General features: G+C 36.1%; 57 protein-coding genes (2 of these 57 cut by a window edge). 41 read left to right on the plus strand and 16 right to left on the minus strand.

Annotation, left to right across the window (positions count from 1 at the left end; translation table 11 throughout):
* From MR062_RS11875 to MR062_RS11910, 8 genes are all read left to right on the plus strand, one after another.
* A protein-coding gene (locus MR062_RS11875; protein WP_242204515.1) for an endonuclease/exonuclease/phosphatase family protein crosses the window boundary here: on the plus strand, positions 1-922 show its 3' portion. Its footprint begins 176 nt before the window's first position; only the last 922 of its 1,098 coding nucleotides appear in the window; the start codon falls outside the window, past its left edge; its stop codon occupies positions 920-922.
* 10 nt (positions 923-932) lie between these two features.
* Complete coding sequence (locus MR062_RS11880; protein ID WP_242204517.1) at positions 933-2,162, plus strand: alkaline phosphatase family protein; 1,230 nt, start codon at positions 933-935, stop codon at positions 2,160-2,162.
* A 55-nt stretch (positions 2,163-2,217) separates the two neighbouring features.
* Positions 2,218-3,258, plus strand: coding sequence for a metallophosphoesterase family protein (locus tag MR062_RS11885; RefSeq protein ID WP_242204519.1), 1,041 nt, complete (start codon positions 2,218-2,220; stop codon positions 3,256-3,258).
* 78 nt (positions 3,259-3,336) lie between these two features.
* On the plus strand, positions 3,337-4,110 hold the full coding sequence (locus MR062_RS11890) for a 5'-nucleotidase, lipoprotein e(P4) family (protein WP_242204521.1): 774 nt from the start codon (positions 3,337-3,339) through the stop codon (positions 4,108-4,110).
* Positions 4,111-4,267: 157 nt separating this feature from the next.
* Positions 4,268-5,104: an endonuclease/exonuclease/phosphatase family protein gene (locus tag MR062_RS11895; protein WP_242204523.1), complete on the plus strand. Its 837-nt coding sequence runs from the start codon at positions 4,268-4,270 to the stop codon at positions 5,102-5,104.
* A 158-nt stretch (positions 5,105-5,262) separates the two neighbouring features.
* Positions 5,263-6,354, plus strand: a complete 1,092-nt coding sequence (locus tag MR062_RS11900; protein WP_242204525.1) for an AMP-binding protein — start codon at positions 5,263-5,265, stop codon at positions 6,352-6,354.
* A gap of 92 nt (positions 6,355-6,446) precedes the next feature.
* The gene (locus MR062_RS11905) at positions 6,447-8,768 is read left to right on the plus strand and encodes a VWA domain-containing protein (RefSeq protein WP_242204527.1); all 2,322 of its coding nucleotides are present in this window, start codon (positions 6,447-6,449) and stop codon (positions 8,766-8,768) included.
* 73 nt (positions 8,769-8,841) lie between these two features.
* The gene (locus MR062_RS11910) at positions 8,842-9,810 is read left to right on the plus strand and encodes a DUF3471 domain-containing protein (protein WP_242204529.1); all 969 of its coding nucleotides are present in this window, start codon (positions 8,842-8,844) and stop codon (positions 9,808-9,810) included.
* A gap of 191 nt (positions 9,811-10,001) precedes the next feature.
* Here the strand turns inward: MR062_RS11910 and MR062_RS11915 are convergent, their stop codons facing one another.
* Both MR062_RS11915 and MR062_RS11920 read right to left on the minus strand, forming a co-directional pair.
* Positions 10,002-10,424: a DoxX family protein gene (locus MR062_RS11915; RefSeq protein ID WP_242204531.1), complete on the minus strand. Its 423-nt coding sequence runs from the start codon at positions 10,422-10,424 to the stop codon at positions 10,002-10,004.
* Positions 10,425-10,481: 57 nt separating this feature from the next.
* Complete coding sequence (locus MR062_RS11920; protein ID WP_242204533.1) at positions 10,482-12,125, minus strand: acyl-CoA carboxylase subunit beta; 1,644 nt, start codon at positions 12,123-12,125, stop codon at positions 10,482-10,484.
* 150 nt (positions 12,126-12,275) lie between these two features.
* On the opposite strand from MR062_RS11920, the gene MR062_RS11925 reads away from it, so the two are divergent.
* The 6 genes from MR062_RS11925 to ettA all read left to right on the plus strand — a co-directional run bounded on the left by MR062_RS11925 (position 12,276) and on the right by ettA (position 16,920).
* Positions 12,276-12,863: an FMN-dependent NADH-azoreductase gene (locus MR062_RS11925; protein WP_242204535.1), complete on the plus strand. Its 588-nt coding sequence runs from the start codon at positions 12,276-12,278 to the stop codon at positions 12,861-12,863.
* 32 nt (positions 12,864-12,895) lie between these two features.
* Positions 12,896-13,447 carry an NADPH-dependent FMN reductase gene (locus MR062_RS11930; protein WP_242204537.1) on the plus strand — a complete coding sequence of 184 codons (552 nt, stop codon included), beginning with the start codon at positions 12,896-12,898 and terminating at the stop codon, positions 13,445-13,447.
* A 38-nt stretch (positions 13,448-13,485) separates the two neighbouring features.
* Positions 13,486-13,923 (plus strand): MarR family winged helix-turn-helix transcriptional regulator, encoded by a 438-nt coding sequence (locus MR062_RS11935; protein ID WP_242204540.1) that lies wholly within the window; start codon positions 13,486-13,488, stop codon positions 13,921-13,923.
* A gap of 210 nt (positions 13,924-14,133) precedes the next feature.
* Positions 14,134-14,856, plus strand: coding sequence for a pirin family protein (locus MR062_RS11940; RefSeq protein WP_242204542.1), 723 nt, complete (start codon positions 14,134-14,136; stop codon positions 14,854-14,856).
* Positions 14,857-14,959: 103 nt separating this feature from the next.
* On the plus strand, positions 14,960-15,142 hold the full coding sequence (locus MR062_RS11945) for a CAL67264 family membrane protein (RefSeq protein WP_242204544.1): 183 nt from the start codon (positions 14,960-14,962) through the stop codon (positions 15,140-15,142).
* An 86-nt stretch (positions 15,143-15,228) separates the two neighbouring features.
* Positions 15,229-16,920 carry an energy-dependent translational throttle protein EttA gene (gene ettA, locus MR062_RS11950; protein ID WP_242204546.1) on the plus strand — a complete coding sequence of 564 codons (1,692 nt, stop codon included), beginning with the start codon at positions 15,229-15,231 and terminating at the stop codon, positions 16,918-16,920.
* Positions 16,921-16,981: 61 nt separating this feature from the next.
* Here the strand turns inward: ettA and MR062_RS11955 are convergent, their stop codons facing one another.
* Positions 16,982-17,161, minus strand: coding sequence for a hypothetical protein (locus MR062_RS11955; RefSeq protein ID WP_242204548.1), 180 nt, complete (start codon positions 17,159-17,161; stop codon positions 16,982-16,984).
* A gap of 9 nt (positions 17,162-17,170) precedes the next feature.
* Positions 17,171-17,401, minus strand: a complete 231-nt coding sequence (locus tag MR062_RS11960) for a hypothetical protein (RefSeq protein ID WP_242204550.1) — start codon at positions 17,399-17,401, stop codon at positions 17,171-17,173.
* A 276-nt stretch (positions 17,402-17,677) separates the two neighbouring features.
* Here MR062_RS11960 and MR062_RS11965 point away from each other — a divergent pair, with 276 nt between their 5' ends.
* The 11 genes from MR062_RS11965 to MR062_RS12010 all read left to right on the plus strand — a co-directional run bounded on the left by MR062_RS11965 (position 17,678) and on the right by MR062_RS12010 (position 28,484).
* Entirely contained in the window at positions 17,678-19,018 is a 1,341-nt protein-coding gene (locus MR062_RS11965) for a microtubule-binding protein (RefSeq protein WP_242204552.1), read from the plus strand.
* 207 nt (positions 19,019-19,225) lie between these two features.
* Positions 19,226-20,287: a hypothetical protein gene (locus tag MR062_RS11970; protein WP_242204554.1), complete on the plus strand. Its 1,062-nt coding sequence runs from the start codon at positions 19,226-19,228 to the stop codon at positions 20,285-20,287.
* A 4-nt stretch (positions 20,288-20,291) separates the two neighbouring features.
* Positions 20,292-20,552 (plus strand): four helix bundle protein, encoded by a 261-nt coding sequence (locus tag MR062_RS17695; protein ID WP_317235821.1) that lies wholly within the window; start codon positions 20,292-20,294, stop codon positions 20,550-20,552.
* 26 nt (positions 20,553-20,578) lie between these two features.
* Complete coding sequence (locus tag MR062_RS17700) at positions 20,579-20,743, plus strand: four helix bundle protein (protein WP_317235826.1); 165 nt, start codon at positions 20,579-20,581, stop codon at positions 20,741-20,743.
* A 45-nt stretch (positions 20,744-20,788) separates the two neighbouring features.
* A complete protein-coding gene (locus MR062_RS11980) occupies positions 20,789-22,756 on the plus strand; it encodes an AAA family ATPase (RefSeq protein ID WP_242204556.1) in 1,968 nt (655 codons plus the stop codon).
* Positions 22,746-23,336, plus strand: coding sequence for an NUDIX domain-containing protein (locus tag MR062_RS11985; RefSeq protein WP_242204558.1), 591 nt, complete (start codon positions 22,746-22,748; stop codon positions 23,334-23,336). The genes MR062_RS11980 and MR062_RS11985 overlap by 11 nt, the downstream gene beginning before the upstream one ends.
* Before the next feature lie 210 nt (positions 23,337-23,546).
* Complete coding sequence (locus tag MR062_RS11990) at positions 23,547-24,782, plus strand: DUF6638 family protein (protein WP_242204560.1); 1,236 nt, start codon at positions 23,547-23,549, stop codon at positions 24,780-24,782.
* A 284-nt stretch (positions 24,783-25,066) separates the two neighbouring features.
* Positions 25,067-25,420 carry a four helix bundle protein gene (locus MR062_RS11995; protein ID WP_242204562.1) on the plus strand — a complete coding sequence of 118 codons (354 nt, stop codon included), beginning with the start codon at positions 25,067-25,069 and terminating at the stop codon, positions 25,418-25,420.
* A 136-nt stretch (positions 25,421-25,556) separates the two neighbouring features.
* Positions 25,557-26,072, plus strand: coding sequence for a hypothetical protein (locus tag MR062_RS12000; RefSeq protein ID WP_242204564.1), 516 nt, complete (start codon positions 25,557-25,559; stop codon positions 26,070-26,072).
* A gap of 136 nt (positions 26,073-26,208) precedes the next feature.
* Positions 26,209-27,900 (plus strand): hypothetical protein, encoded by a 1,692-nt coding sequence (locus tag MR062_RS12005; protein WP_242204565.1) that lies wholly within the window; start codon positions 26,209-26,211, stop codon positions 27,898-27,900.
* Positions 27,901-27,986: 86 nt separating this feature from the next.
* Positions 27,987-28,484, plus strand: coding sequence for a hypothetical protein (locus tag MR062_RS12010; protein WP_242204568.1), 498 nt, complete (start codon positions 27,987-27,989; stop codon positions 28,482-28,484).
* Here the strand turns inward: MR062_RS12010 and MR062_RS12015 are convergent.
* Positions 28,481-28,945 (minus strand): GNAT family N-acetyltransferase, encoded by a 465-nt coding sequence (locus tag MR062_RS12015; protein ID WP_242204570.1) that lies wholly within the window; start codon positions 28,943-28,945, stop codon positions 28,481-28,483. The genes MR062_RS12010 and MR062_RS12015 overlap by 4 nt on opposite strands.
* On the minus strand, positions 28,935-29,954 hold the full coding sequence (locus tag MR062_RS12020) for a formimidoylglutamase (RefSeq protein WP_242204572.1): 1,020 nt from the start codon (positions 29,952-29,954) through the stop codon (positions 28,935-28,937). Before MR062_RS12020 ends, MR062_RS12015 begins: the two co-directional genes overlap by 11 nt.
* A 107-nt stretch (positions 29,955-30,061) precedes the next feature.
* On the opposite strand from MR062_RS12020, the gene MR062_RS12025 reads away from it, so the two are divergent.
* A complete protein-coding gene (locus MR062_RS12025) occupies positions 30,062-30,946 on the plus strand; it encodes a chromosome partitioning protein ParA (RefSeq protein WP_242204574.1) in 885 nt (294 codons plus the stop codon).
* A gap of 56 nt (positions 30,947-31,002) precedes the next feature.
* Here MR062_RS12025 and hutI read toward each other — a convergent pair whose 3' ends face one another.
* Positions 31,003-32,238: an imidazolonepropionase gene (hutI, locus tag MR062_RS12030; RefSeq protein ID WP_242204576.1), complete on the minus strand. Its 1,236-nt coding sequence runs from the start codon at positions 32,236-32,238 to the stop codon at positions 31,003-31,005.
* Between the two features lie 210 nt (positions 32,239-32,448).
* On the opposite strand from hutI, the gene MR062_RS12035 reads away from it, so the two are divergent.
* Entirely contained in the window at positions 32,449-33,027 is a 579-nt protein-coding gene (locus MR062_RS12035; RefSeq protein ID WP_242204577.1) for a Crp/Fnr family transcriptional regulator, read from the plus strand.
* A gap of 143 nt (positions 33,028-33,170) precedes the next feature.
* Here the strand turns inward: MR062_RS12035 and fumC are convergent, their stop codons facing one another.
* Positions 33,171-34,568, minus strand: coding sequence for a class II fumarate hydratase (gene fumC, locus MR062_RS12040; protein ID WP_242204579.1), 1,398 nt, complete (start codon positions 34,566-34,568; stop codon positions 33,171-33,173).
* 178 nt (positions 34,569-34,746) lie between these two features.
* On the opposite strand from fumC, the gene MR062_RS12045 reads away from it, so the two are divergent.
* A complete protein-coding gene (locus MR062_RS12045) occupies positions 34,747-35,388 on the plus strand; it encodes a peroxiredoxin (protein ID WP_242204581.1) in 642 nt (213 codons plus the stop codon).
* A 263-nt stretch (positions 35,389-35,651) separates the two neighbouring features.
* Positions 35,652-35,831, plus strand: a complete 180-nt coding sequence (locus MR062_RS12050) for a hypothetical protein (RefSeq protein ID WP_242204751.1) — start codon at positions 35,652-35,654, stop codon at positions 35,829-35,831.
* Positions 35,832-35,909: 78 nt separating this feature from the next.
* On the opposite strand, the gene MR062_RS12055 is transcribed toward MR062_RS12050, so the two are convergent.
* The 5 genes from MR062_RS12055 to prfB form a co-directional block, all read right to left on the minus strand.
* Positions 35,910-38,351: an outer membrane beta-barrel family protein gene (locus tag MR062_RS12055; RefSeq protein WP_242204583.1), complete on the minus strand. Its 2,442-nt coding sequence runs from the start codon at positions 38,349-38,351 to the stop codon at positions 35,910-35,912.
* Positions 38,352-38,443: 92 nt separating this feature from the next.
* Positions 38,444-38,860: a hypothetical protein gene (locus MR062_RS12060; RefSeq protein ID WP_242204585.1), complete on the minus strand. Its 417-nt coding sequence runs from the start codon at positions 38,858-38,860 to the stop codon at positions 38,444-38,446.
* A 61-nt stretch (positions 38,861-38,921) separates the two neighbouring features.
* Positions 38,922-39,263, minus strand: coding sequence for an arsenate reductase (glutaredoxin) (gene arsC, locus MR062_RS12065; protein WP_242204588.1), 342 nt, complete (start codon positions 39,261-39,263; stop codon positions 38,922-38,924).
* On the minus strand, positions 39,260-39,880 hold the full coding sequence (locus MR062_RS12070) for an HAD family hydrolase (protein ID WP_242204590.1): 621 nt from the start codon (positions 39,878-39,880) through the stop codon (positions 39,260-39,262). Before MR062_RS12070 ends, arsC begins: the two co-directional genes overlap by 4 nt.
* Positions 39,881-40,991, minus strand: a protein-coding gene (prfB, locus tag MR062_RS12075) for a peptide chain release factor 2 (RefSeq protein WP_242204592.1) whose coding sequence is annotated in 2 segments (ribosomal slippage) — positions 39,881-40,927 and positions 40,929-40,991 — 1,110 coding nt in all. Because the reading frame shifts where the segments join, the coding sequence is not laid out codon by codon here.
* 477 nt (positions 40,992-41,468) lie between these two features.
* Between prfB and MR062_RS12080 the strand changes: the two genes are divergently transcribed.
* The 5 genes from MR062_RS12080 to MR062_RS12100 all read left to right on the plus strand — a co-directional run bounded on the left by MR062_RS12080 (position 41,469) and on the right by MR062_RS12100 (position 45,717).
* Positions 41,469-42,491, plus strand: a complete 1,023-nt coding sequence (locus MR062_RS12080; RefSeq protein WP_242204594.1) for a threonine aldolase family protein — start codon at positions 41,469-41,471, stop codon at positions 42,489-42,491.
* A gap of 262 nt (positions 42,492-42,753) precedes the next feature.
* On the plus strand, positions 42,754-43,293 hold the full coding sequence (locus tag MR062_RS12085; protein WP_242204596.1) for an RNA polymerase sigma factor: 540 nt from the start codon (positions 42,754-42,756) through the stop codon (positions 43,291-43,293).
* Positions 43,293-43,835, plus strand: coding sequence for a hypothetical protein (locus tag MR062_RS12090; protein ID WP_242204598.1), 543 nt, complete (start codon positions 43,293-43,295; stop codon positions 43,833-43,835). The genes MR062_RS12085 and MR062_RS12090 overlap by 1 nt, the downstream gene beginning before the upstream one ends.
* Positions 43,819-44,904 carry a DUF4097 family beta strand repeat-containing protein gene (locus tag MR062_RS12095; protein ID WP_242204599.1) on the plus strand — a complete coding sequence of 362 codons (1,086 nt, stop codon included), beginning with the start codon at positions 43,819-43,821 and terminating at the stop codon, positions 44,902-44,904. The genes MR062_RS12090 and MR062_RS12095 overlap by 17 nt, the downstream gene beginning before the upstream one ends.
* A gap of 162 nt (positions 44,905-45,066) precedes the next feature.
* Complete coding sequence (locus tag MR062_RS12100) at positions 45,067-45,717, plus strand: hypothetical protein (RefSeq protein WP_242204601.1); 651 nt, start codon at positions 45,067-45,069, stop codon at positions 45,715-45,717.
* Between the two features lie 310 nt (positions 45,718-46,027).
* Here MR062_RS12100 and MR062_RS12105 read toward each other — a convergent pair whose 3' ends face one another.
* Positions 46,028-46,351, minus strand: coding sequence for a YbaB/EbfC family nucleoid-associated protein (locus MR062_RS12105; RefSeq protein ID WP_242204603.1), 324 nt, complete (start codon positions 46,349-46,351; stop codon positions 46,028-46,030).
* Positions 46,352-46,426: 75 nt separating this feature from the next.
* Here MR062_RS12105 and MR062_RS12110 point away from each other — a divergent pair, with 75 nt between their 5' ends.
* From MR062_RS12110 to MR062_RS12120, 3 genes are all read left to right on the plus strand, one after another.
* Positions 46,427-48,565: a S9 family peptidase gene (locus tag MR062_RS12110; protein WP_242204605.1), complete on the plus strand. Its 2,139-nt coding sequence runs from the start codon at positions 46,427-46,429 to the stop codon at positions 48,563-48,565.
* An 82-nt stretch (positions 48,566-48,647) separates the two neighbouring features.
* Entirely contained in the window at positions 48,648-49,685 is a 1,038-nt protein-coding gene (locus tag MR062_RS12115; RefSeq protein ID WP_242204607.1) for a PLP-dependent cysteine synthase family protein, read from the plus strand.
* 220 nt (positions 49,686-49,905) lie between these two features.
* On the plus strand, positions 49,906-51,165 hold the full coding sequence (locus MR062_RS12120; RefSeq protein ID WP_242204610.1) for an aminotransferase class I/II-fold pyridoxal phosphate-dependent enzyme: 1,260 nt from the start codon (positions 49,906-49,908) through the stop codon (positions 51,163-51,165).
* A gap of 65 nt (positions 51,166-51,230) precedes the next feature.
* On the opposite strand, the gene MR062_RS12125 is transcribed toward MR062_RS12120, so the two are convergent.
* Positions 51,231-52,352: a GTP cyclohydrolase gene (locus tag MR062_RS12125; RefSeq protein ID WP_242204612.1), complete on the minus strand. Its 1,122-nt coding sequence runs from the start codon at positions 52,350-52,352 to the stop codon at positions 51,231-51,233.
* A gap of 10 nt (positions 52,353-52,362) precedes the next feature.
* The gene (locus MR062_RS12130; protein WP_242204614.1) at positions 52,363-53,361 is read right to left on the minus strand and encodes a transporter; all 999 of its coding nucleotides are present in this window, start codon (positions 53,359-53,361) and stop codon (positions 52,363-52,365) included.
* A 224-nt stretch (positions 53,362-53,585) separates the two neighbouring features.
* Here MR062_RS12130 and MR062_RS12135 point away from each other — a divergent pair, with 224 nt between their 5' ends.
* The 4 genes in view from MR062_RS12135 to MR062_RS12150 are tightly spaced (at most 29 nt apart) and all read left to right on the plus strand, a layout consistent with a single transcriptional unit that may run on beyond the window.
* Positions 53,586-53,870: a DUF4834 family protein gene (locus tag MR062_RS12135; RefSeq protein WP_242204617.1), complete on the plus strand. Its 285-nt coding sequence runs from the start codon at positions 53,586-53,588 to the stop codon at positions 53,868-53,870.
* A gap of 29 nt (positions 53,871-53,899) precedes the next feature.
* On the plus strand, positions 53,900-56,317 hold the full coding sequence (locus MR062_RS12140; RefSeq protein WP_242204619.1) for a YfhO family protein: 2,418 nt from the start codon (positions 53,900-53,902) through the stop codon (positions 56,315-56,317).
* Between the two features lie 19 nt (positions 56,318-56,336).
* Positions 56,337-57,617: a glycosyltransferase gene (locus MR062_RS12145; protein ID WP_242204621.1), complete on the plus strand. Its 1,281-nt coding sequence runs from the start codon at positions 56,337-56,339 to the stop codon at positions 57,615-57,617.
* On the plus strand, positions 57,617-57,671 hold the 5' end (the start) of the coding sequence (locus MR062_RS12150; RefSeq protein ID WP_242204623.1) for a lipopolysaccharide biosynthesis protein. 1,400 nt of this gene lie beyond the right edge of the window; only the first 55 of its 1,455 coding nucleotides appear in the window; the start codon lies at positions 57,617-57,619; the stop codon falls past the right edge of the window. Before MR062_RS12145 ends, MR062_RS12150 begins: the two co-directional genes overlap by 1 nt.

Genomic DNA, 57,671 nt, shown 5'->3' on the forward strand with positions numbered 1-57,671 from the left:
AGGTACAGCGGTTAATGGTGGGTTTGATGCCATAGCCGACATAATACTTCAAACGGAAGCAGATATCGTAATGTTATGTGAAACGGCTAATTATAACGAAACCATTTTTAGCAATAGAATAAAAGATAAAATGAAAGCGTTGGGAGTGGCGTATTATACCTTTCATTCAGCAAAGTCGTCAACAATCTTATCTAAATATCCAATCGTTTCAAAACCAGCAATAGGAACAACTTCACTAACAAAATGTATTGTTAAATTAGACGAATCCAAACAATTGGCTGTCTATGGAGCCCATTTAGATTATACACATTACGCCTGTTACTTACCTAGAGGATATGATGGTATTACCTGGAAAAAATTACCAGAGCCAATAACCAATATCAACGAAATTTTACAGCAAAATCTAGACTCAGGCCGCGATGAAGCCATTGAAATTTTTGTAAATGACGCAGCAGAAGAACAAAAAAAAGGAAATATGGTGCTTTTGGCAGGGGATTTTAATGAGCCTTCCCACTTAGATTGGACAGAAACCACAAAGGATTTGTACGATCATAATGGTACGGTAGTTCCTTGGCATAATAGTGTTACCTTACAGGAAAGCGGTTATTTAGATGCCTATCGCGTAAAATATCCCGATCCAGTAACCCATCCAGGGTTTACATGGGCCGCTTTTAATACAGATGTCCAACTATCTAAGTTGGTTTGGACTCCAGAAGCCGATGATAGAGATCGAATAGACTTTATCTATTTTAATCAAGATGCGCGTTTAACTTTAAACGATGTTATTATCGTTGGTCCATCTGGATGTATTGTAAATGGTCAAGGAAAAGAGGATACTTCTTTACAGGATAAATTTTTGTTGCCACAGGGCAAATGGCCCACAGACCACAAAGGCGTATTGGCAACCTTTAAAATAGAATAAGACAAACACAATGAAGAAACTATTCAACCTTATATTCATTTTAGCAGTCTGTTTTGGACATGCCCAAAAAAAAGACACCAAAGTACTTTTTGTAATAGTTGACGGTATTCCTGGCGATGTGATTGAAAAGGTACCAACACCAAACTTAGACAAAATAGCGGCTATAGGAGGATATACGCGAGCTTATGTAGGCGGGGGAAGAGATAGCTATTCACAAACACCAACCATATCGGCGGTAGGCTATAATAGTTTGCTTACAGGCACTTGGGTAAACAAACATAATGTTTGGGGAAATAGCATTAAGAAGCCCAACTATAACTATTGGACCGTTTTTAGAATGGCTAAGGAGTATAGACCAGAATTAAAAACCGCTGTGTTCTCTACTTGGTTGGACAACAGAACAAAATTAATAGGAGAAGGACTTCCAGAAACAGGTCATGTAAAAATGAATTATCATTTTGATGGTTATGAGCATGACACCATTGCTTTTCCTCATGGCACAAGTAGCCATTATATTCAAAACATAGACAAACATGTAGTGTCTAAGGCTTTTGATTGCATTAAGGATAATGCTCCCGACCTCTCTTGGCTATACTTAGAGTATACCGATCATATGGGACATGAGCACGGAGATGGAGACCTGTTTTACAATGCTATTAAGGAGGCAGATAAACAGATAGGAAAAGTATGGGAAGCCATCACATATAGACAAAAACAATTTAATGAACACTGGGAAATATACATCACTACAGACCATGGACGAACAAAGGAAGATGGAAAACATCATGGTGGACAAAGCGATAGGGAACGCCTAACTTGGATAGTGACTAATACCCAAAACTTAAACAGTTATTTTAAAACACATCAACCAGGCATTGTTGATATCTTGCCAACCATGTTACAATCCTTAAACATCAAACCCAAAAAAGAGTTGCTTTGGGAAATAGACGGTGTGCCTTTAACAGGAGAGGTTTCATTAGTAAATGCTAAAGCGGTTAAAAATGACAACACACTACATGTAACTTGGGACGTTATAAACACCAAAGGAAAAGTAAAAATCTGGGTGGCTACAACCAATGAGTTTAATACCGGAGGAACCGATAGTTATAAATTATTAGATCAAGTAGCCATCAAGAAAGGAGAAGCCTCAATTGATATTTCACAATTGCCTTCAAAAATATATAAGATTGTTTTAGAAACAAAGTATAATACAGCAAACACTTGGGTGGTAGAGAAATAATGATGATTTGTTGTTCGTTTTAAACTATTCGGTTTAAATAAATGTCAGTTCGAGTATGCCGACATTTACTGTCGGTATGTATCGAGAACAGTTTTCCGATAGGTTTGGATACAAGTACTTATCAAATCGAACAATAGATTATATAAAAGATTTAATATTCAAAAAGAAGAAAGTGGAAAAGAAATTTAACGAAAAACGGAGATCGGCTTTAAAAAAAATAGGGGCATCTATGGGGATGCTAGCTATGTCTCCCATTGTGCTGTCACAAGAAAGTTCCATTAACAAAAAACGTAAAAAGCTTTTAAAAGTAGCACATATTACAGATATCCATATTTCTACTGATAATAATGCTCCTGAGCGTTTTAAAAAATGCCTGGAAGACATAAAAAAGCATCAAGTTGATTTTTTTCTGAATGGGGGCGATACCATTATGGCTGCCGATTATGGGCATATTACAAGAGAGCAAGTGATCAAGCAATGGGATGTTTGGAAGGAACTTAGAAAAGAATTTGACACATACCATATGTACAGTTGCTTGGGTAACCATGATATGTGGTGGGCAGCACCAGATAAGAGCGACGCTATGTATGGCAAAGACTATGTTGTAAAGAACCTGGAAATCCCCAAAAGATACTATAGCTTCAAGAAAAACGATTGGCATTTTATTGTTTTGGATAGCAATAATAAAAATGCAGGGGCGTTGGATGATGAACAACGCGATTGGCTGGAACAGGAACTGCAAGCTTTACCACATAAAGCCTTTGTATTGGTTATGACACATTACCCTATTTTGGGAGTGAGTACCATTCCATATGGCGGTAGCCATACCGATAGTAAGTATATTACCAAATTATTCTATAAGCACAGAGACAAAAGCATACACTGCATTAGTGGCCACATGCACCTATTGGATAAAGCAGTCTATAACGATGTGAGTTATTATTGTAATGGTTCCATGAGCGGTTTCTGGTGGGGTGTAGGCGATGAAGAATCGGCAGGAAAATGTTGGTATCATGAAACACCTCCAGGATATACTATCATCGAGTTATTTGACGATGGAAGCCTTACAAACACTTATTATCCACATGCTTATTAAGCATGCAAATATTTATTCCAAAGAACTATAGACATGTTAAGACAATCCAAACCAATTTACTTATATATATACATTTTTTTGATAAGTTTAACATCATGTAAAGTACAGCAAAGTACCGTAAGTACAGCACAAGATGCTCCAATGGTATTAAAAGGGCCAGCCTGGGCGGCGGCATGGCAACAAAAGGCAGGAGAATATAAAGCCTTATGCCATCAAGCCTATAACTTGGCACATATGAGATTGGACGATTTAATACAGCAGCCCTTCGATAAACCATTGGCAATAGTCACAGATATAGACGAAACAGTATTGGATAACAGTCCATATCAAGTGCATCAAGCCATACATAATGCAGAGTATAGTGATCCTTCATGGGTAGAGTGGACCGCAAGGGTAGATTGCGATACCGTTCCAGGTGCATTATCGTTTTTTCAATATGCAAAAAGCAAAGGCGTAGCTGTTTTTTATATCACCAACCGTCTCGAAGAAGAAAGAGGAGCCACATTAAAGGATTTACAGCGATGGGGGTTCCCTGATGCGACAGATGATCATCTGACCATGAAAACTACTACGTCCAGTAAAAAACTCAGAAGAGAAAAAGTATCTAATAACTATGAAATCCTTTTATTGCTAGGGGATAACCTTAGTGACTTTAGTGCTGTTTTCGATAAAAAGCCGTTGGAAGAACGCAATGATAAGGTACGGGAAAATGCATCTAAGTTTGGGAATCGATTTATTGTATTTCCAAATGCCATGTATGGCGATTGGGATGGTGCTATCTATAAACACCAATATAGTTTGCCTCCACAAGAAAAAGAAAGCATCATTATGCAAGCACTTAAAAAATACTAGAGTGATTCTATATAAAAACCAATATTTTCAATAAATAAGTTATATTGACATTAACAATAAAGCCATAAAGATGAAAAAAATTACGTATTGCCTTTTAGTTTTAACCTTGTTTCTAGTAAGTTGCAAAACACAAGAGAAGCCTTATAATTTTAAGATTATGGCATGGAACATACTACATGGCGGAAATGATATACCTAACGGAAGCGATCATGTTATTGAAATAATAAGTCAAGTAGATCCCGATATCATTCTGATGGTCGAAACCTATGGATCGGGCAAAAAAATAGCCGATTCACTCGGGTATCATTTTCATTTAATTGCACCAGAAGGAACTGCACTCGACAATAAAAATGTTAATTTGTCTATCTTTTCCAAATTTCCTTTTGGTAAACGTATAGATACAGAGCATCCTTTTTATTTGGGAGGAAGAGAGGTCGTTATTAAAGACCAAACCATTAGACTTTTTTCAAATTGGTTTCATTATTTACCTTGGGATGATGCACCAGAAACCATGGGTAAGACCTCAGAGGAATTGCTGGCTTGGGAACAGACAGGGCCTAAGTATGATATGATTCAAAAAGTACTGCCATATCTCAAAGAATATGCATCACAAACAGATAGCATTCCAATGATCTTTGGAGGAGATATGAACACACCATCGCATTTAGATTGGAAAGAAAGTACCATGGCTATACACAATAATTTAGTAGTGCCTTGGTATGCTACCAAAGTATTGGAAGACATGGGGCTGATAGATACTTATAGAACCCTAAACCCTGATGTGATGTCACATCCCGGAATAACTTGGGATACTAAAGGCAAAAAAGATGAACATAGAATTGACTATATCTACTACAAAGGACCAAAATTGAAAGCTGTTAAGTCGGAATCCTATAAAGCACACTTAGGAGACCCTCTTAAAATTAACGGTGTGGAAATTCCATATCCGTCAGACCATGGCTTTGTAGTGACCACATTCCAGTTTGTAGAGTAATGCATTTGTTTATCTATTATAACTAAACTAAAGTCCGTAATTAGGTATACATTATAATAAATTCATTAATTTCGAAACACGATACGGTTCTATTTCTAAAAACCTTAGAATTATTGTTTAAGAGCCTAAACCAAACCGTGTTAAAGTTATTGAGTTTTATGTATCCAACATTTAAAAACGTACACCTAAAATTTGAGTTAAACGGCAAATATTATTCTTATGAAGATCTTAATGATGTTGCCTATAGTTTTATTAAAGAAGGGGAGCCATATCAGCAAGCATTAGGTGTTTTTTTACTCGATTGGTTAGACGGCAAAGATTATATTGTTGTTCAAACTTCAGGCTCAACAGGAGCGCCAAAACCAATTAAGATAAAAAAGCAAGCTATGGTGAATTCGGCCATAGCTACAGGAGATTTTTTTAATTTAAGACCAGGAGATACGGCCTTGCATTGTTTGCCCTCAAATTTTATAGCGGGCAAAATGATGCTTATACGAGCCATTATTTTAGGACTTAAATTAGATGTGGTTTCACCCAGTTCTAAACCACTTATAGATATAGGCAAGACGTATCAATTTTCGGCAATGACACCGTTTCAAGTTGAAAACTCCTTAGATGATATGGATCTATTGAAAACTCTAATCATAGGCGGAGGACAGGTTAGTCAGTTTTTAAAAGAAAGGTTGAAACATAAACAAGTTCACGCTTTTGAAACCTATGGAATGACTGAAACCGTAACCCATATCGCTATTAAAAAGTTGAATAATTTTTCAGCAGAAAAACAAGGCAAAACAGCTTTTTTTGAAACCCTGCCTCATGTTACCGTATCCCAAGATAAACGAAATTGCTTGGTTATAGATGCACCCAAACTTTCTGATAATAAAATAGTGACTAATGATGTTGTTGAATTGCATTCCAAAACGACGTTTGAATGGCTTGGGCGTTACGATAACGTTATTAATTCAGGAGGGGTCAAACTGTTTCCAGAGCTCATAGAACAAAAACTTTCCGAAGTTATTAAGCAACGTTTTTTTGTGACTTCCCTTCCAGACGATCAATTAGGGGAGCAGGTTATACTGGTCATTGAGCATGATGGTTTAGATACTGTTGAAGTTTCAAGTGCTATCAAGAAACTTAAATCGCTTCATAAGTACGAAATACCAAAGCAAATTTTTACGCTTCCTAAATTTATAGAAACTAAAACGGGGAAAATTCAGCGTTCAAAAACATTGGCCTTATTAAATAGATAGTTTTACTCAACAAAAAGGTTACTTTACTCATTGTAGGTTTTATATCATAATTGTAGGGTTTAGTTTTAAGCTAAACTTTAAAATTATCAATTATGAAATCACTACTCAACATGTTATTTGTATTCGCTTTTTTAATGCAAGCCCAAGCTCAAGAACGATTAATTGTAGGCAAGGTAACCGATGAGTCCGGACATCCGCTTCCAGGTGCCAATATTATGGTAAAAGGCTCAACTATAGGAACCCAAACGGACTTTGACGGTTTATACGAAATCAAAGCTGAAAATACTGATGTTTTAGTGTTTTCGTATGTAGGATATGTTACCGTAGAGCGCAAGGTGGGTAAGTTAAACACCATATCGGTAGCATTACAGGCAGATGCTGCTCAATTAGAAGAAGTTGTGGTTGTAGGTTATTGCACCCAAAAACGAAGAGAGGTGGTTGGTGCTGTAACGGCTGTCTCTGCCTCTCAACTAAGGCGTCAAAAACAAAAAGCCTATCATAACCAATTAGCAAGTCAAATTCAGTCTACAACAACATCCAAAGCGTTACAAGGGAACGTAGCAGGGCTACAAGTAAGTGATGCAAATGTAGGAACCAGCTCCCGTATATTAATTCGCGGTGCTGCATCTATTTCTAACAAGAAAAAACCTTTAGTGGTTGTTGATGGCGTTTTGTCAAGTTTTGATGATATTGAACATTTAAATCCAAATGAAATAAAGGATGTTAATGTGCTAAAAGACAGCAATGCCATAGCTATTTATGGTAGTCGAGCCAGTAATGGTGTTATTCTTATATCAACAAATAACAATAAAAGCCAAGTAGATAAAGAGCCCTTGTATATAGTTGATGGTGTGCCCGTTAAAAAAGAGCATAATCATGTTGTTAATAGCTTACCCAAAAAGGATATTGATAGTAAAACGGAATATGACGGCGCTGAAGCCAAGAAGAAGTTTGGGAGGATTGCCAAAAACGGCTGTATAGTAATTACCACGCACCACGGTAATTTTAGGATAGAGAATAACGAAAGTTATGCGGTTATAGAGGAAAATACTTTTGAAAGAACCACATTATCGCCGCTATCAACCTTTTCGATTGACGTTGATAAAGCTTCCTATAGTAATATTCGCCGTATGATCAATAACGGTATGGTGGTTGAACCAGATGCCGTTAAGATTGAAGAAATGATTAATTATTTCAACTATAATTATCCGCAACCTACTGGCGAACACCCATTTTCGATAACTACTGAAGTGTCCAAGACACCCTGGAATAAGGACACTAAACTGGTTAGAATTGGGCTTCAGGGAAAAACATTCTTGAATGAAGAATTGCCAGCATCCAATCTAACCTTTTTAATAGATGTTTCCGGTTCAATGGGTTCTCAAAATAAACTACCATTACTAAAGCAAGCATTTAAGTTGTTAGTTAATCAGCTTCGAGAAAAAGATAAGGTGTCCATTGTTGTTTATGCAGGAGCTGCCGGTGTTGTGTTAGAACCTACTTCTGGAAACCAAAAAGAGAAAATTATTGGCGCGTTGGATAATCTAAGTTCAGGAGGCTCAACAGCTGGTGGCGCTGGCATAACATTGGCTTATAAATTAGCGGAGAAGCACTTTAAAAAACATGGGAATAATAGGGTGATTTTAGCAACCGATGGCGATTTTAATGTTGGCGCTTCCAGCGATAAAGCGATGGAGCAACTCATTGAAGAAAAACGAAAATCTGGGGTGTTTCTTTCTGTTTTAGGGTTTGGATATGGCAATTATAAAGATTCGAAATTAGAAACGCTGGCAGACAAAGGTAACGGAAACCACGCTTATATAGACAACATGCAGGAAGCTCAAAAGGTATTTGGAAAAGAATTTGGAGGAACTCTATTTACTATAGCTAAAGACGTTAAAATCCAAATTGAATTCAATCCAAAAAAAGTACAAGCCTATCGATTAATAGGATATGAAAACAGAATGTTGGCCGATGAAGATTTTGTGGATGATACCAAAGATGCAGGGGAATTAGGTAGCGGACATACGGTAACTGCTTTATACGAAGTAATCCCTGTTGGCGTTAAAAGTGATTATTTAAAGGATGTAGCCGATTTAAAATATACTAAATCACAAACCAATTCCAATTTTTCGGACGAATTGTTTACGGTTAAATTTAGATATAAAAAGCCAAGTGAAGACCAAAGTATAGAAATGTTACATGTGCAAAAAGATGAAATGAGCCAAGCGTCACCAGATTTTAATTTTGCATCGGCAGTAGCATTGTTTGGTATGCAATTGCGACAGTCAAGGTACTATAATAATGCAACATTGGAAGATGTTATAGACCTAGCAAACAAGGGAAGAGGAGAAGACCGGGAAGGCTACAGGGCAGAGTTTATTAGGTTGGTGTCTTCTTATCAGGGTTTGTAAATAATTTAACATAGAATTTAAAAAACTCATGTTTCAATCCATTATATTTATGAATTAACCAATTGTTTATTTTATGAAATTTAAGGCGTATCTGGTATTATGGATTTTAGGAATGCAATTAACTATGGCTCAGCAATCGAGTGAAAAATTTATCATAGAGCAACAGTATTTAAAATACCTACCAGAGGATTACGATACGAATACAGAAAAGAAATGGCCATTAATGATTTTTTTGCACGGTTCAGGTGAAAGAGGTGAAGATTTAGAAAAAGTCAAGGTTCATGGTCCGACGATGTTGGTGGAACAAGGCAAAACGTTTCCTTTTATTATTATTTCACCTCAAGCCAAAAGAGGTTGGGATGAAGATATTCTATACCAAATGATAAATGATGTTATAAGCAAACATAGGGTAGATACCGATAGAGTATATTTAACAGGTTTGAGTATGGGAGGCTATGGCACCTGGAAACTGGCACAGAAATACCCAGAAATGTTTGCTGCTATTGTCCCTATTTGTGGAGGAGGAAACCCAAAAGAGGTTTGGAAGCTAAGGCATATGCCTGTATGGTGTTTTCATGGTAAGCTGGATGGTATTGTACCCATTTCTGCATCAGAAGCTATGATAAATGCATTGAAGCCAATTAATGATGAAGTAAAATTTACCGTTTATCCAGAAACATACCACAATAGCTGGGTTCAAGCTTATAATGACCCCGAGTTGTATGAGTGGTTGCTAAACCAAACAAAACATAAGCATAAAGCCATTGAGTTATCTCTGGCAACCCTAGAACAATATGTAGGTAAATATAATTTAGAAATGGGCACTCGTAAAGATACTTGTACAGTGGCTATTGAAGATAAAAAACTAACCGTAACAGTAAATCAAGGCACTACTGTGCTTAAGCCTTCAAGTGAGGATACTTTTTTTATAGATGAAAATCAACCTGTAGAATTTCAGTTTCGTAAAAATAAAGACGGTATAGTAGATGAAATTATTCTCTATACAAATGAAAGACTAATAATTCCGAAAATTAAAGATTAAAAAAATATTTTACCCACTATAAAATAGGGGTTTTCAAAAGTATAAAAAACAATTAATCCGAACTTGTTCCGGGACATCGAGCATCTGGCTTTCAACAGGTATTAGTTTAGAAATAATACTTCATTACGACTACTTCCCTGTGTGATAGTTCAGATTGATAAAAGGGTGACTTTTAAACGGCCCTTTGATTTTTACTGTTGCATTTTCAAATAATAGTCGGCAGAATGTCTACCAGAACCATAAAAAATAAAAAATACGGACACTAAAAAGGCTATGATTGCTAAAATTAAATTGTTTACAACCATTTCACCAGCAAAATTAATAGCTATAGCACCAATTAAAATAGGTATTTGCGCTAATATGGCCCATCGGGTTAACAAACCAAAAGCAATTAAAGTACCGCCTATAAAATGAGCTGGAGCTACATAATGTACAATCAGCATCCCTCCGGCCAAACTATGTAGAGGTTTGAATAGCTCCATAAGCATTTCGCTATTGGACATAAAGTTAACGCCCTTTATAAATAAAAAGACACCAAGAGCTATACGTAATAAATCTAAGGGCAAATTGGTATGTGCATTGGCCCATTTGTTTAATGATTTTATTGTTCCCATAATAGAAAGTGTTGGTTTACAATCTAAAAGGTACGAAAAATAGACGAGATTTTAAAATTATACTTGCAAAACTCCTAAGTTAAAAGGCTTTTTAATTGGCGCGTGATTTGCTGCTTCAATCCCTAAGCTTAACCATTTTCTAGTATCTAACGGGTCGATAATGGCATCGGTCCAAATACGGGCAGCAGCATAATAGGGGGAAACCTGATTATCATAACGTGCTTTAATTTTATTGAATAGCGCTTCTTCTTTTTCGGGTGTAATTTTTTCGCCTTGTTTTTCGAGTGAGGCCTTTTCAATTTGTAACAATACTTTGGCTGCACTATTACCACTCATAACAGCCAATTCGGCACTAGGCCAAGCTACGATAAGCCTAGGATCGTAGGCTTTGCCACACATGGCATAGTTGCCGGCACCATAACTATTGCCAATAATTACAGTAAACTTTGGGACTACAGAATTACTAACGGCATTCACCATTTTAGCGCCATCTTTAATAATGCCACTATGCTCACTCTTACTGCCCACCATAAAACCGGTTACATCTTGCAAGAATACTAATGGTATTTTTTTCTGATTACAATTGGCAATAAAGCGAGTAGCCTTATCGGCACTGTCATTATAAATTACTCCGCCAAATTGCATTTCGCTGGATTTGGTTTTTGCGCCTTTAGTTTTTATAATTTTACGCTGATTGGCCACGATGCCCACCGCCCAACCATCAATTCTGGCATAGCAGGTTATAATGGTTTGTCCATAGCCTGCTTTGTATTCTTCAAACTCTGAATCATCCACCAACCGTTTTATAACATCATACATATCGTATTGATCGGCTCTGGATTTAGGGATGATACCATAAATATCTTCTGGGTTCTCTTTGGGCTTCTGTGGGGCAATCCTATTGAAACCGGCTTTATCATAATCACCAATTTTATCGACGATATTCTTTATAGTGTCTAAAGCATGTTTGTCATTTTTGGCTTTATAATCGGTAACCCCAGAAACTTCACAGTGGGTGGTAGCACCTCCCAGGGTTTCGTTATCAATCGTCTCACCAATGGCCGCTTTCACCAAATAGCTTCCCGCTAAAAATATACTTCCCGTTTTATCAACGATCAAAGCCTCATCACTCATAATGGGTAAATAAGCTCCTCCTGCAACACAGCTTCCCATAACAGCAGCAATTTGGGTAATGCCCATACTGCTCATTATGGCATTGTTTCTAAAAATACGTCCAAAATGTTCCTTGTCCGGAAAAATTTCGTCCTGCATGGGCAAATACACGCCAGCAGAATCTACCAAATAAATAATAGGCAGTTTATTCTCAATAGCAATTTCTTGGGCTCTTAAATTCTTTTTCGCGGTAATAGGAAACCAAGCACCTGCTTTAACGGTAGCATCGTTGGCAACAACAATACACTGCTTGTCTTTAATGTAACCTATCTTTACAACAACACCTCCTGAAGGGCATCCGCCATGCTCTTTATACATATCCTCGCCAGCAAAAGCTGCAATTTCTATAGCTGGTTTTTTATCATCCAAAATATAGTCAATACGCTCCCTGGCAGTCATTTTTCCTTTAGACTGATGGCTTTTTATGCGGGATTCTCCTCCGCCTAATTTCACCTTTAAGAGCCTTGACTTTAATTCGGATAGTAGTAGCTTATTATGATCTTCGTTTTTATTGAAGTTAATATCCATTCGACTTTTGTTTGATGCTAAAGTACAAAAGTTTCAAAATTTCACGTCTACTATGTTAATGAAATCATAAATTATAATACATGGAAATATATTCCTTGGAATATAAATTATTTTTTTCATATATTTGTACCATAATTAAAAACAGTTATTATGAACATACTAAACATTAATTCAAGCAGCAATAGAATAGATTCCATATCAGAATCCTATTCAACGAAGATTCTTGAGCAACTTCAAAATCTAAATCCGGATGCGACTGTTGTAAAACGATATACAACGTATTCAGACTTACCATTTTTAAATCAGGATATGTTAGGGGCATTATTTGTAAAAGGAGAAAGAACCCCCGAGCAAGAAAAGTTTTTGGAAAAATCGAACCAATTGGTAAAAGAGCTTAAGGAAGCCGATACTTTGGTTATCTCCACGCCAATCTATAATTTTGGAATTCCAGCATCATTAAAGGCGTATTTTGATTTGGTAGCCAGGGCAGGCGTAACTTTTAGGTATACTGAAAATGGTCCAGAAGGCCTATTGAAAAACAAGAAAGCCTATGTGGTTGTAAGTAGTGGCGGAACTGAGATTGGTAGCGATATCGATTTTGCCGGAAAATATATAAAACATTTTTTGGCATTTATTGGTATAACTAATGTAGAGATTGTTAAATTGGACCAGTTAATGTTTAAAAACAAAGAAAAACTGGAAGCAGCCGATGCGCAGATTGAAATTATCGAGGCGTAACTGTTGGCTGGTTTTAAATAAATAGTAATAATATGAAATATGTCTTGGCATTTGCCGGTAGTAGTAGTAAACAATCCATAAACAAACAATTGGTGACTTATGCAGCAAGCTTAGTAGAACATGCTAAAGTTGAAGTTTTAGATTTAAACGATTACGAGTTGCCCTTATTTAGCGTAGATAAGGAAGCAGCATTTGGACACCCAGAAAATGCCCATAAATTTTTAGAACAGATTAAATCTGCTGATGGTATCTTGGTTTCGCTTGCCGAGCATAATGGAGCATATACTGCCGTATTCAAAAATTTATTGGATTGGATGTCCAGAATTGAAGGCAAAACTTTTTTTGGTAAACCAATGCTTTTAATGGCAACATCAGATGGGAAGCGAGGCGCTAAATCGGTTTTGGGTATAGCCCAAGATAGGTTTCCAAGGCATAATGCCAATATTATAGACGTATTTTCATTGCCTTCGTTTACTGCTAATTTTTCAGACGGTAAAATTATTAATGATGAATTAGATGCGGAGTTAAAATCGAAAGTAGAGAAATTTCAAGAAGCGCTTCAAGCAATTTCTAGGGCCAGTTAATGATTATTTCTATTTAAAAACGGAGAAAAACAGAGTATATGGGAGATATTTCAAAAGATATTAATTCAGCATTTCCAAACAACAAGGTAAAGGCCATGATTAATATTATTTATACTGCCAATTGGATAAATAGCTTGCAAAATGATTTTTTTAAGTCGTTTGGTATTTCACCACAACAATTTAACATTCTTAGAATTTTAAAAGGTGCGGGAAAGCCAATTAAAGTACAAACCATAAAAGAGCGGATGATTGAGCGGTCTCCCAATGCAACAAGGTTAATGGACAAACTTTGTGCTAAACAATTAATAGGTAGATTGGCTTGTCCAGACGATAGGCGGGTAGTGCACATTGAAATTACACCGCAAGGATTGGAACTTTTAGATAGCATAGCTAAAGATTTAAAAGACGATTTATTGGAAAACCTAACCGAAGAAGAAGCTTCAAAGCTAAGTGACCTACTAGATAAAATAAGATAGTAGTAACATTGTTCAGTATTCAGTGTTCAGTGTTCAGATTGCAGTATGTTGTGCTATTGTCTTTATAAAATTAATTAAGGGCAGAAGACTTAGGCACAATGTTAAAAACTATACATATAAGTATAATAAGATTAAAAAATTTGTGTATTCGTGGCTAGGTTAATAATCGCACTTAGCAAAATTAACAATTAGAGAAGAAAGGAAATTAAGATGAAAACAGTAGTTCACAAAGCAGAAACTAGAGGCTTTGCAAGCCATGGGTGGTTGCAGGCCAACCATTCATTTAGTTTTGCCGGTTTCTATGATCCTGAGAAAATCCATTTCGGAGCATTACGGGTATTAAACGACGATGTTATTGCACCTAAAATGGGATTTGGAACCCATCCGCATGATAATATGGAAATTATAACCATTCCGCTAAAAGGGGTTCTAAAACACAGGGATAATATGCACGAGGTGTGGCAACCAATTTTGCCAGGGGAAGTACAAGTAATGAGTGCAGGAACCGGCATACAACATTCTGAAATTAATGGTTCGGAAACCGAGCATTTAAGTTTGTTTCAAATTTGGATAATACCCAGCAAACAGCATGTGTCGCCCAGATACGATCAAAAAACATTTTCAGAAAGTGACAGAAAAAATAAGCTCCAAACATTGGTGACTTCAATGGAAGATAGTCATGAGGGCAGTTTAAAAATTCACCAGGATGCTGTAATTTCCAGAATAGATATGGATGCTAATACCAATTTTGAATATGAGGTAAAGTATCCCAATTCAGGGGTTTACCTAATGAATATCCACGGTAATGTTACAGTAGAAGATAATACTTTAAAAACACGGGATGCCATAGGTGTTTCAGAAACCGATACGTTTCAAATAAGTGCACAAGAAGATTCTGGTTTGCTATTTATTGAAGTTCCCATGAGTTTTTAAATATCATTTTTTTAATCGAATTATAAACATCCCATAAACGGGATGTTTTTTTGTTTAAAAATGCGATATTTGTCGTTATTTAAATAACCAAACGAAAAAGATTATGGCAATGAATAAAAATACAGTTTTGGCTTGGGCCACATGGATAATGATTTTTGTAGGATTGGCATTGATAGCCTTAGGGGCTTTTAGATATGACGATATAGCGGGCTGGGGATTTGCCTCGGTAGGAATTGGGTTTTTAGCCAATGCATGGGTGTTTAATGCTTTAAAAGGAAGAGTATAGTTAATGAGGTAAAAGCGGTTCTCGAAGTTGCCTGTTCTTGATGAATAGTAATTTTGAGTACTTCAACTACAAAAAAATAAAAAATAATGAGCGACGATAAGAAAGTAATTTTTTCAATGTCTGGTGTCACCAAGACATTTCAGAGTGCCAATACGCCCGTACTCAAAAACATTTATTTGAGTTTCTTCTACGGGGCAAAAATTGGTATTTTAGGACTTAACGGATCTGGTAAGTCCACATTATTAAAGATTATTGCAGGGGTAGAAAAAAATTATCAGGGCGATGTGGTTTTCGCACCCGGTTACACCGTTGGCTATTTAGAGCAGGAACCGCAACTGGATAGTGAGAAGACCGTTTTGGAAGTTGTTAGGGAAGGAGCGGCCGAAACTGTTGCCATCCTTGACGAGTACAACAAAATTAATGACATGTTTGGATTGGAAGAGGTGTATTCAGATCCAGATAAGATGGAGAAATTAATGAACAGACAAGCAGAGCTTCAAGATCAAATAGATGCTGCTAATGCCTGGGAACTGGATACCAAACTGGAAATAGCTATGGATGCTTTGCGTACTCCAGATGGTGATAAAAAAATAGGTGTGCTTTCTGGAGGTGAACGCCGTAGGGTGGCTTTATGCCGTTTATTGCTTCAAGAACCAGATGTGCTATTGTTGGATGAGCCTACCAACCATTTGGATGCCGAATCGGTACATTGGTTGGAACATCATTTAGCACAATATAAGGGAACGGTTATAGCTGTAACGCACGATAGGTATTTTTTAGATAATGTAGCGGGTTGGATTTTAGAGTTGGATAGAGGTGAAGGTATTCCTTGGAAAGGGAATTATTCGTCTTGGTTGGACCAAAAATCAAAACGATTGGCACAAGAACAAAAGCAGGCTAGTAAGCGTCAAAAAACCTTAGAGCGTGAGTTGGAATGGGTACGTATGGCACCTAAAGGCCGCCAGGCTAAGCAGAAAGCGCGTTTAAGCAATTACGATAAACTATTAAGTCAGGATCAAAAGCAATTGGACGAAAAATTGGAGATATACATTCCTAACGGCCCTCGTTTAGGTACTAATGTTATTGAAGCTAAAGGTGTTAGCAAGGGTTATGAGGACAAGTTGTTATATGAGGATTTAAACTTTAAATTACCGCAAGCAGGAATAGTAGGGGTTATTGGTCCGAACGGTGCTGGTAAAACCACGATTTTTAGAATGATTATGGGTGAGGAGACCCCAGATAAAGGGGAGTTTGTTGTTGGTGATACCGCTAAAATAGCTTATGTAGACCAAAGCCATTCCAATATAGATCCCGAAAAAACCATTTGGCAAAACTTTAGTGATGAACAAGAGTTGATTATGATGGGAGGCCGACAAGTAAATTCCAGAGCTTATTTAAGCCGTTTTAATTTTTCGGGCAGTGAGCAAAACAAGAAGGTAAAACTGCTGTCTGGAGGAGAGCGTAACCGTTTGCATTTGGCAATGACACTTAAAGAAGAAGGGAATGTATTGCTTTTAGATGAGCCTACAAACGATCTTGACGTGAATACGTTGCGGGCCTTAGAAGAAGGTTTGGAGAATTTTGCTGGATGTGCCGTTGTTATTAGTCACGACCGTTGGTTTTTGGATAGGATCTGTACCCATATCTTAGCATTTGAAGGCGATAGCCAAGTGTATTTCTTCGAAGGAAGTTTTAGCGATTATGAAGAAAACAAGAAGAAACGACTTGGAGGCGATTTAATGCCGAAACGTATAAAGTATAAAAAGTTAGTACGATAGATTATTAAAAGGCGGGCTTTACTAAGGCCCGCTTTTTTTATTTATAGATGTCAAAAAATAACTATTCGTAAAGATGCCCAGATCCTAATACGTAATTTTTTAGGGAGAGCTTCATGATAATGTCCCTATTTTTGTTAAACCGTTTTATTCCGTTTTTCCATTGGTAACCTAGTACTATTCTATAGTAAATTAATTCAACAAAAAAGGTGATGATAAAAAATAATAAAACTTGTGAAGCCATAATAAAAGTTTAATTCTCTTTGTTTTGGTACATGTGCCCTTCAGTAAAGTCTTCATATTTGTCCTCCTTATTGGCTAAGTCATTGCTTAGTTTATCCAAACGTTCGTTCTCCTTTTTCAACTTATAGGATTTCCTAATCCCTAATAGTAAAAGAATTCCAAAAAAGACCAACACGATAATCAGTATGGTAACAATATCGCTTTGGCTAATAAGAAGTATTGAAGGCAAATTAAACATCATTAGCATTGGTTAATGTAATACATTCTTACAAATATATAGTATTCTTACTGGTTAAGCAACTATATTATAGGCTTTGTTATAAAAATCATAAAGGTGTTTTTTCTAAAAAAGGGATATTGAAATGTAACGTTTATACCATTATTTATACCTATTAAATAGAACGCTATATCTTGAAAGAAAAATCTAAAACTTACTATCTTTTTACTTTCAGAAATGATTTTTTTTATAGAAATTGCTTGTTTATAAAATTGTTCAACCTTAAAATAAAACCATACTATGTCTGATGATTTTGATTTACTAGAAACAACTTCAAACGAAAAAACCGAAAAAGTAGATGTTAATTGGGGGAAAGCCATAGACACGATGAAGTCTAAACTGTCTCAAGAGGACGATCCAGAAGTACGTCAAAAAATATTAAATGCTACTCTAGACGATGTAGTGCAAATGGCAGAAAAAGACAGGACTACGCTTTTGGATGCCATTAAGGATCTCACCGATTATCAAGACGAGGTAGGTATTATTTTTGAAAAATTTTCATCCTTAAATGCCACAGAGCAAAAAGTTATTGACGATGCACAAAAAGCATTGGAGCGGGCAAGGATAGAATTAGAAGATGCCGAAGCAAAACCAGATACTTGGTGGAATAACCTATGGGGACGAAAAAGCAAAATAAAAAATGCCCAAGAAGCTCTTAAAGTAGCAGAAAAAACCCGAGCAGCAGCCGATAATAAGGCCAAAGCCATGTTCCAGGAACGTATAGAAAAGGCCGATGTGCAAACCCTTTTAAGTGAACTGTCCTATAAATCGCAAGCTGCGGTAACACGTTTAAAGGACCGTGAAGTTGAAATAAAGGAGGTTGAGGATAAATTACAGGATGCCATTGTAGAAGCGACCAAAAACCATACAAAAGCCTTAGAAAAGAAAAAAGAAGTAGAGGCCAAACTCGAAGAGCAGTATGCCTTGCTTAAACAGGCTAGACAAGAGTTGGAAGATATCGCCGATAAACAATCTACTGAATATGCCCAAGCCATTGGTAAGGTAACAGAGCTAGAACAGAAAGTGGAAGAATTAGAAGGACTTAAAAACGCCTATACCACATTGGCAGCAAGTAAAGATAGCTTTGTGCACAAGCATAATTTAACTATTAAGGTTTTAACTTCCTTAAGAAGTAATTTGCAAACACACCGAGCTAAGTTGAAAAGTGATACCGAAGAACGTTTAAAATATTACGACGGTTACGTAGTAGCTTTAAAAGCAAGGACAGATCAAGAATTTGCAGCCATTTTAGAGCATTTAGGTGTTAAAACCGATGAGCATATAGGTGAAACATTGGCCTCGATGCATACCGCAAGTGCTAAGGCACGTCAGGATATGATGGATAATATTCCAGTTCATGAAAAAGTAATGCAAGGGGTTTATAGTAGTTATGCCGAAGCATTGCAGGAAATTAGGGCTAAGGATGGTGAAATACAAAAGAATTTTGCCGAACGTTACGGTATTGATATGAAAGAGCTTTTTGAAGATTATTACAAAGCCGATGCCAGCAAACCATCGAATGATGGCGAACCAACAGGAAATCCTAAGCCAGAAGCTGGAGAAGACGATTTGTTGTCTTAAAATAATTGGGGCGTTTCCCTGACCTTTACCGTCAGGGTCAGGCTTTTCGCTAAATCTTTTTATAATGGATTTCTACCTTCACTTCGATACTTCGACTATGCTCAGCACAGGAAAGCTCAATGTGACACACAAGAATCCATTATAAAAAGGATATCGCTTCAATCCTTAACGCAAATCAACCAACAATTGTTAATTATCAATTGAAACATGTCAATTAATCACATAGTAACACCATTAGATTCAGCCATACTCGATTCTAAAAAGCAATATATCTTTTACCATCGAATGATAGATTTTGCCTTAAAGGAATTGATAGTTATAGTACAAAGGCAGGGGTTGTGCAATCAGCAGGAAGTATTGTTGTTTAAGCAATATTGCGACCTGTTGTTGTATTCTATAGAAGCTATGCGCATAAAATACATGTACGATGAAGAGGATAATATGAAAGTAGATTTAACAGATTCCGGTTTCCCCAACTATTTAGAGTTTAGATACTTGTTTAACGATTTAGAACTGCGAGAAGACTATTTACAAAAGCTTACGCCCATTGAGACGCTAAAGGAAGAGTTTTTGGACACATTAATGCATCATAAGCAACCCATTAAAAAGAGTAAACTGTTTCAGGCGGCATCCATTGTGTATTATACATCGGTTAAAAAGAACTATATATTTAATCGCTTTGTACAAGGAAAGATTCTAGCTGCTCCAAAACATTCAGAAGAAGGGTATTTAACAAGTTGGAGCTTTTATGATGTGTCCCACAACCGGCCATTTATTTGTTATATGTATTTTGATTATGATGGAGATGAAATAAACGATTATAAAGATAAAATTTACCAAGTTTTACAGACTGTAGCCGATAGGGATATGACCTTAGACACTATGGCTTATGCCATCGACAGACGGTTACCCAAAGTATCTCCAAAGTATCTAAAGCGTATCGATTTAGGCCCCATACACAATGTATTTGCAAAAGATGAAAACGAATTGACCCATGCCATTTTAGAAAGCATAGGGAAAAAGGAAATTCCATTGGAGTCCTATGCTATTTCCTTAAAAATAGATGAGGTAAGATCTAGAGGTGAATTTAAAGAGGGTAGCTTTTTCAATAAGCAAACGCTTCAAAAATGGGATGACGTTTTAAAACAAGACTACGTATTGGCCCCACACAGGATTATTCAGTTATTTTATAATAAAATCCCAGAGCTTATGAATAGGTTGGCTAAGCCCCCGATAGAAGTAAGCAGTTTGCAGTCAAGAAAAAATTAAATAAATGTCATTTAAAACATTATTAGCTTACAAAAAGGGGTTTGATTTAGTAATTGAAATTTTTCATTTAACTAAAGATTTTCCAAAGTCCGAAATGTTTGGCTTAACGTCTCAAATGGTTCGCTCGAGTAGAACGACATGTTCAGCGATAGCTGAAAGTTACAGAAAGAGGCAATATGAAATGCCCGTTTACAAAAGTTGTAAACCCAACCGATATGTGATAATTAGGGCATCGCATCTGACCTCTAAAAACAATAAATATTAACAGATGAAAAACATTTTAAAAGTAAACTGTCTGATGCTGATAGTGAAAACTCCGAAACGCAACTTTGGTTAGATTTTGCTTTAGCATGCAAATATATTTCTGAAGAGAAACTTGTAGAATTGCAGAATAAAAGTAAGGAAATAGGGAAACTCATCAATTATATGATGAACAACCCTGATAAATTTAAATAATACATCAGACTGCTAACTGCATACTGATGACTGAATACTAAATAAATGGAACACAATTCAACATTTCCCATAAAATTATCTGAACTCGATGTACTTCGCGACGAAGCCACCTCCTATTTAAAAAGCATACAGTGGGAGCAGGGGGCAAGAGCAAAAAACAGAGATAAAAGCAATGGTAAGGATGAATCTATATTATTGTATTTGTCAAGAGCAAACAATGGCTCCAATACAGGTGAAGTCACATCAGTTTCTAAAACCATCCTGGCCTTAAAGAAGCGTTTATTGCCAGATTCGGTAGCCATTCCCATTAATTTAAATCAGACCCTTTATGCAGTACAAGAAGGTATCACACTAGGTATTTGGATAAAGGATAGTTACTATGATGCATCAGGTTTATCGAATTTAAATGAGAATAAATCGGCGTTGGATAATAATGGCAAGCGCGAGTTTGAAAGCAAAATGCATACCGCAACAGCTTTTATGTTGTTTGCTACAGCATATAAAATTTTAAATGATTTAAAGCCGCATGCATCCGATGATTTAAGTGTAATGAAACAAAAGTTTGCAGGCATTCCAGAGTTGTCATTGCTATCGCCTATAAAGGGTATTTCATGTGCTTTGTTTTATTACGATAAATATTTAGGACATCCAGATATTGTTAAATCAGATAAAGATGTTGTAGACTTTACGGTGGTGTATTTTGAAGCATTGATTGATGAAATACAGCTACGAAAAAGCACGCTTGAATATACCGAAACCATTGAAGATAGAACCTATAAGTTAGAAAAGTCCGAGTTTGCCATTTCGGGCTGGAACAATGTATTTCAGGGCGCAGCCAAAAGTGTAGAGTTCAATAAAATTAAATTCGAACAAATAGTTGGAAACCGCGATGCCAAACACTTTGCACGACGCTTGACCGAACGTTTGTTGAGTTATGATTTTACGGCAAAAAAGAATCCGTTTCAAGAATTGGGAGGTTTTATGCCCGTATTTATGGGGTATGGTATACCAGGTACGGGAAAAAGTATGCTTATTGCGGCCATTGCCACGCGATTAAAAGAACATTGCGATACTTTAGATATCCCTTTTTTGTTTCACCCTATGCCAGATACATTAATATCGACCTTTCAAGGGGGGTCGGCAGAAAAAATGGTAGAATGGATGAAACCTTTGCAAGATCCTACAAAATTAATTTTTGCACCTATTGATGATGCCGAAAACAATTTGCAAGAGCGAACAGCTCAAGGTGTTTCTGCTGGTGTTAAGGAAGTAATAGGAGTGTTTTTAAGATACACCGAAGGCGCCTATGCCGTTAATTATGGCAACAGTTCTATAGGGCTGTTTACCAACCTTCCCGAAATGTTAGATAAGGCCGTAATTTCTAGGGTACAGGGTCGCTTTAAAATAGATGGAGCCAAAACAGAACACGACTTTTTGGACCAAGATTATTTGTGGTGGCGAAAAATTGATGACACCATGCCAGATTTTGTAAACATGCAAGGACCAGAAAATTATAGCTATTTGCAAGATCAAGGCTTGGCAAAAAATATGGGAGAGATTTTAAATGCCACCAATAAACCGGTTGAAGTTCGTGTCCATGAGATATATGACAAGGTAGAACAACAATTTAAAACCAACCAGCATTTGTTCTATGCCCAATTATATAAGGACATGCAACAAGCATTTCCATTCTTTTCATCACGCGATGTTAGGAATATCCAAAGTGCTGTATCCTTGCGATTAACCGATTTTGATTTGGAAGAAGATTGGTTTGAAAACCCAGAAATATATTTTAAGAAAGACTACGATACGAAGTTTAACATGCTTCAGGAATTGATGCGTACCAATATGAAAGGATTGGATTTTTCAGAAATTCGCCGTCAAGAGGTCGTTCGTTATTTAGATAATGTAGCGACCATTGCAGATACCGATTTTAAACGCAAGGTCGATGTTCGGGTGAATCAATTGCATATAGAAACAGAGGCAAGACAACAATTTGAGAATGGAAAATAAGCGCATTAAAAATGTAGTGTCGAATGTAATATCCCATGTTTGGGGTAAGTTGGAACGTATCGACTTCGATTATAAATTTAAGAAGGGAGGCTGGAAACGTTTATCGCATGAAGCATACGGTAAGAGTGATGGTGTAGCCCTATTGTTGTACAATCCAGAATCGAAGCATGTTGTTCTGTCCAAACAATTTAGAATACCTGTGTATATAACAGGTGGGTCTAACGGTTATTCCATAGAGGTCTGTGGAGGAGCTGTCGACGATGGAGAATCACCAGAAGCCAGTGTTTTACGTGAGGCAAAGGAAGAACTTGGATATCATGTGGCCCGACTAAAACACATAAGTACGGTGTTCTTATCTCCGGGCATAGTTAGGGAGCGTGTTCACCTTTTTATAGCGACATATTCAGATTCCGATAAAATTAGTGATACAGGGGGTGGACTGGAAGCTGAAAACGAAGAAATAGAAGTGTTGGAACTACCATTTAATGAAGCGCTTCAAATGGTTGAAGATAACAGAATCATTGATGCAAGAACCATTATGTTATTGCAGTATATTAAGATTCATAAATTATTAGAATAATATTGTCATTCCTGCGTGGCACACTGAGTTTTCCTGTGCTGAGCATAGTCGAAGTATCGAAGTGAAGGCAGGAATCTAATTTAAAATGAAAGGTGAGGATTTAGATAGAGTAATTGAAATTCTTAATTGAATTTTTTAACTCATTAATAATAAGATAGTAACATATTATAAATAAATAATGAGATTCCTGCCTTTGCAGGAATGATAAAAATGGACAAACTAAAAGTAGCCAATTTATACAGAAGTGAACTTATTCCCGTAAGCGGGAAATTGGTTGAGCGTTATAACAAATGCTTGGTGAAACTTGGTTTTTCGGAAACCAAACTGAATACTTTCCATATAGACGGCATAGGTTGGAGCCCAGAAGTGGCAGAAGAAAAAGATAATTTGTTCTACCTCAATAACGGTGAAGCTAATCCGCATGGAATTATTATTTCCCCATTGCAACAAGGAAAACCAGTGTATTTCTCTTTCCATAGCTTCGATAGGGACATCATGAAGTTCATATTTAAGGTCCATGGAGAGAAAATAAAGGATATTACTCGCGATTGTGCCATTTGTTTGGATTTCGACCAAGGCATAGATGCATTTTATGAGCCATTGGATGTTTTAAAATATAATGTCATTACGATTCATTTCCATTTGATAAATGGTTTGGTCAACATTCAAAAAGAACAACTGGAATTGGTAGATGCCTTTAATAGAGACCATAATTTTATTGATGAAAGCCTGCATCAGCAATTGTTGGATTCGGCTAAGAAGCATGGCGATTTAAGGCATCGCGATTTAGATTTGCATGAATTGCAACATACAACAGATTCTTTTTATACAAAGGCTTTTGGAGGGGTTTATGTGTTGCGTGATTTTATTACGCCAATCGTGGTTTTTGAAGACGAAAAATGGTATAAGGAGGCCATAAAAGATACGAGTCATGAGGTGCTTATTTACCATATACAACAGCCAGAGCTCATGGACAAATTACGGGACCACCTTATTATTGAGTATAATTTGGATCTAGTCGTGAAGACAGAACGGTACGAACGCATCAAGAAATATGAAATGGCACAGTGCCTAAAAGACACACAACACCCCATAAAAGAAATTCTAAACGACCCTATACTATATAAAAGCTATCTTAACAAACTGGATATGGCGTCAAGAAAAAGGGTAATGGGCGTAGAACGCTATTTGGAAAAATCTGAAATGAGCAACGAATATAAAATTGCTGATATAGTCGATTTTAAATTTTTCGAAGCCCTTCACCAACCCCATTCATCCTTAGATGCTAAACATCAAGATTTAATTTGGAAGTTGTTAGTTAATGTTTCACCAAAAGATATACTGTATTGGTATTGGTACGATAAAGAAGCTTTTTATAAGAGCTTTGAAACTTGGGACGATTCTTTTAAGGACTGGGTGGTTGAGACTATATGTAATAATATATAGATTGAGGTTTGGAGTATGAAGCAGGAAGCATGGAGTATGGAGCAGGAAGCGTGAAGTGTGAAGCTTGGAGCATGAAGCTTGGAGCATGAAGCATGGAGTATGAAGTATGGAGCGTGAAGTATGAAGCATGGAGCATGGAGCATGGAGCATGAAGTATGGAGTATGAAGTATGAAGTATGGAGTATGAAGTATGGAGTATGGAGTATGAAGCATGGAGTATGGAGAGTGCGATGATAGAGTATGAAGATTAACTTAACCTATAAAAGAAATTAAAATTTAAACAGATGAAATTTAAATTTGAAGATTTGATTATTTGGCAAAAAGCTATGGATTTGGGAGAAGATATGAATGTGTTGGCATCAAAGTTACCTAAAGAAGAGCTTTATAATTTATCTTCACAATTGAGAAGAGCAGCAGATTCTATTGCACTAAATATTTCAGAAGGCTCCATTTTACAATCAGTTGCAGAAAACAGAAAGTTCCTGGGATATGCCATTCGTTCAATAGCCGAAGTTGTTACATGTCTTCATAAAGCCAAAAGAAGAAACTATATACCAAAAGAGGAATTCTTTAAGTACTATAACGATTGTTTTGATATTATGAATATGACCATTGCATTTAGAAATAAAGTTAAATAATTAAAAAGTACTTCATGCTTCCTGCTTCGTGCTTCAAACCAAAAAACTATAAGAATATGACCATTACATTTAGAAATAAAGTCACATTGTTAAATCGTACTTCAAGCTTCAGGCTTCGTACTTAAAACCAATAACTATGACACTAGAACTCATCATTTTTATTGCTTCCATACTTTTTGGAGCATTAATATACTGGCGTGAATCGCAAGGCAATCGCTTATATCGCTTTTTTAATAAGCTAATGTATTCAAAAGATCTACAAATGAAACCAACCGATAAAACAGGGTTTGTTTATCAGCAAAAATTCATCATGAGGTTGGTTTTTATTGGATTTCTATTTCTGATTGGGATTCTCGTTACGCGGTTTTTAATTCCCATAGACTTAGCGACTATTTCCATTTTTGCTTCAATGGTAGTGGGAACATTGGTAGGGACTTACTTGGCAAATTTCATTTTTAAGTCTAGTGAGGTTATTGAGGAAAAAACCGAATCATTAGAAGATATAGTTCACGATACCATCGAAAAAGGAAAAGATTTGATTGAGGACTTAAAAAAAGAGGATAAAGAAGCTATTGAGGCACCAAAAGAAATGCCCAAGACAGAGGAGAAAAGTGCTCGTGAAAGGCTAAAGGACAAAGGATATTTGAAATGATTGTCATTCCTGCGTGTCACCCAGAGCTTTCCTGTGCTGAGCATAGTCGAAGTATCGAAGTGAAGGCAGGAATCCACATTAAAATTTGAACTAAAATTAATAAGATTCCCGCCTACGCGGGAATGACAGAAAGAACATGATTAAAAATTATTGGAATAAAGGTAAAAAGCAAAAAAGAATAACCATAGTTATTGCTCTGGTTTTACTCATTGCATTATTTGTATTGCGCGACGATTATCAACCAGCATTATTGTTTGTTAGAAAATACATTTTTATCATTCTGCTTAGTCTTGTCGTTTTATATTTTGGTCTACGGAAATTTAGACGAACAGCCAGTACGACAGGAAGACTCGCTATTTTGGGGCTTTTATTGCTTTTCTTTGGGGTGCTATATGGTGTTGGGTGGCACTTTAAAATGTACGATTATATGAAAACCTATAATGTATTCAATAATTTAAATAAAATTGAAATACATGAACTGCCATTAACGCAAAACGAGCGTATCCAACCATTACGCAATATTTTCTCCATGGCCAATGAAAGTGTAGGTGAAACTAAAGACGTGTCTTTACCACATTTGGTGAGAATAGGCAATGAAAATAAATGGACCATGGCCATTCAGCCCACCGAAAAGTATGTTTGGCAGGGTATGACCGATAATACCGAAGAAGTGTTTGCCGTGTCCAGTACCACGCCATTTCCAAGGTTTTCAAGTGAAAATAGAATACCTGTAACCTTTTCCATAGGAGAATCTTTGAAGTTTAGCAGAAACACCTATAATGCCGTTGTACAACGATTTAACTTTTTTCAGTTATTCACTATGGAACCCAGTGATACCTATTACATGAAAAATGATGAAGGACAATGGGTTGAAGTGGTAAGCTTAATAAAATGGAAAGGTTTTTTATTTCCATATCCAACATTTGGGGGCGTTATGGTAATCGATAATGGAGAGCATAGCTTTGTTGATTATATAGAACGCATTTTAATTGGGAAAGGCACCTATATAGCACCAGACCAAATGAAAAACCATAACTATTTAACGCGCCAAAATACCTTAGCAGAACAAGTGTCCCAACTTCAGGCGGAGTCCTTAAAGTTTTTGGGAGGCTTTAGTGATCCATTGCCATGGAATATGGAAACGGCAGTTAAAATCCCTGAAATGCCAAAGGACCAAAATCAACAGCCCTATGTTACTGATTTCGATTTCTCCACTACCGATGTAGAGGCCTATAGTGGTCTGTACCATTGGTTTGGGTTAGAACCTGTAGGCGAGGAGCGTACCAGCTTAAGTTTTAGTGTGTTTGTGCCTGCCGATGGAACGAACAAATTGTATTATTATAATCATGCAGCCAAAAAACAAGGCTATGCAGGGGTGTCGGCTATGCCATTAAAAGTGCAGGAGTCACGAAAGGAATACGATTGGTCTGCCAATACACCAGTAGAATTTAGGCCCTATATAAATGATATAGCGGGCAAAAAGCGTCTGTTTTTTATGGGAACCATTTCTTCAATAAGCGATAGAAATGCGCAACAATTTGATGGTTCAGCCACACCAGATTTAGTACTGATTGATAGTGAATACCGCGACGTAGTCTGGATTGATGTAAAGCGGCCTAGTGGTTGGGATAAAACGGTTTACGATCAATTGAATGAGGCGTGGCGGGCAAGTGAGGGCATAGGAGATTACTTTGAAGAAAACCCAAAAGAAATTGAGGTTGCGCCATCGGTTAAGGACACAATGGCCATTCCTATAGTTGATGACAAAACTTTGGAAATAAGACGTCTACAAAAGCAGATAGATTCTTTGAAGGCTATAGAAAATTAATAATTTAAGTTACTTCTTCATTTATTAAATTTTCACCCTGATAGTAACAATCCTTTTAAATATTAGACTTATTAATTAAAAGGATTATGATGGGTTATATGGGATTCGGAATGCAAAGATGGATTTACTCTAGAAATCCAAAAAAGAAGCTTTATGAAAGAAAAAATCTAAAGCCTTTTACACCATTACAACATTACTCAAGGGTTTTTAAGTTACAGCCTAGCATAACTGAAAACAAAAGGAGCCATGGTTTTTTAACAATTTTATTTGTTGTTATAGCATTGATAATGGTCTTTTTAGCGTTTCAAAACTTTACGAATTATTCAAACCGTTATAATAGATTGGTTTATAACAAGACTATAATTGAAAACAATGCGGCTTTTAACTTTTTAATGAATTCTGGTAAGAATCGATTGCAAGGCAATAGGGTTTATGATGCTTATTCTGAATTTAAATTGGCACAGGTTATATATCCTAAAAATAAAGAGTTAAATCAATTGCTAATAGAAACCTTAAGTATACTTTGTGAAACAAATAATAATTACTGTGTAGAACTTGATGACTTGTTGTCCTCAAATTTTTAGAGTAGTAACCCCATTTTAATATCACTTCTTATATAAGGGCTATTAGTTTCTAAGGGTACTTCCATAAAACCATATTTTTTGTAGATATAAATAGCATTTTCCAGTTTGGTGTTAGAGTATAGGACTAGTTTTTTTAATCCCTTGGATTTTGAAAAATCAATACAATGCTGCATTAATTTTTGCCCAATTTTGAATCCGCGATAATTTGGTGATACGGCCATTTTGGTCAATTCAAAATAACCAGTGGCTTCAAAGGGCATCAGGGCTACGGTTCCAACGACATCGTCATTAAGCTTTGCAAAGAAAATATGTCCGCCTTTTTCAATAATATACTTTTGGGGATTGCTTAAAACAGCTTCGTCGTAGGGCTCGACATAAAAATAGGTTTTAAGCCATTCTATATTCAAATCATAGAATGACGTACTGTACTTTTCTTCAAAAGAAACAATATCAACGCTCATGGGCTCTAATAAAGTCAGTAATTAAGTAAGTAATAAGTTTGCCTATTTGCGATTCTGTTTTTTTGGTTGGTGCCGCTTCACAAATATGTAAGTAACACGCATTTTCATGATGGGCAAATAGGTTTAGAAACTCCCGGGTCCTATTCACACTAAAACCACTTGGGGTCATGGCACTACTGGGAATGCCTTGAATGGCATCGCAATCAATTTCAATACCAAAGGCTTTGTCTTCTATATGACTTAAAGCACGTAAAGCTTCAGTTTTAAATTTTAGTTCTTTTCTAATTTCAATAGCTTCGAAAGTGTTGAACTTAATAAACTTAAATTTTTTCAAGGATTTTAATAAAGTATCAGACGTATAATTTTCATGAAGCCCAAACACAAAATACTTTTCCAAAAACCCTTCGGCATAGGCATAGCTAAAGCCATTACCACTGTGCCTGCCTTCTTCCGGTCTAAAATCGGAATGGGCATCAAAGTTTACAACGTTAAGTGCTTGTTTTAATGCTAACGAAGCCCCTTTAATATTACCATAGGCATTATTATGTCCTCCACCAATTATAATGGGCATTTTACCAGCCAATATGATTTGAAATACCAGATGGGACACATAGGTATCTATAATTTCTACAATGGAGCGGGCTATTTTTATATGTTTGTTTTTTGATTGTTCTAATTTAGAGACTTGTTGCAATTCGTTACTAAAGTCTAAATGTCCTAAAATTAAAACGTCTTCCGCATGAGTATAAGCGTTACTCTGTATGTTTAATAAGGTTTTAAGCGCAGCTTCCCATGCCTTAGAAGTTCCTGTTTTACCATGATTGGCGAACACACCAATATCCTCTGGAATGCCAAAAATTACATACTTGACATCCAAACTTTTAAGTTGTTCGTATATATTGGAAATGTTAGGTAGTATTTGAACATGTTCACCAAACTTGGATTCACCAGAGCGTTTACTCAGTAGGTTGTTTTTTTGCTGGGTGTTAAATAAAATGAGTTTATCCACAAATAATGGTTAATTAAATTTTTGAAAGAATAAAAATACATCAATTATTACTTATACATTACAACAAAAAAAGAATTAACATTAATAAATTAAAAAACAAAGCAATTATGGAAAGTAACAAAAGCAGTATGGGATTAAAAGTGGCTTTAGGTATAGCTTTAGTATTATTTTTAGGTACCGCGTTCTATACCATGAATCTTTACAAGAAGAGTAATGATACCCAAAAACAGTTAACCGAAGAGAAACAATTGGTTATGAACGATCTAAACGCCATGGCCAAACAGTACGACGAAGCTATTAGTGAAAATGAAATCGCTAATGCCGATTTAGTTGAAGCCAGAGCAAGAATTCAGGGATTGATAGACTCTTTAAAAATATCTGAAACTAATGTAAAGAGTTTATGGAGATACAAAAGCAAATACTTATCGCTTCAAAAAGAAATGGATGTACTATTGGCTCAAAACGATTCGTTAAGAGTTGAAAATTCATATTTGGCCACGTCGCTTGATAGTACTCGGGTAAGACTTGAAGAACGTACTGTTTTTACAGATTCCCTATTGGTTCAAAACACAGCTTTGGCCGAAGTTGTTGAGAATGCCGCTGTTTTATCTACAGTGGGCTTAAAAGGATTTGGTGTTATTGAAAGAACATCAGGAAAATTAATCCCAACGGAAAGAGCAAGTCGTTCAGATAAAATTAGAGTATGCTTTACAGTTGCTAAGAATGCTTTGGTACAAGCTGGAGATCAAGAGTTATACATTCAAGTTATCGACCCTAAAAACAATACACTTGGTTTAAACGAACAGGTTCAGTTTGATGAAAAAACGCTTAATTATAGTATAGTAAGCAAGTTCAATTATGAAAATGCTAACCTTAATATCTGTGAATTTGTAGCTTCAAAAGGAGAAAACAAATTTGAAAAAGGTCGCTATGTTGTTAATGTTTTTAATGAGAAAGACTTAGTGTCTACAACAGAGTTTACACTAAAATAATAATTTGAAATAGTTCATAAAAAAGTCCCAAACTTAATTAGTTTGGGACTTTTTTGTTAAATAACCTTTCCATTTATAATAACCTGTTCTATGTGGTTATCGCCAAAAGCATAAGGTAAATGGTTATAGTTTGGTACTTCTTTGGTGATTATTAAATTGGCTTTTTTACCAGTGGTAATACTACCGTAATCTTTTGAACTCCCCATAGCATAAGCTGCATTAATAGTAGCTGCATTAATAGCTTCTTCTGGGGTCATTTTCATTTTTATGCAGGCTGTACTCACAACAAAGTTCATATTGCCACTAGGTGTAGATCCTGGGTTATAATCGGTTGCTAAAGCCAGAGGTAAGCCACTATCCATTATACGCCTAGCAGGTGTATAGGGTATGCTTAAAAAATAAGAGCAGGAGGGTAGGGCTACTGGCATAGTTTTAGAACCTTGTAGCGCTTCAAGGTCGTCGTCGTTCAATTCTTCGAGATGATCTACAGAAAGCGCATTATATTTAACAGCAAGAGACACGCCGCCAAAAGCGTTAAACTGATTGACATGCACCTTAGCAGGTAGTCCGTATTCTTTTCCGGCTACCAATATGCGTTGCATATCGTCCAACGAAAAATAACCTTTTTCACAAAATACATCAATATAATCAGCTAAGTCTTCTTTAGCAACTAATGGAAGCATGTCATTGATGACATGATCTATGTAGGCTTCTTTATTATTTTTAAATTTTTCAGGTAGGGCATGAGCTCCCAAAAAAGTAGCTTTTATTTCAATAGGTACATGTGCCTTTATGCGTTTAATAACACGTAGCATTTTTAATTCAGATTCCAATGAAAGGCCGTACCCCGATTTAATTTCCAAAGCACCAGTTCCCATTTTTATAACTTCGTTCACGCGTTTTATTGACTGCTCAAATAAGTCCGATTCACTAGTATTTTCTAAAGTTTTTGCCGAATTTAAAATACCACCACCTCGATTAGCAATCTCTTCATAACTTAAACCATTAATTCTATCTACAAACTCTTGTGCCCTACTACCTGCATAAACAATATGGCTGTGTGAATCGCACCAAGTAGGCAATACGAGCTTCCCGGTAGCGTCTATGGTTTTATCGGCTTTAATATTAATATGGTCTCCCATAAAGCCATAATCTATAATGCGGTCGTTCTCAATTAAAAGATATGCATTTTCTATGGTTGGTAGTATGTTCATATCTGTTCCGGATACCTTTTCAATATGCCTATCCCTAATCTGTAAAAGTGTTTTGATGTTGGTTATAAGTAATTTCATGTGTATCAATTTATTATTTTTTTAAAATAAAATATGCATAAAAACACCTTCTCGTTCGTCGATGTTTTTAGTTGTGGATATTTCATCTCATCTAAAATTAAGAACAATAGTAGTATTTAATTTAGGAACAAAATAATTATTTCATTAACTTTAACTATTGTGTATACAAATGTGCTGTTTAGTGTTTGAAAATACCTTTAAAAAGCACTCATGACTGATAAAAGCTTAGATTTTTTAAATTCCATAACCGATATTTCTAAAGATACTTTTGAGATACTAAAAGGCATATCTGAATTTAAAAAAATTCCCGAAGGCACACAACTTGTTAAGCTTAATGAAGTCCCTTCTAAAATTTACATGCTAGTATCTGGTTTAATTCGTTGCTATTTAACCACTGAAGCTGGCAAAGAGTTTAATAAAAGTTTTTATCTCCCCATAAGTTTTGTTGCTTCCTTGACTGCATTAATGAGAAAGAACCCATCTCTTTTTGTGTTTGAAACCTTAACTGATTGCAAATTGTATGAAATTGATTATGATAAGTTTATGGCGTTATGTAGTAAAAACATCCAGATGAACGCACTTTATACTAAGGTTTTAGAAGTTGTTTATACAAAATATGAAAAGCGTTTGGTAGAGCTTATATCATTAGATGCCAAAGGCCGTTATTTGGCATTACGAAAACAAATTCCAAATGTTGATAAGATTATTCCTCAATACCATATAGCTTCTTTTTTAGGAATTACGGCAGTACAATTAAGCAGAATTAGAAAGAAAATAGACACCGATTAACATTTGTTAACGAATATGTGTTTTTTAAATTCTAAATTTAACCCGATTTCTTTTTAGAACAAAAAGATTGATAGCTAACCAACCAAAAAAACAGGCAATAATCAATTGGGATGATGCCTGTTTTTTGTTTTTATAAGACCAAATTATTTTAGGCTGCCTACCATATCCTCGGGCTTAACCCAAGCATCATATTCTTCTGCTGTAACATACCCTAAGTTAATGGCCTCTTCTTTTAGTGTCGTTCCATTTTTATGTGCCGTATTGGCAATCTCAGCAGCTTTATAATACCCAATTTTAGTATTCAAAGCGGTAACTAGCATCAAGGAATTATTAAGTAGTTTTTTAATAACCTCGTGGTTAGGTTCTATACCAACTGCGCAGTTAACATCGAAGCTAATGCAAGCATCACCTAATAATTGAGCCGATTGTAAAACGTTTGCAGCCATTACGGGTTTAAATACGTTTAATTCATAATGTCCTTGTAATCCCCCTACAGATACTGCAACGTCATTACCTATAACTTGCGCACAAACCATAGTTAATGCTTCACATTGAGTTGGGTTTACTTTTCCTGGCATGATAGAACTTCCTGGTTCATTGGCAGGAATGGTAATTTCACCTATACCAGAGCGTGGTCCAGAAGCCATTAAACGAATATCGTTAGCTATTTTATTTAGTGAAACGGCCAATTGTTTTAACGCTCCGTGGGTTTCTACTAGAGCATCGTGTGCGGCTAGGGCTTCAAATTTATTAGGAGCGGTCACAAATGGAAGATTAGTAAATTCTGCGATATACTCTGCTACGCGTTTAGCATATCCATTTGGGGTATTTAGTCCCGTACCAACAGCAGTTCCACCTAATGCCAACTCACTTAAGTGAGGCAGGGTGTTTTCAAGAGCTTTAAGGCCATGGTCCAATTGGGCGACATATCCCGATAGTTCCTGTCCTAAGGTTAATGGAGTGGCATCCATTAAGTGTGTACGTCCTATTTTAACAACATCCTTAAAGGCTTCTGCTTTTTTATGTAATGTATTTCGCAATTGCTTTATTCCTGGTAGAGTAGTTTCTACAACTTTTTTATAAGCCGCGATATGCATACCTGTAGGGAAGGTGTCGTTAGACGATTGCGATTTATTCACATCGTCGTTGGGCTGTATCACTTTATCACCTTCACCAATAACTTTTCCTGCTAATTGTTGCGCTCTGTTAGCGATAACTTCATTCACGTTCATGTTACTTTGCGTTCCAGATCCTGTTTGCCATATTACTAGTGGAAATTGATCGTCGTGTTTGCCCTCTAATATTTCATCACAAACCTGTGCAATTAAATCACGTTTTTCAATAGGTAATACACCTAATTCACAATTGGTATAAGCTGCAGCCTTTTTTAAATAGGCAAACCCATAGACTATTTCTAATGGCATTGAAGCAGGTGCTCCAATTTTAAAATTATTTCTTGAGCGTTCTGTTTGTGCGCCCCAAAGCTTATCGGCAGGTACTTTTACCTCACCCATAGTATCTTTCTCTATTCTAAAACTCATTTTATGAATGCTTTAATTTTGAATTACAAAGTTAATTGTTTTAAGATGTTTTATTTTATGATAAAGGTTAGTTTTTTTGAGATGTTTTTAACACACAAATAACATGATATTCTTTTGAATATCCTTTTAAATAGATTAATTTAGTAGGAATTAAAAAATAAACTTAAATTATCGTATTATGGCAGCAATTAGATTAGGGGATGTCGCACCAAATTTTGATGCACAATCTACCGAAGGAGATATTAATTTCCACGAATGGCTAGGGGATAGCTGGGGCGTTTTATTTTCACACCCAGCAGACTACACACCTGTATGTACTACCGAACTTGGCACGGTAGCAAAGTACAAGGCAGAGTTTGACAAAAGAAACGTTAAGGTTATAGCATTAAGTGTTGATGGTATTGAATCCCACAACGGGTGGATTAACGATATTAATGAAACACAACAAACTACGGTTAATTTTCCAATTATTGCCGATGAGGACAGAAAAGTATCGGTGCTTTATGATATGATTCACCCTAATGCCGATAGCCAGTTAACGGTACGTTCGGTATTCGTTATTGCTCCAGACAAAACGGTGAAATTGATGATTACTTATCCTGCATCAACCGGAAGAAATTTTGATGAACTGTTACGGGTTATCGATTCATTACAATTAACGGCATACCATAAAGTGGCTACGCCTGCCAATTGGAACAATGGGGACGATTGTGTTGTGGTTCCCGCAGTAGAAACGGTAGATATACCTGCTTTATTCCCTAAGGGGTTCAAGGAAGTAAAACCATATTTACGCTTAACACCGCAACCTAATTTAAATTAGTGAATAACCCTGTTAATCGAAAAGCATTCCTCGACGCTTGCGTCGGGGTGTCCACTTAAATTGTCATTCCCGTAAGAACGGGAATTCTAAATAAAAGAATTTCGATTTTTGGCCTTAAGGTCAAAATAAAAACAGTCAAATGTTTCCTTGCCTTGCCTCGGGTATAGTAGGTATTAAGAAATACTTTTATTAAATTTCATTTTGATATTGTGAAACACATTGCTTTGCATTATCTTTGCGGCATATTTTAAAAGACACTAACCATGATGTTTGAATTTGATCAATACTTAGGCTTTTTAGCATTCTTAACCATATTAACCATTGGATTTTGGTTAATGATTTTTTTGTTAACTTTTGTAATTCCTTATTGGATAGGAGGTTCTTTAATTGAAAGACTAAAAGAAATTAGAGAAGAAAAAAGGGCTAAGCGATTAAATGCTTAAATCATTTTTCTATAAAACAAAAAAAGGAAACTAAAATTTAGTTTCCTTTTTTTGTTTGGTGCCTGCTTATTCTGCGTTTTACATTTCCATGTCTCCGCCTCTAAAATTACCAGACCTTTCTGGCTTCTTTTTTTGATTAAATCTATATGTAAACGATACGTTATAGGTGCGTCCGCCTCTAAATTGGATATCCTGTAGGGTTGTAAAAGAGTCGGTAGTGATTTCGTTTTGGAATCTTCTAGAATTCAATAAGTCCCTAATATTAAAAGCTAAAGAAGCCTTTTCTTTAAAAAAGTCCTTACTAAATGCTAAGTTGGCGGCATATCTTCCTTTACGGTTGTTTTGGGTGTCTTTGCTCGGTGCCCTATAATCCATATTGGTTTGCCAATCGATATTACCAGGCAATGTAAGTTTGTTGGTTAATCGGGCCGACCAAGTAAAGTTATCGGCTCCAAAATCTTTGCCGTTAAATTCTCCATCACGTTTTAATTGGAAAAAGTTAAGGTCTGTATTAATACGCCATTTGCGAGTTGGACTATAGTTTAAATTCATTTCCAAGCCATAACGGTCGTCTGTAGCTAAGTTTACTGGACCGCGTTGTACTACTGGAGTTTCTTTATCTTTAATGGTAACAATTTCGCCAGTTTCCTTGCTAACAAATGTGATGACATTTTTAGAATGTTGGTAATATATTGCCGAGCTTAATGTAAAGTCTCCAAAGCGATTTAAGTACCCTAACTCAAATTTGCCGGAATAGGTAGGGTCTAAGTCTGGATTCCCTTGAAACACGTTGGTTAAACTAGAACGAGAAGGGAATGGGTTTAGCATAAAACCACGAGGACGGCTTAGCCTACGATTGAACCCAAGGGTGATGCTTTCATCATCACTTATTTCGTAATTCAAGTTTACGGTAGGAAACAGACCCGTTAAGTTTTTCTTTTTAAAATCACCACTAGTGGGCTGGTCCAAGGTTGTGCGGGTATTTTCTAATCGAAGCCCCAATAAATACGAAAACTTGCCATACTTGCTGCCATATTGTGTGTAAACGGCATGGATGTGTTGCTTAAAATCAAATACATTGGTTAGTCCTGCGTTAACCTCAAACTCACCCGTATCTTCATTTAAAAGTTCTACGATATAATCGGTAACCCTGTTATTAAAATTACCGCGATACCCCATTTCAAATTGGGAATCTTCGCCTATGGGCAAAACGTAATCTGTCTGTAAAAGAATATTTTCTTGATCTTCATAGGTGGTTAGTATATCTGAGTCTATACCATCAGAATTTATTAAGGAATAATCGTTTTCATCTGAATCCTCAAATTGAAAATCGAAAGTAAACTTATGGCCATCAGTTTTAAAGTCTTTAGTGAAATTTAAGGAATACTGTATCGTTTCCCCTTCTTCGTCTTCTGGGTCCAAACGGAGACTCGTGCTTGTTGTATTGTTTACCTTGTCGAATTGCACTATGTCGTTTACAGAATTATTCAAGTTATTGTTATTACTGTAAACAATAGCTGATGTTAATGACGCCGAATCGTTTACGTACCATTCAACACCAGCATTGGTTGTAAATCCTTTGCGGGTATCTTCCCAATTGCGTTTCTCTGAAAGATCGGGTGTATTAACATCAAAATAGCTCACATCGTTATACCAATGTCCAATAGATTCTCTATAGTTATAAGACGTCGTATTAAAAAAATTAAGATCACCGGTTCTGTAATTAATATTGGCAGAAACTCCAGCCGAATTTGGGTGTCCAGCATTAACCGTTACGGCTCCATTTAGGCCTTGTAATTTGCTGCGACGCAAAATAATGTTCAAAATACCAGCGGTTCCTTCGGCTTCGTAGCGTGCAGAAGGAGAGGTAATCACTTCTACTTTTTCGATGGATTCTGCAGGCAGTTGCCTTAAGGCTTCAGTAGAGTTTAAACCAACCAATCCAGAGGGTTTTCCATTGATAAGAATGCGAACATTACCATTACCTCTTAAGGCCACGTTGCCTTCTGCGTCTACAGATACCGATGGTACATTATCCAACACATCGCTCACCGAGCCACCACTTACAGTAAGGTCCTTCCCAACATTGTAGATTTTCTTGTCTAGTTTTATTTCAACCGTAGTTCTTTCAGCAATAACCTCTACAGCATCTAATGCAGCTACGTCTAATTCTAAAGCAATCATGCCTAAGTTTAAATCGGACTGAATGTTTTGGTTTTTTAATTGATAAGATTTATACGATATATATTCAACCTTAATGTCGTATATGTCCTTTGGTACTTTTATTTCAAATGCACCATTTATATCGGTAATAGTGCCGTCAATAATTTTTTCTTCTTTATGACTGTAAAGGGAAATGGTAGCGTATTCCAGTGGCTGCCTTGTTTCGTTGTCAATTACAGTACCAACAATAACTACTTTTTTAAGATTCGGCACAGTGTTTTCAGGGCCTTTAGGTTGGGCATTTAAGGTTACTAAACAAGTAATAAGAGCAATAAAGGCTAAGGAAAATTTGTGCATAATTAGGTTTTAACAAATTAGAATGCAAAAATAGCCTATGGTTTAAGGGGCATAGGTTAATAATTTGTTAAAAGATTCCAAGGAAGGCATCTTTATGCCTGTTGCTGTAGGATACTATCTATTACAGCTTTTTTATTAATTCGAATGAATGAGACTGTCTTAGAAATTTTATCGGCAAAATCAAGGATGTCTATGGCTTTTTTCAGCCAAACTTTTGCAGCTACTTTATCTTCTTCAATCTTAGTAAGCCCAATTTCTTTTATGTATTCAGATAAAATTTCTAAGTGATCTGCTGTTAAGTTGAGGCTTCTTAAATAGTCTTCGGTTTCCTCTTTTGTTAAGGCCTTTAGTTTTTCGATATCTATATCGAGTTCATTTTGAAAACGCTGATTGGTTAGTTCAACCCCCCGAGAATCGCCTTTGGGCAATTTAAGAAAATCAGCCAGTATTTTAGCCAATACCTTTCCTAGCTGTTCTACTTGGGCTTTTAATAAATCTCTACGTTCCATACAAACCATCAAAATGGGCGAGCATTATACCTTTGTGTTACGTATACCAGTAAAGTAAAAGCTAAATAATCTCCAAAATGCGTTCCGGTGGCCTGCCCACAACGGCTTTGTTCCCGTTTACAACAATGGGGCGCTCAATAAGCTTAGGGTTTTCTACCATGGCATTAATGATTTCGGCATCGGTTAGCGCTTTGCCCTTGTAGTTTTCTTTCCAAATGGCTTCATTCTTCCTAACCAAATCCATAGGTTTTATACCTAGTGTTTTAATAAGGGCTTCCAGTGCTTTAGCCGAAAGGGTTTCTTCTAAATATTTTACGGTTTCAAAAGATTTTCCAGAATCTTCCAGTATTTGCAAACCTTGTCTGGATTTAGTACAACGCGGATTGTGGTATATGGTTATCATGGTAATAGAATATTGTATTGTTTTAAATCGCTTTTTAACTGTTCGGCGGTTTTAAATTGTATGCTGTTAATGTTCAGGTTTTTAGCTGCTTGGATGTTTCTTTGGTTGTCATCTATAAACAAAGCATGCTGTGGCGTGATGCCAAACCTATCTAAGGTGAGGTTATAAATCTCATCAAAAGGTTTTCTGGTATTTTCTTCACCTGAAACCACAATACCTTCAAACCAATGTAAAAACTCAAACTTTTTTAGAGCAATAGGAAAGGTTTCTGCACTCCAATTGGTCAATGCTACCACTTTGTAACTGCCCGAATCCAGCAATTCCTTTAAGATGTCCACAGTGCCTTCAATGGCATTGCCTAGCATGTCTACCCATCTACCATAGAACATTCGTATTTCGGGTTCATACTCTGGAAATAGTGCAATGCGCTCTTGGGTTGCTTTTGCCATAGGATAGCCTGCGTCTTGGTTTTCGTTCCAATCGCTGGTACAGATGTTATCGAAAAACCATTGCATTTTTTCCCGATCGTTATTAAACACATCAAGAAAAACATATTCCGGGTTCCAATCTATAAGAACGCCACCTAGGTCGAATATAATCGTATCTATTTTGATCATCTATAGGGTACTTGTATCTTCTTGTTTTTGTCCCATCATCATGAGATAGGCTTTTAAAAATGGGTTGATATCTCCATTCATGACGGCATCGACATTGCCTGTTTCGTAATTGGTCCTTACATCTTTAACCAGTTTGTAGGGATGCATCACATAGTTGCGTATTTGGCTGCCCCATTCAATTTTCATTTTACCGGCTTCAATATCGTCGCGTTGCTCTAATTGTTTTTGCAATTCGATTTCATACAACTGCGATTTTAGCATTTGTAAGGCACGGGCCCTGTTGTCGTGTTGCGAGCGTGTTTCTGAGCAGGAAATTTGTATGCCAGTTGGTTTGTGCGTTAACTGCACTTTGGTTTCTACTTTATTTACGTTTTGTCCGCCAGCACCACTAGAGCGTGCTGTAGTGATTTCAATATCGGCTGGGTTGATTTCAATTTCAATAGTGTCATCAACCAACGGATATACATAAACGGAAGCAAAACTTGTATGGCGTTTGGCATTACTATCAAAAGGGGAGATGCGCACCAGTCTGTGTACGCCATTTTCGCCTTTTAGCCAGCCAAAGGCAAAGTCGCCTTCAATTTCCAAGGTAACCGTTTTTATACCGGCTACGTCACCTTCCTGGAAGTTCAGCTCTTTAACTTTATACCCACTTTTTTCGGCAAACATCAAGTACATGCGCATAAGCATACTGGCCCAATCACAACTTTCGGTACCACCGGCTCCAGCAGTAATTTGTAGTACGGCACTTAAGCTATCTCCTTCGTCCGATAACATGTTTTTAAACTCAATATCTTCGAGCAGGGTTGATGTTTTTTCGAACTGTTGTTCTACTTCTTCGATACTGGATTCTCCTTCTTTATAAAATTCATAAAGAACATCCAGGTCTTCGGCGAGTACTTTAACTGTATTGTAATCTTCCACCCATTTTTTCTTAACACGAAGTGATTTCATAATGGCTTCGGCCGTTTTGGGATCGTCCCAGAAGTTGGGATCGAAGGTTTGCTCTTCTTCGTTTTGTATTTCTATAAGCTTGGCATCTATGTCAAAGATAGTGCCTTAGTTTGTCAAGGCGGGTATTGAGATCTTTAATTTGATCGGAGGTTATCATAGTAGTATTTAATTTATGAACAAAAGTACATGAATTTTTTTCATTTAAAAATTAACCAATGCAAATGAAAAAAATTAGCTGAACCACTAATGAGATTGGTTGATTGTAAGCTATTAATCGTTTGGTGACGTCTTACTTGAGGCTATGTTTTGGCTTAATTGGTGAATTTTTTGGCTCGGCATGCACGTTCTTTGCGTTAGGGATTGAGGCATTGTTGGAGCTCCCTGCAAGGAGCGACTGCCGAAAGCCCGGCCCTTAGGCAACGCCCAAATTTTTGAGCTATTGGCACTCTGTTTCAGGGTTGGTAGTGACATTAGCGCAAGTGCTTACAAGCGATAGTATGGATCAAAAAGAAGGATGGTGTTTTTTGTTATACACTAAGAAACTTAGTTTTTTCACAGAAGAAAAATAGGATTTATGCCTTTAGCAGAAAATAATATGCCATAATTTTATAGTTTTACCATTAAACAATTCATTATGATTATAGACCTTAGGAGCGATACGGTAACCAAGCCTTCCAAAGCCATGCTGGAAGCCATGATGGAAGCTCAAGTTGGTGATGATGTTTTTAGGGAAGACCCCACGGTAAACCTGTTGGAAGAGCGTATAGCCCAGATGTTTGGTAAGGAACAGGCCTTGTTTTTTCCCAGTGGGACTATGGCCAACCAAACAGCGATTAAGCTACATACTGCCCCGGGGGAGCAAGTGATTTGCGATAAATACGCCCATATTTATAATTATGAATCTGGCGGGGCTTCGTTTAATAGTGGTGTTTCCTGTAAATTGATTGATGGTAATAAAGGCACGTTTACGGCTCAGCAGGTCGTAGAGGCTATTAACCCTCAAGAGTATTGGTATGCCAAGACGAGTTTGGTGGAAATTGAAAATACCACGAATAAAGGCGGCGGGGCTTGTTGGGATTTTAATGAGATTTTGAATATTAAACGGGTATGTGATGAACACAACCTAAGGTTCCATCTTGATGGTGCACGTTTATGGAATGCTTTAGTGGCAAAAAATGAAACTGCAAAGCAGTATGGCGAGGTTTTCGATACCATTTCGGTGTGTTTAAGTAAGGGCTTAGGCTGTCCTGTAGGTTCTGTTTTGATAGGAGATGCAGCTGTTATGGATAATGCCATTAGAATACGAAAGGTCTTTGGGGGCAATATGCGACAAATAGGGTATTTGGCAGCAGCAGCTTTATATGCGCTGGACCATCATGTGGAAAGGTTAGCAGAGGACCATAAAAAAGCCAAGGAAATAGGAGAGGTGCTTACTAAATCGTCGGGCATAAAAAAGGTTGAGTCTATAGAAACCAATATTGTTATTTTTGAATTAAATGATGATGTCGACGACAAAGCTTTTTTTAATAATCTTGCTCAAAAAAATATCCATATTATTGGTATGGGCGGAGGCAAGCTCCGTATGGTAACCCATTTGGATTATACCGACGCTATGCACGAAACACTTCTGAAAGTTTTGCAAAGCATGCCTTTATAAAAACATAATGTGTGGTTTGATTTTGGTTTGAAATTTATTTTATGGGAATTGTAATCATCTTTTTTTAATACTCCATAGCTAAAGGCTAAATAGAATAGTTTTCCTTTAGTAGTAACAATGTCTATTGTAAGATTAGTTCAAGACTTTAAATTGAAGTAATATTTTTTAGTAAACTATGCAACCCTTCACTTTTTTGTTTGTCTATAGTAATAGATAAAAACCCAAAAGTATTTTTAAAATTATTATAGCAAGCTAAATTTAATTGGACCCCAACATCTTATATACCCATAGAGAGCTTATAGAAAACAGTAAGCTTGGCGATAAAACAGCCCAGTATAATTTATATATAAAGTATGTTGATGCCATGTACAATATTGCTATGCGCATGGTAAAAATTAAAGAAGATGCTGAAGATGTGGTACAGGAAAGTTTTATAGAAGCCTTTAAAAACCTATCATCCTTTAGATACGAAAGTACATTTGGCTCTTGGTTAAAACGTATTGTGGTGAACAAAAGTATTAATCATTTAAAATTGAGGAAAATTCCAATTGTTCCTTTTGATAGCGAGACATTTTGCATTAAAGATAATGAGGTTTGTGAGGTTCCGGAAATGGATATAAAAAAAGTAATTAAGGGAATTGGATTGTTGCCTGCAGGATTTCAGCAAATAATTAATTTGTACTTAATAGAAGGTTACGATCATGTAGAGATTGGAGAGATTTTAGGAATTTCGACATCTACTTCAAAGTCGCAATACCACAGAGGAAAGAAAAAATTAGTTGAAATAATAAATAGACTATAATGGATGATTTTGAAAAAAGCATAAAAGAAAACCGGATCCTTTTTGATGAGCATAAAGCAGACAAATTAAAGCTTTGGGCTAATATTAATGAGGCATTAGAAGCTCAAAAAAATCGTTCCAAAATAATAACGCTATGGAAGACATACACTTTTAAAGCGGTGGCAAGTCTTGTAATTGCTTTTGGGATATTTACTTCGATAGGCATTGTTAAAACGCATAGCAATCAGCAAAAAGTGGTTTTTAACCAAGAACTAACCGATATAGATAAGCATTATAAAGTATTGGTGGCCAATCAAATAAATCTTGTGAACAAATCCAATAAATTATCTGCACAAGAAAAAAAAGAATTCTTATCCTTTATGGATGAGTTAGATGAGGAATACCAAATGTTAAAATTGGAGTTATACAAAAATTTGGATTCTGAGCGTGTTTTAGAAGCTATAGTAATTAATTACAGAAAACGAATTGAGTTAATAGAGAACTTATTAAGGCAGATCAATAGTTCGACAAAAACAAACAATGACCATGAATATATTTTATAAAAAATCAATAGTGCTTTCTATGTTAATGGTGAACTTTTTAGTGTTTTCCCAAGAAACATTAACAAAAAAGATTGAGAAGAAATATGAAATATCAAAAACTGGTGAGTTATACTTAAATAATAAATATGGCAATATTAACATTAATGGATGGGATAAAAGCAATGTGGTAATTACTATAGACATAAAGGTAACAAGTAAAAAGAAAGATAATGCAAAAGCTCTTCTAGACCGTATAGAGCCTAAGTTTAGAGCAACCACTAACTATGTAAGTGTTATTTCAGAAATAACAGAAAAGCATACAAGCTTCCTGTCCAGGTACTTTAATTTGTTAAACCCCTTTGAATTAGATAAAACCAATATGGAAATAAACTATACGCTATATCTACCAAAAAGCATGGACATTGTAGTGGAAAATAAATTTGGGGATGTTATTATAGAGCATTGGGCAGGTAAGTTAAAAGCCAATGTGGAGCATGGCGATTTATGGATTAGCGAGCCTATAATGAATATCTATGCAGATATGTTATTTGGGAAGCTTAGAGCAAAGTCTATAGCACACGGTGCCATAAATTTAAAAAACGGTAATATAGAAATTGATGAATCCCAAGATTTGATATTAAAAACAAGTGGCACCAATATTAAAATAGACAAAGTGGAAAACCTAAAAATAGAGTCCAGTAAAGATGAAGTTGTAATAGATTACTTAGAAAATATAGAAGGAGACGTTAATTTTTCTAATATGCAAATTAATGAAATGGATAACAATATTGACCTAAAAATGAAGGTTACAGATTTTAGGGTCTTAAAAATGAATCAACCAGATGCTACAGTAAATATAAATCAGGAATCATCAGATATAAGCATAAACGTATCTGGGCTTTCTTTTAAATTCAATGCCACTTTAGAAGAAGGTTTACTAAGGCTTCCAAAAACCTTTAAAAAAATTAAAAGCAAAATGGTTATTGATAAAGGAACGCGAATTAGGAATATTAAGGCAACTTATGGGGTGCAACCTAAAAGTACATTTTCTTTTACGGGTAAAAAGGGCATTATAACCTTAAAAGAGTAGTGTGCCATATAACAAACTGCCCTGAGGCAAAACTTCAAAAGCGATTAAACTCTTATAGATTGCCCAGAAAAGAAATCAAAACATTTTTCAATATAATTTCAAATTAATGCAACCAATTAATTTTTGAGTTGTCTTTAGTAACATACAATCAAATCAAAAAACATGCATCAAATTAAAATCGTATTTATTTTATTTTTATTAGGCTTTATACCTTATGTTAAAGCACAAGAACCTGAAGATTATATTGAGTTTAACGACCGTAAGAATACCGTTCATGGCGTGTATCTTGGGCTTTCCACTTATTATGGTAAAATTAAAAAAAAGGATACCTATTCTGCTAGTTTAAAGATTGCCTATGTAGCCAATCAGCAATTTGAAATTGGTTTTGAGGGAATTACACTTTATTCAGATTTTAATAATCAAGGCCTTTCCGACAGCAATAATGATCTGGTAGCACTCTATGGAGGCTTACATTTAGAGCCCATTCTATTTAGCAAGTCTAAACTTAACTTATCATTCCCTTTACTTGTAGGTGGTGGGGCAGCTGCCATATTAGAAGACCACACTAATGACTATATAATCGATCATGAGGATTGGGAGGCTGTTTTTGTTTTAGAACCAGGTGTTAATCTATTATTTAATTTGAATAGATATGTGCAATTAGAAGCAGGAGTTAAACACAGATTTTCCAGTAGGTTGAGTTTCAATAATTCTCCAATATCAAGAATCAACGGGTTTTCTGTAGGCCTAGGAGTAAAAGTAGGCGTGTTTAATATGGGTAGGAATAGATATAAAAAAAAGAATCATGTGTAATAGACAAAAAACAAAATTAAATGCACAGTTTGTGTTTTCCAATGACAATCAAGTCTTAATAAACTCTAGCAATAATAGAGAAGAATGGTATCCTATAAACTTTCAGTGGATACCGGTAATAAAACTCCATGAAAGTATGGAAGATAACTGTTCTTAATCAAAACAGTTTTTAAGCAAACGCTTCAACTTATTAAAAATCAATCAAAAACGAACAAATGGCTTTATGTAATAGTTGGAGTGTTATTGTCTCGGCCATATAAAATAAAAGTTCTCATGTTTTGAGAACTTTTATTTTTCATGAATTTACCTGTTACTTAAACATATCCATGCCAGGAATATTGGGTAGCCCTTCCTTGGCTACTGCTGCCAATTCTGCTTCATTGATCTTGGTTGCTTTTTCAATGGCCTTATTCAAGGTAAGGATCAAATAATCTTCAAGTTGTTCTTTGTCTTCCAATAAATCATCATCAATATCAATAGCTTTTATGGTTCTATTAGCGGTTAAGGTTATTTTAAGCTTACCATCGTTGCTCGCTTCATCAACTAAAACAGCGTCCAGGCGCTTTTTCGTAGCTTCTACTTTCTTTTGGGCTTCCTTAAGTTTACCCATCATATTCATCATATCTCCAAACATACATTCAAATTTTATCGTTAAAAAGGCAAATTTATTATAATCCGAAAAGAAATTGGTTGTATTTTACAAGGAAAAATGAAAAACAGCTTAATTATTCTGTCTCTAAGTTTTACTTTTGCCGTTTCCTGCAAAAAAGATAAACCTATGGATGAAAATATGATAGACATAAAAGCTCCGGTAGCTAAAAAAATTCCTGAGCAACTAAAGATTCATAATGACATTAGGATAGATAACTACTACTGGCTTAATGATAGAGAAAATGAAGATGTTATAGCCTATTTGAATGCCGAAAACGACTATACCAAACGTATGATGCAGCATACCGAAGGGTTTCAAAAGGCACTTTTTGAGGAAATGAAAGGTAGAATTAAGGAAGATGATACCACAGTGCCTTATAAATTAAATGGCTATTGGTATTTAACACGCTATGAAACAGGTAAGGATTATCCTGTTTATGTCCGTAAAAAAGACAGCCTAGAAGCTCCCGAAGAAATTCTTTTCGATTGTAATGTTATGGCCAAGGATCATGCCTATTTTAATTTGGGAGGTATTTCCATAAGTCCAGATAATACCATGGCGGCTTTTTCTACTGATATTGTTAGCAGGAGGCAGTACACTATTCAAATAAAAAATTTAATTACTGGAGAGTTGTATCCAGACAAGATTACAAACACTACAGGAAGCGCCACATGGGCAAACGATAACAAAACCCTGTTTTATTCTAGGAAAGATGAAGTGACATTAAGGTCCCATAAAATTTTCAAGCATACTTTAAATACTAATGAGACAGAAGATGCAGAGGTTTATCATGAGGCAGATGAAACGTTTAACACGTTTGTTTATAAAACCAAATCGCGAAAATATATAGTTATTGGATCTTCAAGTACTTTAACTACAGAGTATCGTTTTCTTAATGCAGATATGCCTAATGGGGAATTTAAAGTATTTCAAGAGCGTACACGGGAATTGGACTATAGTATATCTCACTATGGAGACCATTTTTATATTATAGCCAATAGTGATGGCGCCACCAATTTTAAGCTTTTAAAAACGAGTGAGCTACAAACCGAAAAAAAATATTGGGAGGAACTCATACCACATCGTGAAGATGTTTTAATTGAAGACATTGAAATTTTTAAGAATTATCTTGTAGTTAATGAGCGTGAAAATGGTTTAAACCGATTACGCATTATAGGTTGGAACGGAGAAGAAGATTATTATATGCCCTTCAACAGCGAAACCTATACAGCATATATAGGCAATAACCCCGATTTTGATAGTGAGGTATTGCGATATGGATTTAACTCTCTAACGACCCCGAGTGCGGTTATTGATTACAACTTAAAAACGAAAACAAGTGAAATTAAAAAAGAACAAGAAGTACTAGGAGGAACGTTTAAAAAAGAAAATTATGAATCCAAGCGTATTTGGGCCACTGCAAGGGATGGCGTTAAGATTCCTATATCGCTAGTGTATAGAAAAGGGATTAAGTTGGATGGAAATAATCCTTTGTTGCAATATGCCTATGGCTCTTATGGTTCTACAATAGACCCATCATTTTCCAGTATACGGTTAAGTCTATTGGATCGTGGTTTTATTTATGCCATAGCACATATTAGAGGTGGTGAGTATTTGGGGAGGCATTGGTACGAAAGTGGTAAGTTGTTAAGCAAGAAGAATACATTTACAGACTTTATAGACTGCTCAAAATATTTAATTGAACAAGGATATACTTCAAAAGACCATTTGTATGCTTACGGTGGATCGGCGGGAGGATTGCTAGTGGGAGCTGTAATCAATATGAATCCAGAGTTGTATAAAGGCGTTTTGGCAGCAGTACCCTTTGTAGATGTAGTCACAACCATGTTAGACGACTCTATACCATTAACCACCGGAGAATATGACGAATGGGGGAATCCAAATGATAAGGATTACTATCATTATTTGAAATCGTATTCCCCATACGACAATGTAGAAGCCAAAAATTACCCTAACATGTTGGTAACAACAGGGCTTCATGATTCCCAAGTGCAATACTGGGAGCCGGCCAAATGGGTAGCTAAATTACGAGAGCTAAAAACAGACAATAATAAGTTATTACTGCATACCGATATGGACTCTGGGCATGGAGGGGCTTCAGGGCGTTTTGAAAGCTTAAAAGAAGTGGCTTTGGAATACGCATTTTTACTAGATTTAGAAGGAATTACCCACTAATAAAAAAAAATGTGCTATTTTTGCAAGGTTTTAAGGTTGTCGTAATTTTGCTTAGGATTATAGCGGCTATTAAAAGTAATCTATGAAACATAAAAATCAAGTTTTTGATAATGTCTTAGATTTAGTAGGTCATACACCTCTTGTAAGACTTAATAAATTTACTGCAGACTTCAAGGGGAGTTATTTTGCAAAAGTTGAATCTTTTAACCCAGGTAACTCATCAAAAGACCGCATTGCTCTTTATATTATTGAACAGGCCGAAAAGCAAGGTATATTAAAACCTGGCGACACCATTATTGAAACTACCTCTGGTAATACGGGGTTTAGTATTGCAATGGTTAGCATTATTAAAGGTTACGATTGTGTATTGGCTGTAAGTTCAAAGTCTTCTGCAGATAAAATAGATATGCTAAAGACCATGGGGGCCAAAGTTTATGTGTGCCCAGCCCATGTAAGTGCCGACGACCCGAGGTCCTATTATCAAGTGGCAAAACGCTTACATGAAGAAATAAAAGGCTCTGTCTATATCAATCAATACTTTAATAAATTAAATATTGATGCACACTACAAAAGTACAGGTCCAGAAATATGGGAACAGACCAATGGTGAAATCACCCATTTAGTAGCCTGTAGTGGAACAGGAGGAACTATTTCTGGTACGGCAAGATATTTAAAAGAGCAAAATCCAAATATTAAGGTTATAGGTGTAGATGCTTTTGGTTCGGTTATTAAAAAATATCATGAAACTAAAGAGTTTGATGAAAATGAGATTTATCCTTACAGGATAGAAGGTTTAGGGAAAAATTTAATTCCTACTGCTACAGATTTTGATATTATTGATGATTTTGTGAAAGTTACAGACGAAGATAGTGCACATACTGCCCGAGCTATTGCTAAAACAGAAGGCATGTTTGTGGGGTACACTTCGGGTGCTGCAATGCAAGCTATAAAACAGTTAAATGAACAAGGTGAATTTAAAAAGGGTGATAAGGTAGTTGTTATTTTTCCCGATCATGGTTCACGTTACATGAGTAAGGTATACAGTGACAAATGGATGAATGAGCAAGGGTTTTTCGATAGTATCAACGAAGCTGCAGAGAGCATTCAGTATATAAAATAATTGAGATATTCAATTACCAGAAGAGGCAACATTTATTGTATCAGCAGTATGTTGCCTCTTTTTTGTTTTATCTGTAATTGTGTATTAAAAAATTATGCTCAAACCATTTAAATATTTAATTTTGCAAGCTGAACCAAGGTCTTAAGTTTTTTACTTACATCATAACGTTAAAAGTATTATTAGCTTTGCCTTAAATTAATAGCATTAACATTTAGAATAAATGAGAGATTTATTTGATAAGATTTATAAAGATAAAGGGCCATTAGGAAAATGGGCTTCCCAAGCTGAAGGTTATTTTGTTTTTCCAAAATTAGAAGGAGAAATATCAAATCGCATGAAGTTTCAAGGAAAGGAAGTAATTACTTGGAGTATTAATGATTATTTAGGCTTGGCCAATCATCCTGAAGTACGAAAAGTTGATGCCGAAGCTGCCGCCCAATATGGTTCAGCTTATCCAATGGGTGCAAGAATGATGTCTGGTCACACAGACTTACATGAAAAGCTTCAGAACGAATTGGCTGCATTTGTTAATAAACAAGCTGCTTATCTTTTAAATTTTGGTTACCAAGGAATGGTGTCTACTATTGATGCTTTAGTAGCCAAAGACGATATTATTGTTTACGATGTTGATGCCCATGCCTGTATTATTGATGGTGTGCGTTTACATATGGGCAAGCGTTTTACCTATAAGCATAATGATGTAGAAAGTTTAGAGAAAAATCTGGAGCGTGCCACTAAAATGGCAGAGCAAACAGGAGGAGGTATCTTAGTGATTTCTGAAGGGGTTTTTGGAATGCGAGGCGAACAAGGCCGATTAAAGGAAATCGCTGCACTTAAAAAGAAATTTAATTTCAGGCTGTTTGTTGATGATGCCCATGGTTTTGGAACCCTAGGTGCTACTGGAGCTGGAACAGGAGAGGAGCAAGGTGTTCAAGACGAGATAGATGTCTATTTCGCTACGTTCGCTAAATCTATGGCTAGTACAGGAGCATTTATTGCAGGAGACCAAGAAATTATAGATTATTTAAAATACAATTTGCGTTCACAAATGTTCGCTAAATCATTGCAAATGCAGTTGGTTGTTGGTGCACTTAAACGTTTGGATATGTTAAAGACCATGCCATCGTTAAAGCAAAATCTTTGGACAATTGTTAATGCTTTACAATCTGGATTAAAAGCAAGAGGTTTTGATATTGGAACAACACAAAGTTGTGTGACTCCAGTATATTTAAAAGGAAGTATTCCTGAGGCTATGGCCTTGGTAAAAGACCTTAGAGAGAATTATGGAATATTTTGTTCTATAGTGGTTTATCCAGTAATACCTAAAGGATTAATTCTATTGAGAATGATCCCTACAGCAACACATACGTTACAGGATGTAGAAGATACACTGGATGCTTTTGATGCCATTAGAGATCGTTTAGATAATGGTACCTATAAGCGTTTGTCTGCAGCAGTTATGGCTGCTATGGGTGAGTAATGAAAATTAAAAATATAGCTTATAAAAAAAACCGATTCAAATTGAATCGGTTTTTTTATTTTTTATTAAGCAATATCTTTTCTATATGTTTTTCGGCGTTTATAAACCTTTGGCCCAAAATGCTTCCATATTTGTTGTATTGCTATATTGTCCTCCAACTCTGGGGTTCTATAGCAAGTTTGAATGCCTTTTTCGCTAAACACCTTGTAATATTCATTGAAAATAACGGCATGCACACCTTTATGTTGAAAATCTGGACGGATACCAATTAAATAAAAAATAACATCCTTGCCATTTTTTTTGGCCTGTAAAATATGCTTAAAACCTAAAGGGAACAATTTTCCTTTAGCTTTCTGCAAGGCTTTAGAGAAACTAGGCATAACAATGGCAAAACCGATTAGGTTATCGTCTTTGTCCATTACAAATTTAATGTATTCCGGGTTAACAAAACTTATGAATTTCTCTTTGAAATAGGCTTTTTGGATATCGTTAATCGCCACAAAAGAAGATAGTGCTGCATAGGTTTCATTGAATAAATCGAACATTTTATCCACATATGGCATAACATCTTCTGTCTTATTGAAGTTCAATGCTCTTAACTGATAGCGTTTTTTAATAAGTTCGTTGGCCTTGGCAAAAGTATCTGGATTTACATTCTTAAAATCAAACTTACTCTCTATATATGATTTTTCCACCTTATAACTTGCAGTTTCATAGTGCTTAACATAGTAGGGGTGGTTGTACCAGGTTACCATCGGGCCTACCTCGTCGAAACCTTCTGTTAGCACACCTACTTTATCTAAATTTGAGAATCCTACGGGACCTTCAATATACTCTAGATTGTTTTCTCTCCCTATTTCTTCCACTTTGTTCAAAAGTGTTTGGGAAACTTCTGGATCATCGACAAAATCAAACCAGCCAAAGCGCATCTTTTTCTGATTTTGCTCTTTAACTTCAATCCAATTAATAATAGCTACAATCCTGCCAACTATTTCGTTATTCCTGTAAGCTAAAAACAAACGTGCTTCAGCATCATTAAAAACTGGATTTTCCTTTTTGTCGAAAGTTTTCATTTCCTGGCTTATTATTGGAGGAACCCAGTATTTAGAGTTTTTATATAACTTAAACGGAAACTTAACAAATGCTTTTAAGTCCTTCTTATTGTTTACTTCTTTTAGTGTAATCATATATGTTTGCCTAGTCAAAATCTACTGTATCTCTTTTTTGTCTTTTATTAGTAGATGTGGTGTTTTTAGTCTTATTTCGTCTGGCTTGCCTTTTGCCTTCTTCTTTTGCTGAACCTCCATTGTCTATGTGTTCTGATTCTTTATCCTGATGAAAGTCAAAACGATAGGAAGCTCCTAAATTAACACCAAATACAGCAGGAGTGTCTTTGGTGTTGAATGTTATTGCGGTATCCAATTGAAAATTTTTGCTCCACAGGTAGGCGCCTCCAAACCGAAATAAATTATCGGCATAAAAGTCACTTTTAATGCCTTGGGTCTCACCAAAGACAACCCATTGTGGACTGAAGGAGTGCGTTAATGTGAGGATATATTGAAAATCGGATTGATCCGTTCCTATTCTATCCTTGATCAAATTCATTACAAATACCCATCCGCCAGCAAAATTGTTTTGTGTGGCGATCATAATCTTTGGACTGAAACCTTCTATGCCTGCAGCAGTATACGGATTATTCTCAGTATCATAATTAACCCCTGCGTATACTGATACTGCTGGGATTAACGAGCTCCATTTAAACCTATGGTTAGCCTTCCAGCTATAAAGGTTTGGCTTATCATCTGCATTTTTATAAGGATCATAAACTAAATATTTAGCTCCTAAAGCGACATGTTTAAAATTAGAACGATCTTCTTCAAAAGGAATACTGGAAAAATAGGTTTTGGTGTCGTTTTGGTAGGTTCCTTCTATATTAAGTTCCAATTCTTCCCATAGCAAACCATAACGGGCTGCAAAATCAACACCAAACCCAGAAACTTCGGTTCTTAAGGCGGGTGTCCTTTTTTCGTTTATTAAGTATGGCCCCACCTCTAATTGCAACACATTGGTGCCTACCGAAAAAGCGCTTCTGGAAACACCGGGCCTATTCGAGTTTATAACATCTGTATATTGAGCGAAGGATAATGTGCTTATGGTCAAACACATGATCATAATAGTAGATTTGATAGGCTTCATAATTAATATGTTAGATGATATCTTGCGGTATCTTGGTTAAATTTACTTAATAATAGGTTCTCAAAAGTACATGAATTTTTTCATTTTGAAAATTAGCAAAAGCCAAATAAAAAAATCTCTTAAACTAACCACAGGCATACCAAGGGCAGATATTTTATGGTTTTTTTATCATTTATAAACGGTTTTTAAACCTACAGAATTGTATTTTTGTAAAAAATAAGTTTATGTTACAGCAAGCTTCTGCAACTGGATTAGTAAGGATGATACTTATTATTCTGCTTATCTATTTCGGAATAAAAATTATATCCCGCTTACTAAGTCCGTTTTTAATAAAGTATGTGTCCAAGAAAGCGGAACAACGCTTTGGTGAACAGTTTGGCCAATTCCAAAGAAATGCCCAGCAAGAAAAACCAAAAAAAGAAGGGGAGGTCACTATTGATAAGATGCCCAATACGAAAACATCCAATAAAGATGTAGGAGACTATGTGGATTACGAAGAAATTGATTAATTTCACGACCATAGTTTTAAAATACATCTATGCCGTTATCTGTTAAAAAAAATCTTCCGCACTTATTTGTTATACTAGGTTTTATAATTGTTTCCCTGGCCTATTTTAACCCAGTTTTAAAGGGCAAGTCTATTTTTCAGAGCGATATCATGCAGTATATTGGCATGTCTAAACAGCAAACTGAATTTAGGCAAGCGACAGGAGAAGAGACTTATTGGACCAATAGTGCCTTTGGTGGCATGCCTACCTATCAGCTAGGGGCAAAATACCCTCATAATTACATTAAAAAACTTGATTTAGCACTTCGGTTTTTACCGCGTCCGGCAGACTACTTATTTCTTTATCTGTTAGGATTTTATGTCTTGATGCTCGTGCTGAAGGTGAACTATAGATTTGCTATACTGGGCGCATTGGCATTTGGTTTTTCAACCTATTTAATTATCATCTTGGGCGTAGGGCACAACAGCAAGGCGCACGCTATAGCATACATGCCTATGGTGTTGAGTGGCATTATATTAACCTTTCGGCGAAAATATATATTAGGCTTTTTGTTGACCACAATAGCGATGGGCTTGGAGTTGGTGGCTAACCATTTTCAAATGACCTATTACCTGTTGTTATTAGTTGTTGTTTTGGGCTTAGCTTATTTAGTTGATGCTTATAAAAAGCAAGTATTGCCAGATTATTTTAAGTCAATAGGTGTTTTAGCCATAGCAGTTACTTTGTCTGTAGCGCTAAATGCTACGGGAATTTTGGCCACCCAAGAGTATGTTAAGGAAAGCTCTAGGGGTAAGAGTGAATTGACCATTGCCCCAGATGGTTCACCAAAAATCCCAACCAATGGCTTGGATAAGGACTATATCACCCAATATAGCTATGGTTTTTTTGAATCGTTAAATTTATTTGTGCCAAGGCTTACAGGAGGTGGTAATGGCGAAAACTTAGGGAAGGATTCCAATACTTATGAAGCTTACAGAAAATTAGGGGCTTCTCCCAGTCAGGCATTAGAGGCATCAAGGCATGCGCCATTGTACTGGGGAGACCAGCCCATAGTGGAAGCTCCGGCTTATGTAGGAGCTGTTATTATCTTTTTGTTTGTGCTAGGCTTGTTTTTAGTAAAAGGACGATTAAAATGGTGGCTTGTTGGAGGAACTATAGTTTCATTATTATTGTCTTATGGTAAAAATCTAGAGTCTTTAACCAATTTCTTTATCGATTATGTGCCGTTGTACAATAAGTTTAGGGCCGTAACTTCAATTCAGGTTATATTAGAACTATGCATTCCTGTTTTAGGTATTTTGGGGCTAACGCGTTTATTTAATAATTCTGAAAAACAAGATGAAAAGCTAAAAGCAATAAAATATACTGCATTTATTACTGGTGGCGTAGCGGTTTTGTTATTATTGCTTAAATCGTCTTTTGATTTCGCTGGCGTTAATGATGCCTTTTACCGTCAAAATTATGGACAAGCCTTTATTGATGCTATTAAAGCAGATAGAAAAGCTGTTTATACTACTGACGTTTTACGTTCTTTGATTTTGATTTTATTTTCAGCTGGCCTTGTTTTTGGCTATTTAAAAAATAAAGTGAAGGAAAAATGGGTAATTATTGGTTTTGGCGCACTTATTCTTTTTGATTTGGTAGGTGTTGACAGGCGTTATGTGAATAATGCTGATTTTGTGCCGTCATTCCAGGTAAACAACCCTTACCAAATGAATGAGGCCGATAAAGCTATCGATAAAGACACAACCCACTTTAGGGTCTTTGATGTGGCTTCATCGGGGGCAAGGGCGTCTTATTTCCATAATTCACTAAATGGTTACCATGCGGCTAAACTCAGGCGTTACGAAGAAGTGTTCGATTTCTATATAACACAGAACAACAGAAATGTGTTGAACATGCTCAACACGAAGTATATTATTGCGCAGGATGAAAAAGGTAACGTCATTAACTACCTAAATGAAGATGCTAATGGCAATGCCTGGTTTGTGAAATCTTTGGAACGACTAAATTCAGCAAACGATGAAATATTGGCATTGGATAGTTTGGACACTAAAACCAAGGCGGTTTATACAGTTTCTAAGTTAGAAAAAACAAAAGACTATAGAAGTACTTTTGTTGTAGATTCTACAGCATCCATCAAGCTAACCGAACATCGTCCAAATTATTTAAAGTACCAAACCAATAACACCAACGACGGATTTGCGGTGTTTTCTGAGATCTATTATGGAAATGGTTGGAAAACGTTTATCGATGGGGAAGCATCTAATCATATTCGCGTGAATTATACTTTGCGGGGTATGGGAATTCCAGCAGGTAGCCATACTATAGAATTTAAGTTCGATCCGGATGTGGTTAAAACAGGAAGCAAAATCACTTTAGCTAGCTCTATTTTATTTTGTTTGTTGCTGTTAGGAGGCTTGTTTTATGAATTTAAAAGGAATTAATTTACGTTCCTCCAAACAGATGGGTAAAAAAAAAGTTTTAATCATTACATACTATTGGCCACCAGCAGGTGGGCCTGGAGTACAACGTTGGTTGAAATTTGTAAAGTACCTGCCCGATTTTAATATAGAGCCCATTGTCTATATTCCTGAAAATCCAAGCTACCCGTTAATTGATGAAAGCTTGGCTTCAGAGGTTTCAAAAGATATAATTGTTTTATGCCAACCCATTAAAGAGCCTTATAGGTTAGCGGGAATCTTTTCCAAAAAAACATCCAAGACTATTAGCAAAGGCATTATATCTGAAAAAAAGAGGCAAGGTTTTATAGAAAAACTAATGCTCTATATTCGGGGTAATTATTTTATTCCAGATGCCAGGATAGGATGGGTAAAGCCTTCGGTTACATTCCTTTCAAAATATATACGGGACAATAATATAGAAACCATTATCACTACAGGGCCACCGCATAGCCTACACCTAATAGGGTTACAGTTAAAAAGAACAACAGGAGTGAGGTGGCTGGCCGATTTTAGGGACCCTTGGACGACTATAGGTTACCATAAGCACCTTCGGTTAACCAAAAGGGCACAGCTAAAGCATAAAGCTATGGAACGCGAAGTTTTAAATTCGGCAGACCAAATTATTGTAACGAGTGAAGTTACCAAGACGGAGTTTGGAAATATTAGTGATAAGCCCATTTCTGTTATCACCAATGGCTATGATTATGAACCACTAACCGATTTTTCTTTAGACAAAAAGTTTACCTTGTCCCATATAGGGTCTTTATTATCAAAGCGAAACCCAAAAGTATTGTGGCAAGTTTTATTCGATATTTCCCAGGAAAACAAATCATTTGCCAACGACTTTCAATTAAATTTGGTTGGCGCTGTGAGTGACGATGTACTTAAATCAATTGAAAATCATGGTTTAAGCGATTATATAAATAAAGTAGGTTATGTGTCGCATAAAGAATCTGTTAAGCGTCAGAAACAGTCTCAAGTTTTGTTGTTAATTGAAATAGATTCCGAAGACACTAAAAGCATTATTCCTGGGAAATTATTTGAATACATGGTTTCCAACAGGCCTATTATTGCTTTAGGTCCAAAAGGTTCGGATGTAGAGCGCATCATCAAGAAAACCAATACAGGGCATTATATGTTATATACGGATTATGAAGCCTTAAAAACGGTTGTTTTAAATCATTACGAAGCTTATAAAACAGGAAGTTTGCAATCTCATGCTATAGGCTTACAGCAATACAGCAGAAAATCCTTAACCGAAACGCTATCTAAATTACTATAATGGGAGTTGTTGTTTCACAGTCAATAAAAAATACCATCGCCACGTACATAGGCT

This window comes from Aestuariivivens insulae (genome assembly GCF_022662195.1).
Lineage (GTDB): Bacteria > Bacteroidota > Bacteroidia > Flavobacteriales > Flavobacteriaceae > Aestuariivivens > Aestuariivivens insulae.

What these genes read in the sequence shown, in the direction of transcription:
- MR062_RS11880 (WP_242204517.1), top strand. Translation starts at nt 933, where the DNA reads ATGAAGAAACTATTCAACCTTATATTCATTTTAGCAGTCTGTTTTGGA.
- MR062_RS11885 (WP_242204519.1), top strand. Translation starts at nt 2,218, where the DNA reads ATGCCGACATTTACTGTCGGTATGTATCGAGAACAGTTTTCCGATAGG.
- MR062_RS11895 (WP_242204523.1), top strand. Translation starts at nt 4,268, where the DNA reads ATGGCATGGAACATACTACATGGCGGAAATGATATACCTAACGGAAGC.
- MR062_RS11900 (WP_242204525.1), top strand. Translation starts at nt 5,263, where the DNA reads ATGTATCCAACATTTAAAAACGTACACCTAAAATTTGAGTTAAACGGC.
- MR062_RS11905 (WP_242204527.1), top strand. Translation starts at nt 6,447, where the DNA reads ATGAAATCACTACTCAACATGTTATTTGTATTCGCTTTTTTAATGCAA.
- MR062_RS11910 (WP_242204529.1), top strand. Translation starts at nt 8,842, where the DNA reads ATGAAATTTAAGGCGTATCTGGTATTATGGATTTTAGGAATGCAATTA.
- MR062_RS11915 (WP_242204531.1), bottom strand. Translation starts at nt 10,424, where the DNA reads ATGGGAACAATAAAATCATTAAACAAATGGGCCAATGCACATACCAAT.
- MR062_RS11920 (WP_242204533.1), bottom strand. Translation starts at nt 12,125, where the DNA reads ATGGATATTAACTTCAATAAAAACGAAGATCATAATAAGCTACTACTA.
- MR062_RS11925 (WP_242204535.1), top strand. Translation starts at nt 12,276, where the DNA reads ATGAACATACTAAACATTAATTCAAGCAGCAATAGAATAGATTCCATA.
- MR062_RS11930 (WP_242204537.1), top strand. Translation starts at nt 12,896, where the DNA reads ATGAAATATGTCTTGGCATTTGCCGGTAGTAGTAGTAAACAATCCATA.
- MR062_RS11935 (WP_242204540.1), top strand. Translation starts at nt 13,486, where the DNA reads ATGGGAGATATTTCAAAAGATATTAATTCAGCATTTCCAAACAACAAG.
- MR062_RS11940 (WP_242204542.1), top strand. Translation starts at nt 14,134, where the DNA reads ATGAAAACAGTAGTTCACAAAGCAGAAACTAGAGGCTTTGCAAGCCAT.
- MR062_RS11945 (WP_242204544.1), top strand. Translation starts at nt 14,960, where the DNA reads ATGGCAATGAATAAAAATACAGTTTTGGCTTGGGCCACATGGATAATG.
- ettA (WP_242204546.1), top strand. Translation starts at nt 15,229, where the DNA reads ATGAGCGACGATAAGAAAGTAATTTTTTCAATGTCTGGTGTCACCAAG.
- MR062_RS11955 (WP_242204548.1), bottom strand. Translation starts at nt 17,161, where the DNA reads ATGGCTTCACAAGTTTTATTATTTTTTATCATCACCTTTTTTGTTGAA.
- MR062_RS11960 (WP_242204550.1), bottom strand. Translation starts at nt 17,401, where the DNA reads ATGATGTTTAATTTGCCTTCAATACTTCTTATTAGCCAAAGCGATATT.
- MR062_RS11965 (WP_242204552.1), top strand. Translation starts at nt 17,678, where the DNA reads ATGTCTGATGATTTTGATTTACTAGAAACAACTTCAAACGAAAAAACC.
- MR062_RS11970 (WP_242204554.1), top strand. Translation starts at nt 19,226, where the DNA reads ATGTCAATTAATCACATAGTAACACCATTAGATTCAGCCATACTCGAT.
- MR062_RS17695 (WP_317235821.1), top strand. Translation starts at nt 20,292, where the DNA reads ATGTCATTTAAAACATTATTAGCTTACAAAAAGGGGTTTGATTTAGTA.
- MR062_RS11980 (WP_242204556.1), top strand. Translation starts at nt 20,789, where the DNA reads ATGGAACACAATTCAACATTTCCCATAAAATTATCTGAACTCGATGTA.
- MR062_RS11985 (WP_242204558.1), top strand. Translation starts at nt 22,746, where the DNA reads ATGGAAAATAAGCGCATTAAAAATGTAGTGTCGAATGTAATATCCCAT.
- MR062_RS11990 (WP_242204560.1), top strand. Translation starts at nt 23,547, where the DNA reads ATGGACAAACTAAAAGTAGCCAATTTATACAGAAGTGAACTTATTCCC.
- MR062_RS11995 (WP_242204562.1), top strand. Translation starts at nt 25,067, where the DNA reads ATGAAATTTAAATTTGAAGATTTGATTATTTGGCAAAAAGCTATGGAT.
- MR062_RS12000 (WP_242204564.1), top strand. Translation starts at nt 25,557, where the DNA reads ATGACACTAGAACTCATCATTTTTATTGCTTCCATACTTTTTGGAGCA.
- MR062_RS12005 (WP_242204565.1), top strand. Translation starts at nt 26,209, where the DNA reads ATGATTAAAAATTATTGGAATAAAGGTAAAAAGCAAAAAAGAATAACC.
- MR062_RS12010 (WP_242204568.1), top strand. Translation starts at nt 27,987, where the DNA reads ATGATGGGTTATATGGGATTCGGAATGCAAAGATGGATTTACTCTAGA.
- MR062_RS12015 (WP_242204570.1), bottom strand. Translation starts at nt 28,945, where the DNA reads ATGAGCGTTGATATTGTTTCTTTTGAAGAAAAGTACAGTACGTCATTC.
- MR062_RS12025 (WP_242204574.1), top strand. Translation starts at nt 30,062, where the DNA reads ATGGAAAGTAACAAAAGCAGTATGGGATTAAAAGTGGCTTTAGGTATA.
- hutI (WP_242204576.1), bottom strand. Translation starts at nt 32,238, where the DNA reads ATGAAATTACTTATAACCAACATCAAAACACTTTTACAGATTAGGGAT.
- MR062_RS12035 (WP_242204577.1), top strand. Translation starts at nt 32,449, where the DNA reads ATGACTGATAAAAGCTTAGATTTTTTAAATTCCATAACCGATATTTCT.
- fumC (WP_242204579.1), bottom strand. Translation starts at nt 34,568, where the DNA reads ATGAGTTTTAGAATAGAGAAAGATACTATGGGTGAGGTAAAAGTACCT.
- MR062_RS12045 (WP_242204581.1), top strand. Translation starts at nt 34,747, where the DNA reads ATGGCAGCAATTAGATTAGGGGATGTCGCACCAAATTTTGATGCACAA.
- MR062_RS12050 (WP_242204751.1), top strand. Translation starts at nt 35,652, where the DNA reads ATGATGTTTGAATTTGATCAATACTTAGGCTTTTTAGCATTCTTAACC.
- MR062_RS12055 (WP_242204583.1), bottom strand. Translation starts at nt 38,351, where the DNA reads ATGCACAAATTTTCCTTAGCCTTTATTGCTCTTATTACTTGTTTAGTA.
- MR062_RS12060 (WP_242204585.1), bottom strand. Translation starts at nt 38,860, where the DNA reads ATGGAACGTAGAGATTTATTAAAAGCCCAAGTAGAACAGCTAGGAAAG.
- arsC (WP_242204588.1), bottom strand. Translation starts at nt 39,263, where the DNA reads ATGATAACCATATACCACAATCCGCGTTGTACTAAATCCAGACAAGGT.
- MR062_RS12070 (WP_242204590.1), bottom strand. Translation starts at nt 39,880, where the DNA reads ATGATCAAAATAGATACGATTATATTCGACCTAGGTGGCGTTCTTATA.
- MR062_RS12080 (WP_242204594.1), top strand. Translation starts at nt 41,469, where the DNA reads ATGATTATAGACCTTAGGAGCGATACGGTAACCAAGCCTTCCAAAGCC.
- MR062_RS12090 (WP_242204598.1), top strand. Translation starts at nt 43,293, where the DNA reads ATGGATGATTTTGAAAAAAGCATAAAAGAAAACCGGATCCTTTTTGAT.
- MR062_RS12095 (WP_242204599.1), top strand. Translation starts at nt 43,819, where the DNA reads ATGAATATATTTTATAAAAAATCAATAGTGCTTTCTATGTTAATGGTG.
- MR062_RS12100 (WP_242204601.1), top strand. Translation starts at nt 45,067, where the DNA reads ATGCATCAAATTAAAATCGTATTTATTTTATTTTTATTAGGCTTTATA.
- MR062_RS12105 (WP_242204603.1), bottom strand. Translation starts at nt 46,351, where the DNA reads ATGTTTGGAGATATGATGAATATGATGGGTAAACTTAAGGAAGCCCAA.
- MR062_RS12110 (WP_242204605.1), top strand. Translation starts at nt 46,427, where the DNA reads ATGAAAAACAGCTTAATTATTCTGTCTCTAAGTTTTACTTTTGCCGTT.
- MR062_RS12115 (WP_242204607.1), top strand. Translation starts at nt 48,648, where the DNA reads ATGAAACATAAAAATCAAGTTTTTGATAATGTCTTAGATTTAGTAGGT.
- MR062_RS12120 (WP_242204610.1), top strand. Translation starts at nt 49,906, where the DNA reads ATGAGAGATTTATTTGATAAGATTTATAAAGATAAAGGGCCATTAGGA.
- MR062_RS12125 (WP_242204612.1), bottom strand. Translation starts at nt 52,352, where the DNA reads ATGATTACACTAAAAGAAGTAAACAATAAGAAGGACTTAAAAGCATTT.
- MR062_RS12130 (WP_242204614.1), bottom strand. Translation starts at nt 53,361, where the DNA reads ATGAAGCCTATCAAATCTACTATTATGATCATGTGTTTGACCATAAGC.
- MR062_RS12135 (WP_242204617.1), top strand. Translation starts at nt 53,586, where the DNA reads ATGTTACAGCAAGCTTCTGCAACTGGATTAGTAAGGATGATACTTATT.
- MR062_RS12140 (WP_242204619.1), top strand. Translation starts at nt 53,900, where the DNA reads ATGCCGTTATCTGTTAAAAAAAATCTTCCGCACTTATTTGTTATACTA.
- MR062_RS12145 (WP_242204621.1), top strand. Translation starts at nt 56,337, where the DNA reads ATGGGTAAAAAAAAAGTTTTAATCATTACATACTATTGGCCACCAGCA.